Source organism: Pseudomonas trutticola BRTCR10 (assembly GCF_056155105.1).
Map to the genome: position 1 here is coordinate 3047927 of NZ_CM149552.1, position 57671 is coordinate 3105597.

A 57671-nucleotide genomic window follows, 5' to 3' on the forward strand; every position below is an offset into this window, starting at 1 on the left:
CGAGTACCTGCAACGTAATGCCCCGGAAGGAGAACCGGCCCTTGCCCATTGATTTCGAGATTGGCGGCGTTTATCTGCCACCCATTGCTCAAGCCCTGTTGCTGGCCATACCGATATTCATGCTGCTTGACTGGGGCTTGCGCCGCTTGGGCGTATTGCGTCTGGTCTGGCATGAGGCGCTGTTCGAAGGGGCACTGTATGCCTGCGTCTGTGCCACGCTGCTTTTGCTGATGGGAGCCTGATGCCTTGAAAGTGTTACTCGCTCGATCAATGACGTTGGCCGTGGTGGCACTGGCCATCGTGCTCGGCTGGTTTGCCTGGGAGCATTACACCCGTGCGCCATGGACCCGGGATGCCCGGGTGAGGGCGGATGTGGTGACGCTGTCGGCCGACGTTTCCGGACGTATCGTCAGCCTGGCTGTGCAAGACAACCAGCACGTTGACAAGGGGCAACTGCTGATGGAGATCGATCCGGCACGCTACCGGTTGGCGGTAGAACACTCGCGGCGCTCGGTTGAAGTGGCAAAAGCAACTCTGGGGCAGTCGCAAGCGGCCATCGTCGCCAGTGAAGCACTGCTCAAACAACGTCAAAGCGAAGAGCGCCGGCGCCGTACGCTCAAGCAGGGTTTCGCGATCTCCGGGGAAGAATGGGAGAAATCCAGTACCGACGTGGCTGTGGCTCAGGCTGATCTGTTGCGCAATCAGGCCAATCTCGGCCTTGCGCAGGCGAATGTGCAATTGGCGATTGCGGCACTGACTCAGGCCGAACTGGATTTGCAGCGTACCCGTGTCGAGTCGCCGGTCAGCGGCTATGTCACCAATCTGCTGACCCGCGAGGGCGATTACGCAGTCGCTGGCGGCGCACTGTTGGCATTGGTAGACAGCGACTCGTTCTACGTCAGCGGGTACTTCGAGGAAACCAAATTGCCACGGATTGAGGAGGGCGACCGAGTGCGGATTCAGTTGATGAGCGGGGAAACCTTCGGCGGTCGCGTGCAAAGCATTGCCTTCGCCATTGCGGACAGGGAAAACGCCCCGGGCAGTCGTCTGCTGGCGAATATCAACCCGAGTTACACCTGGGTGAAACTGGCACAACGGGTACCGGTGCGGATCGACATCGATAGCGACTATGCCGGCAAGAACCGCTTGCGCGCCGGCACGACCGCCACCGTCACTATCCTTGAATAAGGCAGCTCCAGGGGTAAGTCACCAGGCACAAAAAAGCCCCGCGACCGAATGATACGCGGGGCAAAAAATTGGTTGGTTGCGGCCAACCAAAGGAGCTCTTTAAAAACTGGAAGTTACTTGCTGGCGACGGTCTCTGGCTGCCAGCCACCGCCAAGGGCCTTGTAGATCGCGACAATGCCGCGATAGAGATCGACTTCGGCCTGGGCCTGGCTGTCTTCGGCATTCAGACGCTCACGCTGTGCATCGAGCAGCACGAGGAAGTCAGTGGTGCCTTCGCGATAGCGAATCTCTGCCAGATCGGCAGCCTTGCGGCTCGATTCGCTCTGGCGGATCAGCGAGATCAGCCGTTGCTGACGTTTGCCGTAGTCGCTGAAGGCGTTTTCCGATTCTTCCAGGGCCAGCAGCACTTGTTGCTCATAGGTCGCCAGTGCGCCTTCGGCATCGGCATCGGCGCCGCGTAAACGGGCACGGACGCTGCCAAGGTCGAACGCTGCCCAGGTAATGCTCGGGCCGAGCGCCCAGGCGTTGGCCGCCGAGGAACCGATCTGCGAACCGCGTCCGGCCGTCCAGCCGAGGAAACCGCTGAGGCTGACCCGTGGGAACAGATCGGCCTTGGCCACACCGATGCGCGCCGTGGCGGAAGCCAGTTTGCGTTCAGCGCTGAGGATGTCCGGACGACGTTGCAGCAGTTCGCCCGGGTTACCGATTGGCAAGGCCTTGGCGATTGCTGGTAGCTCCTTTGGACTCAGGTCGACGGTCAGTTTGTCCGGACGCTCCCCCAAGAGGGTGGCGATGCGGTTTTTCTGTCGGACCTGTTCCGCCTGCAACTGCGGCACGCTGGCTTCGACTGAGGCCAGACGCGCATCGGCACGTTCGACATCGAGCTGATCGCCAACGCCGGCATCACGCAGGCTGATGGTGATCTTGCGCGACTCCTGCTGGTTGTTCAGGTTGGCCACGGCGATTTTTTCGCGTAGTTGCGCGCCGCGCAGTTGGCCATAAGCGTCGACCAGTTCGGCAATCATGGTGACTTGCAGTTGGTACAGATCGGCTTCGGCCGCTTGCTGGTCGGCGTCGCTGGCTTCCAGGTTGCGCTGGATGCGACCGAACAAGTCCAGTTCCCAGGCCATGTCCAGACCGAGGTCATAGCGTTCGCTATTGACCCGTTTGGTGGTCTGGCCAGGGATTTGCCCCTTGGCCAGATCGCTGCTGGCGCGGCTGGTGATGGTCGGCATCGCATCGTTGCTGACGTCGTCGCGGATCGCCCGGGCGGCTTTCCAGCGAGCGAACGCCACGCGCAGTTCACGGTTGCCTTGCAGCGATTGAGTCACCAACTGATTGAGGGTCGGATCGTCAAACTGCTGCCACCAGATGCCTTCGAATTTCGAACGGTCGAAGTTCTTTTGCCCGGCGGCGCCGTCGGTGGCGGTCGTGATGTTGGCCGCCTCCGTGGCTGGGGTCTTGTAGTCGGGGCCGACGGCGCAGGCGCTGAGGGCCAGCACCAGCAGACTCGGCAGGAAGACTTTCAGACTCATTGGTGCGCCTCCAGTGGCTTTTGAAGAGTGTGCGCCTTGGCCGCTTTACGCTGCTCGCTGCGTTCGACGAAGTTACGGATCAGTACGTAGAACACTGGTGTCAGCAGCAGACCGAAGAAGGTCACGCCGAGCATCCCGGAGAACACCGCCACACCCATGGCGTGACGCATCTCGGCACCGGCACCGCTGGAGAACACCAGTGGCACCACACCCATGATGAATGCAAAGGAAGTCATCAGGATCGGCCGCAGACGCAGACGGCAGGCTTCCAGTACCGCAGCAAGCGGGTCGAGACCTTCTTCCTGTTTGTCCTTGGCAAACTCGACGATCAGAATCGCGTTCTTACAGGCAAGTCCCACCAGTACGATCAAACCGATCTGGGTGAAGATGTTGTTGTCCCCGCCCGAGATGATCACGCCGGTGATGGCCGACAGCAGGGTCATCGGTACGATCAGGATCACCGCCAGTGGCAGGCTCCAGCTTTCGTATTGAGCAGCGAGCACCAGGAACGCCAGCAGTACGCAGAGCGGGAACACGAACAGCGCGGTGTTGCCGGACAGAATCTGCTGGTAGGTCAGGTCGGTCCACTCGTAGGTCATGCCGTTCGGCAGTTCATCCTTGAGCAGTTTCTCGATGGCTTTTTCTGCTTGACCCGAGCTGTAGCCGGGGGCTGCGGCGCCGTTGATTTCTGCGGTGATGAAGCCGTTGTAGTGCATCACGCGATCCGGACCCGAGGTGTCGCTGACCTTGATGAAGGTCGCCAACGGGATCATTTCGCCTTTGTTGTTACGCACTTTCAGCTGGCCGATCTGGTCGGATTCGAGGCGGAACTGTTGCTCGGCCTGAACGTTGACCTGATAGGTGCGGCCGAAACGGTTGAAGTCGTTGGCATACAGCGAACCCAGGTAGATCTGCAGGGTGTCGAAGATGTCGCTGACGGCCACGCCGTGGGTTTTGGCTTTTTCCCGGTCGATGGCGGCATCGACCTGCGGCACGTTCACGGTGTAACTGGTGAACAGGCCAGCCAATTCCGGCACGTTGTGGCTCTTGTTGATGATGTTCATGGTTTCTTTGTACAGCTCGTCGTAACCCAGGTTGCCCCGGTCTTCGATTTGCAGGCGGAAACCACCAATGGTGCCCAGACCTTGTACCGGCGGTGGCGGGAAGATCGCCATGTAGGCTTCCTGAATGTTCGCGTACTGGCCGTTCAAGGCACCGGCGATTGCACCGGCCGACATGCTCGGGTCTTTACGTTCGTCGAACGGTTTCAGGGTCACGAACACGATGCCGGCGTTCGGGCTGTTGGTGAAGCCGTTGATCGACAGACCCGGGAACGCTACGGCGCTTTCCACGCCTGGCTGTTTCAAGGCCAGGTCGGACATGCGCTTGATCACGTCTTCGGTGCGATCCAGGCTCGCGGCGTCCGGCAGTTGCGCGAAAGCCACCAAGTATTGCTTGTCCTGGCCGGGTACGAAACCGGTCGGCGTGTTGGAGAAACCGAAGAAGGTCAGCACCATCAGGCCCGCGTAGAGGAACAGAGCGATGCCGCTGCCACGGATAACCCGGCGCACGGTGCCGACGTAGCCATGGCTGGCACGGTCGAAAAAGCGGTTGAACGGACGGAACAACCAGCCACCGAAGATCTTGTCGAGCACCTTGGAGAAACGGTCTTTCGGTGCGTCATGGCTTTTCAGCAATACAGCGGCCAGTGCTGGCGACAAAGTCAGCGAGTTGAACGCCGAGATCACGGTCGAGATCGCAATGGTCAGGGCGAACTGTTTGTAGAACTGTCCGGTAAGGCCGGAGATGAACGCTGCTGGAATAAACACCGCGCACAGCACCAGCGCCGTGGCAATGATCGGGCCCGTCACTTCACCCATGGCTTTTTTGGTCGCATCGAAAGGGTTAAGCCCCAGTTCGATGTTCCGTTCGACGTTCTCCACCACCACGATGGCGTCGTCCACCACAATACCGATGGCCAGTACCAGGCCGAACAGCGACAGGGCGTTGAGCGAGAAACCGAACAAGTGCATCACCGCAAACGTACCGATCAACGATACCGGCACCGCCACCAATGGAATGATCGAGGCGCGCCAGGTTTGCAGGAACAGGATCACCACCAGCACCACGAGGATCAGCGCTTCGAAGAGGGTGTGAACCACCGCTTCGATCGAGCCGCGCACGAAGATCGTCGGGTCATAGACGATGCTGTAGTCCATGCCTTGCGGGAAGCCTTTCTTCAGCTCTTCCATCTTGCCGCGAACTTCGTTCGAGATGTCGATGGCGTTGGAGCCAGGACGCTGGAAGATCGGGATCGCCACCGCCGGCTGATTGTTCAGCAACGAACGCAGGGCGTATTGGCTGGAGCCCAGTTCGACGCGAGCGATGTCTTTCAGGCGAGTGATTTCACCGTTATCGCCTGCGCGAATAATGATGTTTTCAAACTCTTCCTCAGTCACCAGACGGCCCTGAGTGTTGACCGACAGCTGGAAGCTCTGCGCATTCGGGGCAGGGGGCGCGCCCAACTGGCCGGCGGCCACTTGACGGTTCTGTTCACGAATCGCGGTGACCACGTCAGTGGCTGTCAGATTGCGCGAAGCGGTCTTGTTCGGATCAAGCCAGACACGCAGCGAGTAGTCGCCCATGCCGAACAGTTGCACATCACCGACACCACCGAGGCGAGCGAGCTCATCCTTGATGTTGAGGATCGCGTAGTTGGACAGGTAGAGCATGTCGTAGCGCTTGTCTGGCGAGGTCAAGTGCACAACCATGGTCAGGTCAGGCGACGCCTTGTCGACGGTGATACCGATACGCGTCACTTCCTCGGGAAGCTTCGGCTCGGTACGAGTCACGCGGTTTTGCACCTGCACCTGCGCGTTGTCCAGGTCAGTGCCCAGAGCGAAGGTGATGGTCAGGGTGATCTTGCCGTCAGCGGTGGATTGCGAGGACATGTACAGCATGTTCTCGACGCCGGTGATGGCCTGCTCCAATGGAGCTGCCACGGTTTCACCGATGACTTTAGGGTTGGCACCCGGGAAGTTGGCACGTACCACCACGGTGGGCGGCACGACTTCCGGGTATTCGCTGATCGGTAGCTGGAACAGCGAGATCGCACCGGCGATCAGGATCAACAGCGACAGCACCGCTGCGAAGATCGGCCGTGAAATGAAGAATTGGGAAAAATTCATCGGAGTTGTCGTCCCTTAACCGCGTGGGGTCGTAGCAGCCAGCTTCACAACCGCACCGGACGCGCCTTTGGCAGGGGCGACTTTAGGCAGGTTGCTGGCTTCCAGCGCTTGACGTTGTTGAGCGAGTGCCGCAATGGTTTGCTCGCTGGCCATCGGCACCACTTCAGGAGTGACCGGTGAGCCAGGACGTACCCGTTGCAGACCCTTGACGATGATTGTGTCGTCCTTGTTCAGGCCGGTACGGACGATGCGCAGACCTTCGATTTTCGGACCGAGTTCGACGGCGCGGTAAGCGGTTTTGTTGTCCGCGTCCATCACCAGTACGAACTTCTTGCCGAGGTCGGTGCCGACCGCTTCGTCGTTGATCAGCATGGCGTTGTAGGTGCCGCTGCCCACCAGCTTCAGGCGTGCATACAGACCCGGGGTGTAGGTGCCGTCGCTGTTGTCGAACACCGCGCGACCACGGATGGTGCCGGTTTTCGGATTGACCTGATTGTCGACGAAGTTCATCTGGCCCTGGTGCGGGTTACCGTCTTCGTTGGACAGGCCCATGTACACCGGCGTGGTGGCGCCGCGCTGACCCTGACGGGCGAGTTGAGTGTATTTGAGGAACACACGCTCGTCGGCGTCGAAGTAGGCGTAGACCTTGTCGGTGGAAACCACGCTGGTCAGCGGCGTGGTGTCGGCGGTGACCAGGTTGCCGGCGGTGATCTCGGCACGGCTGACACGGCCGCTGATCGGCGCGGTCACGCGGGTGAAGCTCAGGTTCAGTTTGGCCAGGTCCAGTTGCGCTTGCAGGGCACCGACGGCGGCGCGGGCTTCTTGTGCAGCGCTGGTGCGCGAATCGGCCAACTCGGCGGAGATCGCGTTACTGGCACGCAGACGTTCGCCACGGCCGGCTTCGTTTTCACTGCGGGTGGCGTTGGCGCGGGACTGGGCTACCAGAGCTTCGAGGCGGCGCACCTCAGCCTGGAACGGACGAGGGTCGATCTGGAACAGCAGGTCGCCTTTCTTGACCAGCGCACCTTCAGTGAAGGCGACTTCGTCGATCTGGCCGGAGACCCGTGGACGGATTTCAACGGTTTCCGGGGCTTCAAGGCGCCCGGTGAATTCGTCCCACTCGTTGACCGGTTGTTCCAGCACTTTGGCCACGCTGACTTTGGCAGCGGGCATAGTGGCGGCAGTCTCCGGAGTCTTGCCGCAGGCGCTCATCACCAGTACGGCCAACATGGCCAACGGGAAGCGCAAATGTTTGAGTGACTGTTCCATGGATGCATCCGCCAATGTATTGAAGATGGGCGGATGATGCTCGGCGGGGTGTGATGGCACGAATCGAATGAAGCAAAGGTAACTATCATTCGGAATGATATAAGACCCGAGCGAGCCCTCTAGCATGCACCTTTCGTTAGGGGGCTATCAATCTCTCTGGAGGCAATTCTGTGTTGCCCCGTGTGCAAAAGTCAGGAGCGAGGCTGCGCGGTGGGGATTACGTGACGATTAAAAAACTGGGGCGAGGGAGCTTGCTCCCTCGCCCCAGTGACATCAGAGTTTCGGCAACTGGCCAATGCGGCCAATCATTTCCGTAACGATCTGCAGATCCAGTTGGAATTGCTCCACGGTCTTGAATTCACCGTCGGTGTGCCCGGTGTATTTCACGTCCGGCTTGGCCAGACCGAACTGCACGCCGTTCGGCAATTCATGCACCGAGGTGGCGCCAGCGGAGGTGCCGAACTCGTGTTTCATGCCGAGGTTTTCAGTCGATACTGCCAACAGCGCCTTCACCCATTCACCCTCAGGGTTGCGGTACATCGGCTCGGCGATCGAGTAGTCGAAAGCAACGCCAACATGGCTCTTCTTGCTCCACCCCGCCAGTTTCTCAGCGATCTCAGCCTTGAGCTTCTCTGGCGACTTGCCCTTCGGCACGCGCAGGTTGACCGCGAGTTTGAAGGCTTTCTCGTCCTCGCCAACGTAGGTCAGCGAGGTGGTCAGCGGCCCCATGAACGCATCGGAGAACCCGACACCAAGCTTGTTGCCCAGATAATCCAGCCCCCAGTTATCAGCGGCGTAACGTGCGGCGTCAGTAATATGGTTGTGCTTGAGGGCGACCTTGCCATCAAGGCTGTTAATAAAGACCAACATTCGCGCGACCGGATTAACCCCTGACTCGGGTTCGGAGGAGTGCGCTGATACGCCCGTCACCGTCAGCTTGACGTCTTTACCGTCAACCTTGGCGCTCACCTGGAAATCGCCGCCACTGCGCTTGGCAAACTCGTCCCCGGCCTTCTGCAGACTGGCAGCCAGCTCCGCAGGTTTGTCGGTGATCAGGGTGGCGACTGAAACCGAAGGAATCTGGTTGGTCGCCAGGCCACCGGTCATAGCAATGATTTCCGCACCCTTGCCCTCAGCTTTGCGCTTGGCAAAGTTGGCCATGACCGTGCCGTAACCTTTCTCGGCAATCACCACCGGGTAGCCACCATCCAGTGCCAGGTTGTAGTTGGGCGTCGGATTACGTTCGAAGTAGTAGGGGATCGCATCGCCGGTGGTTTCTTCGGTGGTGTCCACCAACAGTTTGAAATTGCGTGCCAGTGGCAGCTTTTCATCCTTGATGACTTTCATCGCATAGAGCGTGACGACGATGCCGTTCTTGTCATCCTCGGTGCCACGGCCGTACATGCGATCACCGATCAGAGTGATCTTGAAGGGGTCGAGGCGGGTGCCATCCTTCAATACCCAGTTTTCCGGCGTCACCGGCACCACGTCGGCGTGGGCATGAATACCAACGACTTCATCTCCGCTGCCTTCGAGCGAAATCTCATAAACGCGGTTGTCGATGTTGCGGAAATTCAGGTGGAAGGACTCGGCCAGGCTCTTGATCTTTTCGCCGATCTTGATGAATTCCGGATTGTCGTGCTGGGCTACGCCGTCCTTGCGATAGGTTGGGATCTCGACCAGTTCGCGCAGTGTCTCGGTGGCAGCGGCGCTGTATTTCACCCGGGCATAAATACCGAGCAGACGATAGATCTCGTTCTGCTGCTCAGCGGTCAGGGTCTTGTTGTCGAGAAAAGCGCTGATGGCCGGGCCAATGTCGGCGGCTTTCGCCAGATCGCTCTTGGCGAGGCTACCAAGGAACTGACGGAAATCCGTAGTCGACTCGGCCTTGAAGGTTTTGAGGATTTCAGCGCTCTGCTGCGGGGTAAGGTTGGCCTGAGCCGGCGCGGTGAAAGCCGACAGTCCAGCCAGCATCAAGGTCGTTGCAGCCAGTTTTTTGAAAGGGAAATTCATTACGAAGGGCATTCCTTTGCAGGGCAGTGAGTAAGGGGTGTCTCAGCGTTGAGACACATGCACTTACAAACTAACACCGTGCCAGAGCATTGCGGGAGTCCTGAAACGGGATCTGTCGCACAGAAATGCAAAAGCGACGCACAATCGAAAGTGATCCTGGCTCAGCCACCGATGTCTTCGCGGGTCGTCGACGAGCATTTCACTTTTTCTTTATAGTGCAGGCCCCAGCGGACCACCTGCCACCTGAGTTTTTCGGCAACGGGTAAAGCAAAACCGCGCGCGATCTTGGACTGAGTAATACACCCCTTCAATGAGCAATTCTACGACTACAACCAACGGCAACTGGTATGCAGTGATTGCCTTGGCACTGGCTGCGTTTGTATTCAACACCACCGAGTTTGTGCCGGTGGGGCTGTTGAGTTCGATTGGTGGCAGCTTCGATATGTCTACGGCGCAGGTCGGCCTGATGCTGACAATCTATGCGTGGGTGGTGTCGTTGACCTCGCTTCCCATCATGTTGCTGACGCGCAACATCGAGCGGCGCAAGCTATTGATCGTATTGTTTACGCTGTTCATCGCAAGTCATGTCCTGTCGAGTCTGGCGAGCAGTTTCGCTGTTCTGATGGTGAGCCGCATCGGCGTGGCGCTGGCGCACGCGCTGTTCTGGTCGATCACGGCTTCTCTGGCCGTGCGGCTCGCGCCACAGGGCAAGCAGGTGCAGGCCTTGGGCTTGTTGGCAACGGGTACCTCGCTAGCGATGGTGCTGGGTATTCCTCTCGGCCGATTGTTGGGCGAGGCCATGGGTTGGCGTACCACGTTCATGGTGATCGGCGGATTGGCGGCTGCGCTGGTAATGTGCCTTGCCAGAGTTCTACCGTTGTTGCCCAGTCAGAACTCTGGTTCCCTGAGAAGCCTGCCGTTGTTGTTCAAACGACCTGCACTGGTGGCGCTTTATATTCTGACGGCCATGGTGGTGACGGCTCACTTCACGGCTTACAGCTACATCGAACCCTTCGTTGAAGTGGTCGCGGGCATGAGTAGCGATGCGGTGACGCTCATCCTGCTGTTGTTCGGTGGCGCAGGTATTTTCGGATCGCTGCTGTTCAGTTGGCTGCACCGGTATAACCCGCATCGTTTTCTGGTCATCTGTGTGATGCTGCTCGTGGTGTGCCTGGCGTTCCTCTTGCCGTTGAACGGCAAAGTCTCCTATTTGGGGGCGCTAAGTGTTTTCTGGGGAATGGCGATCATGGGATTTGGGCTGGCGTTGCAGTCCAGGGTTCTGGTGTTGGCACCGGACGCTACCGATGTGGCGATGGCGCTTTTCTCGGGTATCTACAACATCGGTATTGGTGGTGGGGCACTGTTGGGGAGTTGGGTTGGTGGCCAGATCGGGTTCGCTTACATTGGAATTGCTGGAGGCGTGCTGGCAGGTCTGGCGCTGATGATTTACAGCCTGACGATCTATCGCCTCACCAGCGCCCGAAGCCCGGGCCCGAAGTCGATGACGTGAGATCGCCCGGTGAGCAGAGGGTGCCTGGCGTTGTCAGGCTGCTCAGTGCGACGGAAGCTCAAGGCTGTCCGGATCCCCAAAGAACATCTGAATCCGCGATCTCAACCAACGCTCACCCGGATCGTTATCCTGCGACCCACGCCAGGCCATGTGCAGTTCAAACGTCCGCGTCGGCAACGGCGGATCTTCCGCCCTCACACCGCCAGCCGCCGTCAGCGCATCCGCCGTGTAATCCGGTACGGTTGCAACAATGTCAGTGCCCGCCAGCAACGTACTCAAACCGTTGAACTGCGGCACAGCCAGCACCACATGGCGTTTGCGCCCGAGTTTCTCCAGTTCCTCATCAATAAAGCCACTGAGGTCGCCCGCAAACGAAACCAGTGCATGCGGTCGCGCGCAGTAATCGTCGAGGCTCAACGGGCCAGGGACCGTGTCGGCGCGCAACAGTTTTGGCTGGCTGCGGCGCAAGACTTTGCGCTTGGCATTGGCCGGCAGGTCGGTGGTGTAGCTGACGCCGATCGAAATCTCACCGGAAGCCAGCAGGCTTGGCATCAGGATGTAATTGACTCGGCGCACCACCAGCACGATCCCAGGCGATTCGGCGCGCAGGCGTTTTAGCAGCATTGGCAGCAGTGCGAATTCGACGTCATCGGACAAACCGATGCGAAACACCGAGGTGCTGGTAGCGGGGTCGAATTCTGCGGCACGGCTGACGGCGGTCGAAATCGAGTCGAGGGCGGGCGAGAGCAGGGCGAATATTTCCACCGCACGGGCGGACGGTTCCATGCTCCGGCCGGTGCGCACGAACAAAGGATCATCGAACAGGCTGCGCAGACGCGAGAGCGCCGCACTGATTGCCGGCTGGCCAAGGAAAAGCTTCTCGGCGGCACGGGTCACGCTGCGTTCGTGCATCAATGTTTCGAATACGATCAACAGGTTCAGGTCGACACGACGCAGGTCATTACGATTCATCTGGAGTCCTGGCAGAGTCATCAAGCTTGACGAGGGCGGCCATATGAGAACAATGGCCGGCATGAATCTTACGGGGAAAGGCTGGTACTCTGCACCGGAAAATTCAGCTTTACTCACACGGGCGCAGCAGTTTTTCATGGATTTTGCCAATGCCGTCCATACTGCGGAATCAATGACAGGCATGTCGACTATTAATAGCCACTGATAGTCTTGGGTCAAAAGCCCAGATAGAGTTCAGGGCATTAGAGGTTACTTTGACGAGGTTTGCGATGTCCCGCACGATCCGTTTTCACAAGTTTGGTCCGGCCGAGGTGCTCAAATGCGAAGAGCATGCGGCCGCTCAGCCAGGTCCTGGCGAAGTGCAGGTGCGTGTCGAGGCAATCGGCATCAGCTGGTACGACACGCTCTGGCGTCAGAATCTGGCCTCGTCCCAGGCACGCCTGCCGTCAGGCCTTGGCCATGAAATGGCCGGTGTGGTCACGGCGGTCGGTGCCGATGTCGAAGATCTGTCCGTGGGTGACAAGGTCGCCAGTTTCCCGGCCGAAAGTCCAAACGACTATCCGGTCTATGGCGAGTCGATTGTACTGCCGCGTACAGCGCTGACCCGTTATCCGGATGTGCTGAGTCCGATCGAAGCCAGCGTGCATTACACACCGCTGTTGATCGCCTATTTCGCTTATGCCGATCTGGCACGGGTAAAACCCGGGCAGTTTGCGCTGGTCACGGATGCCAGTCATTGTGCCGGCCCTTCCTTTGTCCAACTGGGCAAGGCCATGGGGGTGCGGGTGATTGCCGCTACCAAGGACGCGGAGGAGCGCGAATACCTGCTGTCGCTGGGCGCGGAGAAGGTGATTGTCACCGAAGAGGAAGATCTGTTGATGCGAATCAACAAGATCACCGACAACCGGGGCGTCGACGTGGTTTTTGACGGTCTCGGTGGCCCGCAGATGTCGCTGCTTGGCGATGTGCTCGCGCCGCGTGGCAGCCTGGTGTTGTACGGTTTGCAAGGTGGCAACCAGACGCCGTTCCCGGCCTGCGCAGCGTTCCAGAAGAATATCCAGTTCTTCGTGCACTGCATCGGTAACTTCACCGGCAAACCGGAACTGGGCATCACCCAGGATCACGTCGCCCTGCAACGTGCCTTGCGCGACATCAACCAGTTGACCGCTGATCGTGTGTTGGTGCCGCTCAAGACTCGTGTATTCCCGTTCAACGAGTTCGTCGAAGCGCATCGCTACATGGACGAATGCCCATGCCGCGAACGGGTCGCTCTGCAAGTCGAACCCGCCTGAAAATAGACCTCCATCAGAGTCCGTGGCCCCACGGACTCTTCTGCGTTTTTCCCCCTGCGAAAAGCCGATCTCACTGCCTGCATCCGAATCTGTTCAGCAACTGAACTGGTTTTTGCCTTCGATCTGTATCTTCTAATCGCAATGTAAGCCCTGATAATTGAATGATTACTTTCATCTCAAGGAATGAGTCATGGCTGTGCATTCAATTTGTCCCGCGCAACATCAAGCGGCTGGATCTGCTTGTCGAGAAAACTTCTGTTTAATTGTTGTAGGGCTATTCGCAAACTGCTTCTCTTTTTCTTGTACTCACTTGTCGTGGGACGTTGTGGGAAGTTTCCTAGGAATAATATTTTCTAGAAAAATACCAGCATTTACAGGTGCTTGAGGCTGTCTGTCAGTGACTTCAGGGCTTTTCAAAGCTCAAGTGTTTCAAATAACTACAGATTTGTAAGTGTTAGCATCTGAGCGTCTATTACTTATTGATGAATTGTCGTGCGATCGAGATTTCGGTCTGCGCGTCATGAAACTTTTTATACCGGGTAAATACCGATGAGCACGATCCATGATCAGGCAATGAATTATGTCTACCAACAAGTATTGCAGCGATTGCTGAGTTTCTTCTCCCGCGCGGAACGCACGGCATTGCAGTTATTGATCCAGCGGCTGGCCGTGGCCGCGGGCGGCATGGAGAACATCGGTCATTTCAAGGTGTTGGTGAACCAGACCGGTTCGCGCGACAGCTGTTACACGCTGGCCCTGCTCCGGGCGGCGCAGTTGAGCATCGCCGGACGTGCCCCCGCCACCTTCCAATTGCGGGTGGCCAATTTGCGCTGGAACGGCAACAGCCCAATGGCACTGCAAAACATGCACCGTAGCTACGGCGCACTGTTCCTTTACGACGATCCCCGTGTCGAGCTGGTGATGGTGGATCATCGTCAGGTCCTGCCATTCGATCATCAGGCGCCGGCCTGCGACGAGGGGCGTGAAGCCAACCGGATCAACCTGCTGCTCATTGGTCATCGTCGCAGCTTCAGTGAAGCGCTCGAATTGTGGGATGACGCCTATCTGGCCACCGCAGAGTTCTACGGTCAGGTTGCCCGCTGGAACAACGGCGTCGATGCAATGATCGGCAGTGAAAGTCCGAGCCGCCAGATTCATTTCCTCGAGGGCTTGAGTCGCGCCGTACAGAAAGCGGCTATTGCCGATCCATTAGTGACTGCCGCAGGCTACGAAGCGCTGTTTCCGTTGCTCGACGGGCTAGGGGGGGATTATTACCGCGAGTTCTATACGGACGAAGAGCGGGTGACGTGGCGCCCCGAAGGTCAATTCGAAGCTTGTCGCCGCACTGGCTTCATCAACATCAACGACATGATTGTCGGCAGGCTCGAAGAACGCTGGCCTTTGCTCAGTGACTTTCTTGGCTTCCAGGCAGATGAGCTGACGCTCTCTCAGGGCGACGACGAATTCGCAGAGCCAATGGTGGCTGCACATTTGCGAGGATTGCAGGCGTGCTTCATCGAGGGGCGAACCTATGAGGCCGGAATCAGCGATTACCTGCAAAGCTGTTTGCTGAAGATGCGCCGCAAGCAGGTGCCTGAAACGGTGTGTGAACAATTGCTCGCCAGTTTCGGCAATCTGCAGGACCCCGATCTCCTCCGCCAGCAAGCGGAAGGCTGCCTGTTGGAAAATTTTGAACTCAACGAGATCCAGTTGGCGTGCCTGATGTTTGCACCGTTTATTGACGCCGGTGCGGGGCTGGAACGGTTTCTGCGCAATTGTCATCCAGGCATGTTGGTGGCCATGCCGGATCTGCATCGGGCGATGCAGGGCCTGCATGCCTCGGATCAGGTATTGAAATGGATGACGGATGTCAGTGGCTTGCCGGTCAAGTTGATTGTGCGTCTTTACGCCATGGGCCCGATCCGCATGCCCGTCCCTGGTGAAATTGCAAGTTCAGGCGAGGCGGGTGCTGGAAAGCACGTCGATCGGTCGGCGGAAGGCTGATCGTGAGCCACTTGCCAGAGCATGAATACTTGCCCACGGGGGCGGGCTTGTGAAAGCGTCACGGGAAAACGACTTCGTATATCAGGCGGTGTATCGCTATCTGACGCTGTTAATCGACGAGGCGGGGGGTGGCCCGGCAGTGCGCTTGCCCTCGTTGCGGCAATTGGCTGATCGACTCAATGTGTCTATATCGACCGTCCAGTACGCCTATTCGTTACTGGAAAAAGAAGGTCGCGTCTATTCAATCGCCAAGTCCGGTTACTACGCGCAAGCGCAGAACGCTCTGGAGTCGCCCGGTTGCGGCAGTGACTTGCTTGAAACTGTGTATGTCAACGCCAGGCGCCCTGGTATGTGTGTGTTGAGCGCCGACGACCCGGCCTCACTGCAACCGTTGGACAGTCCGCTACTGACACTTGAACGCGAACTGCTGCGCCAATATCCGCGACAGCCGCAGCTACTGGCGCAGCCTTGCGGCGAGCTGGAACTGCGTACGGTGCTTGCCGCGCGCTATACCTCGTCAACGGTGAATTGCTGGCATGCCGATGACGTCTATATCGGTGCAGATCTGCGTGGGGTGCTGGAAATACTGATCTCCGTGCTTGAGCTGCGTGGGGCCACCGTAGTGGTCGAATCTCCATGCGACTGGGTGATCTTGCGCCTGTTGGATGCTGCTGAAGTCCGTGTCATCGAGCTGCCGCTGCTGACGGGAGGAGTGATTGATCCCCAGCGGCTGGAGTCATTGCTCAAGAGTGAGCCGGTGCGCTTGATCCTGTTGTCTTCGGCGTTGAGCATGCCTCAGGGCAGCCCGCTGTCCCGGACCAATCGACAGGCGATCGCGCATCTGCTCGGATGCCATGGTACGTGGGTGCTGGAAAACGACTGTTATAGCGAACTCGATGAAGGCAACGACTCCCAGCGCTTGCGCGACTGGCTGGATCCTGATCGCTTGCTGGTGTTTTCCACGTTCGAGAAGTTCGTCGGTACAGAGGCGCCTTTCGGTTTTGTGCTGTCTCACCATTGGCGGAGTGAGTTGCAACGCCATTTCCTGTTGCGTGCGTTCCGTTTGTCGCCGATCCGCCAGAAGGCGATTGCCAGGTTGCTGGGCGGCGGCAGGCTGGATCAGCACTTGTCCGTGCTGCGCCGAATGCTCAAGGAGCGTCGCACGCAATTAATCGAGTTATTGCGCGAGCGACTGGGTGAAGCGTTGGCGATCGACGAATCGCAGGGCGGGGCGACCATATGGGTGCGCTCGTTGCGACCGGTGAATATGGGCAACGTGTTTCACCGTTTGCTCCAGCAGCAGATCGTCATTGCACCTGGGGAGCTGTTCAGTCTGCAGGGCCTGCATGGGCACCATCTGCGATTGAGTTCGCTGACCCATGGTGAGCACGATCTGGCCGATGTCGTCGGGCTATTGGGTGACGCGTTGCGTCTGGCGCCCGATGATTAACGTTAAAAAACATCGGGAGAGTCTCGGATAGATCCCATCGCGCTGCGGTCAAACTGCCAGTAAACTGCGCTCTATTCCTGAACCACTCTATTTCAGAGGTTTTGCATGACTCTCAGTCCTTTTGCGGGCAAACCGGCACCGGCAGAATTGTTGGTCGATATCCCGCGACTGGTAACGGCTTATTACACCGGCCAGCCCGACGCTTCCATTTCCACGCAGCGCGTGGCGTTCGGCACTTCCGGTCACCGCGGCAGTTCCTTCGACTTGAGTTTCAATGAATGGCACGTTCTGGCCATCAGCCAGGCAATTTGCCTGTACCGTGAAGCCCAGGGAATTACCGGCCCACTGTTCGTCGGCATCGACACCCACGCGCTGTCGACGCCGGCCGGAGCCAGCGCTCTGGAAGTCCTGGCGGCCAACGGCGTGACCGTGATGATCGCTGAAGGTGATGAATACACGCCGACACCTGCTATTTCCCATGCCATTCTCTGCTACAACCGCGGCCGTACCTCGGGCCTGGCCGATGGCATCGTCATCACGCCGTCGCATAACCCGCCGCAAAGTGGCGGCTACAAATACAACCCGACCAATGGCGGCCCTGCCGACACCCACATCACCAAGTGGATCGAAGCCAAGGCCAACGAGCTGCTGGCCAACAAACTGGCGGGTGTTAAACGCATCAGCTACGAGCAAGCGCTCAAGGCCAGCACGACTCATCGCCACGACTACGTGAATTCTTACGTTGCCGATCTGATCAACGTGATCGATTTCGATGCCATTCGTGATGCCAAACTGCATCTGGGCGTTGACCCGTTGGGTGGAGCAGGGGTGCGTTACTGGTCGGCCATCGCTGAGCACTATCGTCTGGACCTGGACGTGGTGAACAAGGAAGTCGATTCGACGTTCCGCTTCATGACCGTTGATTGGGATGGTCAGATTCGCATGGACCCATCGTCCAGCCATGCAATGCAAGGCTTGATCGGGCTGAAAGAGCGTTTCGATGTCGCGTTTGCCTGCGACCCGGATCACGATCGCCACGGCATCGTCACGCCATCCGGTGGCCTGCTCGCGCCGAACAACTATCTGGCGGTCTCCATTGACTACCTGTTCCAGAACCGTCCGCAGTGGCGTGCCGACGCGGCCGTGGGTAAAACCGTGGTCAGCAGTGGTTTGATCGACCGTGTTGCCAAGCGTTTGGGGCGTCGTCTGTATGAAGTGCCAGTCGGCTTCAAATGGTTTGCTGACGGTCTGTTCGACGGCTCGTTGGGTTTTGGTGGCGAGGAGAGCGCTGGCGCATCGTTCCTGCGCAAGGATGGCGGCGTATGGAGCACCGACAAGGACGGACTGATCCCGGCATTGCTCGCTGCTGAAATGACCGCGCGCACCGGTCGCGACCCAAGCCAGGCCTATCGCGCCCTGACGGACGAACTGGGCGAGCCGTTCTCGGTGCGTGTTGATGCCAAGGCCAACCCGGAACAGAAAGCGCTGCTGAGCAAGCTGTCGCCGGCGCAGGTCACCTCGACCGAACTGGCAGGCGAGAAGATTCAGAGCATTCTCAGCCACGCACCGGGCAATGACCAAGCGATTGGCGGTTTGAAAGTGATGACCGAAAACGGCTGGTTTGCAGCACGTCCTTCGGGCACCGAAGACATTTACAAGATTTACGCCGAAAGCTTCATCAGCGACGATCACCTCCAGCAACTGGTGGCCGAAGCGCAAACCCTGGTGGATGGTGCTATCAGCACTAAATAAGCCGCAACGACATCAGTGTTTGAATAAAAAGGGGCAACCATTACGGTTGCCCCTTTTTTTGCCCGCCACTGATGAAATCAGGCGAGGTCCACCAGGACAATCTCACTGTCTTCAAGCGCCGTGACCGTCAATACCTGTTCATGCGCAATCGCCACGCCGTCTCGAGCTTGTGCCCGCAAGCCGTTGACTTCAATGACACCTGTCGCCGGCACCAGATACGCCCGACGGCCCGCCTCCAGTTGGTATTCGGCTGTTTCTCCAGCCTTGATGTTCGCCGCGACCAAGCGTGCATCGGCGCGGATCCGCAGGCTTTGATCGTCGCCGTCCTTGCCGCTGGCGAGGGTCACAAAACCTTCGCGCTGACCTTTCGGAAAGGGTTTCGCACCCCATGACGGCGGGGCGCCGGTTTCGGTCGGCAGAATCCATATCTGGAAAATCCTCGTGTCCTGCGCCTCCAGGTTGTATTCGCTGTGAGCAATGCCGGTGCCGGCGCTCATCACTTGGACGTCGCCCGCTTCGGTACGGCCCTTGTTGCCGAGATTGTCCTGATGGGTAATCGCGCCTTCACGCACATACGTGATGATCTCCATGTCGCGATGCGGGTGCTGCGGGAAACCGGTGCCGGGGGCAATCACATCGTCATTCCAGACCCGCAGGTTGCCCCAGTTCATGCGTTGCGGGTCGTAATACTCGGCGAACGAAAAATGGTGATGGGCATCCAACCAGCCATGATGGGCGCCGCCCAGCGAGCTGAAAGGTCTGAGTTCAAGCATGTTCGTCTCCTCAAAAGGCTCGTCGCGGGGATGCGATGGCCGCATCTGGCGCAAGTCCGGTGGTGTATGGCGGCGATCATCTATCAGGCAAGCATCGATAAAAAGCGTAAAAACTGCGGTATCAGCATCGAATAACTTGATAGAAAGTGGCGTCGAAACACTCTTGTCCCACCTTCAATTCATCGCCTAAACCAATGACCTGTAAGCATTTCGCTAGAACTCGACGGCAAATACAGACACCATAGCCCTCAACAGCCTTACACACTGGAGCCCGTCAGCGTGGCGCAACACACCCCCGAACTTCCTCCCGAACTTCGCCCTCTGGCCGAAATGCCATGGTTCAAGCGCCTGGCCGCACGCTTCTTCGGCCACGGTTTGACTCGCTTGCGTGCCCAACACCGGGCGTCCTGGCTGCATGGTCAGGCTGACGGCTTTCGCAGCGGGCACACGGCAGGTGTCGAGTACGGCTACAAAGAGGGCAAACTCGAAGGTCTGGAAGAAGGCCGGCAGGTATTGTTGATTCGCGACAGCCGCAGCACCGAGCATCGTCCGCCGAGCATCGATAATCACTTGTTTGATGACTGGCGTCTGCCGCTGACGCCTGAATTGAAGAAACGCATAAAAGCCGATGTCGCCCGTTTACTGCCCGCACAGGCTCAGCCGAGCACCGCGCAGTGGAAGATGATTTTCAGCGAGACACCTTCGACCTCTGTAGTGGCCGGTGCCGGAGCGGGCAAGTCGACCACGCTGGTGTTGCGGATTCTGTTGCTGACCCATTATCTGGGTTTTGAGCTTGATTCGATGACCGTGGTGACATTCACCCGCGAGTCGCGCAAGGATTTCATCAATAAACTGATCGAGCTGTTCGCGCTCTGGGGCCATGCGTTGAGCTTGAAACAGGCGCGCGAGCTGGTGCGGACCTTTCACTCGCGCATCCTGCCGATGGTCCGCAGCCTGCCGGGTTTCGAACGTTTGCAGGCGTTTGAAAACCTCAGCCATCGCGCGCCGGGTGCTGACGAGGAGGTCGATAGCAATCCGTTCGATCTGCGCATCAATGACGCTCAACGCCAACAGCTCAACGCCTGCTATCACCGTTTATTCACTCAGGACGAGCGCTTCCGCCAGTTGATTCAGCCGCTGTCCAAGGCAGCCTTGCAGCTCAAGGAGCTGGAGCGTGATCACCCGGATGTGCAAAAGCGCATGGCAGTCACCGAACTCGCTGCCAAGCGCGACGAAGAACTCTGCGACGTCATCGAAGATCTGTGGTTTCGCGCCGGTGCCTGGCCGATCAAGGGCATTGAGCCGAACCGGCAGACTTTCGAGATCAATGGCGCGAAATTCCACGGTCATGGTTACATTCCCAGCCTCGACGCTTGGGTGGTGCTCGGTTTCGATCCACGAGAAAACCCGCAGCTCAACCGGCCCAATGCCAAGCTTTCCGTACGCGCGGAGTGGGCCGTAAAGCGCACCCTGTTTCAAGCTTTCTGTCGTAAGCCTTTGATATGGCTGGATAGTTATGATTCTTCAAAACGCGTACTGGCCACTCTGGCGGGTGATGCCAGTGCAGGCCCGGGCTTCGATTACAAGGTCAAAGGCGAACTGGCGTCAGCACCTTTGCTCGACAGTTTTGTTGCCGCCGCTGGTTTTATCGAGAACCTGGGGCTGGATGTACCCGACGCCGTCGGCCGTATGAGCTTCGCCAAGGATGACCCAGACCGGTTTTTCTTCGAGGCCTTAAGTCTGTTCTGGCGCGCACTGGAAGATCATCTGCTCGACCAGAAACCACCGGTCATGACCTATAACCGCATGTTTGCGCTGTTCAGCGAGCACTCACCGGAAAACCTCAAGTTGCTCAGCGATGAGTTGCTGCGACCAATGTCGCACCTGATGATCGATGAGTTTCAGGACGTTTCGCCACAGATCGTCTCGTGGATTCGCGCCAGTCTCATCGAAATTCGTAGTCGTGGGCCGGCCATGCATGTCGGCCGGGGGGCGCAGCGTTCGTCGCTGCTGTGCGTGGGCGATGACTGGCAGTCGATTTATGGCTGGCGCGGCAGTTCGCCGAGTTATTTCATGGAGTTCACCAAGGAATTCCCGTCGCCGAGCACTACGCGGGTCATGCTCAGCGACAACTATCGCAGTCATCAACACATTATCGACGCGGCCGAACACATCGTGCGGGCAGCACCGGCGATTCCCGGGAAGAAGGCCAAAGCCAGCGGCGAACCGAAACCGTTACAGCCCGTCAACGTGCTGGAGCGTGACGACCAAGCCTTGGGTCAGCGTCTCGCCGATCACTACCGACAGGGCCACTCAATCTTGATGCTTTATCGAAAAAGCAGCGATAAGTCATTGATTGAAGAGCATATTCAGTCTGTAGTTAATGTTGATTCGAGCTTGCCGTACGAAGCCCGACGCATCAAACAGTTGACCTATCACAGCGCCAAGGGCTTGCAGGCTGACGCGGTGTTTCTCCTCGGTGACTGCCAGCACCTGACCAGTTCGCCCTACAAGAATCAGGTCTATCGCATGGCCGGGTTGGGTAAAAGCGGCGACAGTGAGCCCTACGATAGCGCCCAGAAGGATGAAATTCTGCGCCTGGCCTACGTCGGCATTACCCGCGCAGTCAGTCATTGTTACTGGTACGTCGAGCCGCAGGATGTGCAGGCGGTGAACATGCCTCGGGCGTCCGACCGGGTGCCAAGGGGCAAGCCGTTCTTCGCCGATCACCGACCCGAAAAGAAGATGGCATGAGCCAAAAAAATCCCGCATCTCTGCGGGCTTTTTTGTTGTAAATCAAATGTTTATGCATAACTTCTAAGAGAGGTTGGAGGAATGAATGCTTCCAGCTCATCCTCCACAGCCTCGATAATTCGCTCGACGTCCGCTGCATTCATCACCGTGGCGCACGGGATGCCGGCGATGGCGATCATGGTTTCGCCACTGGCGCGATCAAACAGGCGGGCGATCATGCTGCCCGGTGCGTCCATCGTTGCTTCGAAACCCATGGGATGAAAATGCCAACGCATCAGCTGGCATGCATTGGGGAACGTGACTTTGCTTGACCCTTTGTTCATGTGTTGCCCGCCTTCTTCATCGAGCGCTTCCTTTTGCTCACGGTAGGTGGGAAGAGCCTTCATTGGCTCATCCGATGAATGCCGTTAAAAATAGCATCTGGATGTGAAATTTCTGTGCGATTTTTCAGTTCGTTTCGCGATTGCTTCGCATTTTTTGATGTAAGTCACGGCCTACGCCATCGTCGCCAAAATGCCATTACGGATTAATCATTGCTGCCCGTGGCGAACTTGGGCAAGCTCGATTCTTTTTCGCCGAGCCCTTTATGCACGCCGACGATGACGGCCCAGACCAGACCCAGGCCACGGCTGCCACGGTCATGCGCTATCACTTGAGCTGGAAGCACCGCGACCTCGACAGCGTCATGGCGCTGTACCACCCGGACATCCAGTACAACGATTTCTTCCAGAACCGCGTGCTCGGTCTCGACGAGTTGCGCGAGTACGTGCGGGTCAGCATGCCGAGGGAATCCGACGAAGCGCTCGAGCATTGCGACCGGATCCGCGTGGACGGCAACACCGCGTTCATTCAATACGAAGTGACGCTACGCGGTGGTGATGGTCTGGTGTCGTTCCGCTCCAGTGAGGCAATTACCGTCAAGGACGGGCTGATCTGGCGAGTTAACGAATACGCTTCGCTGGTTCGCGCGCAAAGTGGCGACAACGAGAAAGCCAGCCAGCGCCCGGCGGTCAGTCGTCTGGGCCTGTCGCCGCGCCAATTGAGCTTTATGGCCGAGGACTTGCAGCAATATTTCGAACGACAGCAACCGTATCTCGATCCCGAGCTCGACCTGCAACGGGTGGCGAAGGAGTGTGGGTACAGCCGCAATCAGATTTCCTACCTGCTCAATCAGGTGCTGGGGCAGAGCTTCTATCGCTACGTCAATCAGGCGCGCCTGCAGCATTTGCTCAAATCCCTCGACGCGGCGACACCGCCCGTGCGTATCGATGAGCTTGCCTTCGCAGCCGGGTTCAATTCGCTGTCGGCGTTCTATAGCTGTTTCCGTCGGCACACCGGGCAGTCGCCAAAGGCCTACGTCAAACAAATTTCTTTGCGGACACGCGCGCAAGACATTCCCTGAGCCCGCGCACTAGGATCGACGCCATCGAAGGTTTTCAGTGGCGGAGTCTTGCATGCCAGCATGGCGCACTATCAGTTTATGGATGGACCAACTCGACGAGCCGCTGATCGCGCGGCCCGCGCTTGAGCGGGATCTGGACGTCGATGTGGCGATTATCGGCGCCGGTTACACCGGGCTGTGGACGGCGTACTACCTGAAGAAACATGCCCCGGGCCTGGATATCGCCATCATCGAGGCGCAAACCGCCGGGTTCGGCGCCTCAGGTCGTAACGGCGGTTGGCTGATGGGCAACCTGCTCGGCGAGGATCGTTTGCTTGCCGGGTTGTCGCCGGAACAGCGCCGCGCTTCGTTTGACCTGCTGCACAGCATCCCCGACGAAGTGGAAGTTGTCCTCGAACGTGAAGGCATTGACTGCGATTACCGCAAGGGCGGCGTCCTGTACTGCGCGGCACGTTACCCGGAGCAAGAAGCCAGCCTGCGTGAATACCTGGCCAAACTGCATGCCCAAGGCCTGACCGACGACGATTACCGCTGGCTCAGCCCCGAGCAACTGGCGCAGCAGATCCGCGTCGCCAAACCCTACGGCGGCATCTATGCGCCGCATGTGGCGACCATTCACCCGGCCAAACTGGTACGTGCTCTGGCGCGCACCGTGCAAGGCATGGGTGTGAAGATTTACGAAAACAGCCCGGTCACCCATTGGCAGTCGTGCAGCTTGCGTACGGCCCAGGCCAGTGTGCGCAGTCGCTGGATCGTTCCGGCAGTTGAAGGGTATTCGGTGACATTGCCGCCATTGGGTCGCTATCAGTTGCCGGTGCAAAGCCTGATTGTCGCCACCGAGCCACTGTCCGCCGCCACTTGGGAGGAGATCGGCCTCAATCGCGGCCAGGCCTTCAGTGAATTCAGCCGCCAGGTCACTTACGGCCAGCGCAGCGCCGACAACCGTTTAATCTTCGGCGCACGTGGCGGTTATCAGTTTGCCGGCCAGTTGCGCCACAACTTCGACCTGACCCGTGATGAGGTCGAGCTACGCCGCTATCTGTTCGGCGAACTGTTTCCGCAACTGAAAAATGTGCAGATCACTCACGCTTGGGGCGGCAACCTCGGCATGTCCCGACACTTCAAGCCGCACATGCTCTGCGATCGCGCCAACGGCATCGCGTTGTCCGGCGGTTATGGCGGGGAAGGCGTGGGTGCCAGCAACCTCGGCGGCCGCACCCTGGCGGATCTGATTCTTGAACGCGACAGCGAATTGGTTAACCAGCCCTGGGTGCTGCCCGACGGTGGCATTCACGCTCTGCGCGCCTGGGAGCCGGAGCCGTGTCGCTGGCTCGGTTACAACGCGATCATCAAAAGCTTCGTCCATGAAGACCAGACCCTGGCCAACCCGGCGACCGCGCCATGGCGGCGCAAACTCGCCAGCCAAGTGGCCGGTTTCATGGAAGGTTTCATGCATTGAACGTCGATGCACTCCCCAAAAAGCCATCAACAAAGCCCCAAGACAGGTAACGCCATGAGCATCACCCAGTTCAAAAACACCGCCACGCTCCAGCTCGACGAGTCCAATCCGGTCGCCGTGCCCCTCGGCGAACCTGTCGCCATTGCCTCGACCACCAGCGTCGAGCGCGACGACGGCGTAGAAACCGGCGTCTGGGAATGCACCCCCGGCCGCTGGCGTCGGCAGATTACCGCGCAGGAGTTCTGCCATTTCATCTCCGGACGCTGCACGTTCACCCCCGACGGTGGTGGCGAAACCCTGCACATACAAGGTGGCGACGCACTGATGTTGCCGGCCAACACGCTCGGTATCTGGGATATCCAGGAAACCGTGCGCAAGAGCTACGTGCTGATTTTCTGATTGTTTGATCCTTTGATTGCCTGCCAACAAAAAAGAAAACCCACACAGGAATCGATCCATGATCCGCAAGACCCTCGCTCTGGCACCGCTGATGCTCGCCGTTTCCCTTGCTCAGGCCGCGGAAACGGTCAAGGTTTACAACTGGTCCGACTACATCGCGCCGGACACCACCAAGAACTTCGAGAAAGAAACCGGCGTCGGTGTCACCTATGACGTGTACGACAGCAACGAAACCCTCGACGGCAAGTTGATGACCGGTAAATCCGGTTATGACGTGGTGTTCCCGTCCAACCACTTCATGGCCCGGCAGATTCAGGGCGGGGCGCTGAAAAAGCTCGACAAGAGCCAGTTGCCGAACTGGAAGAACCTCAACCCGGTGCTGCTCAAAGCCTTGCAAACCAACGATCCGGGCAACGAACACGGCTTCCCGTATCTGTGGGGCAGCACCGGCATCGGCTACAACATCGCCAAGGTCAAAGCGGTGCTGGGCGATGACGCGCCGGTCGACTCTTGGGACCTGATCTTCAAACCCGAATACATGGAAAAGCTGCAGAAGTGCGGCGTGGCGATCCTCGACAACGGTCCGGAACTGCTTCCGGCAGCGCTCAATTACCTGGGTCTGCCGCATCACAGCAAGAATCCCGAGGACTACAAAAAGGCTGAAGCGCTGCTGATGAAAGTCCGGCCATACGTCAGCTACTTCCATTCCTCGAAATACACCAGTGACCTGGCCAATGGCGACATCTGCGTGGCGGTCGGTTTCTCCGGCGACATCTTGCAAGCCGAGAACCGCGCCAAGGAAGCGAAAAACGGTGTCGATATCGGCTACGCGATTCCCAAGGAAGGCGCGGCGATCTGGTTCGACATGGTTGCCATGCCCGCTGATGCACCGGACGAAAAGGCCGGCTATGCGTTCATGAACTACCTGCTGCGTCCGGACGTGATGGCGGGCATCAGTAACTACGTGCACTACGCCAACGGCAACGAACAGGCCGACAGCCTGATCGACCCGGCGATCAAGAACGACACCAAGGTGTACCCGAGCCCGGAGATGATGGGCAAGCTGTTCGCGCTGGAAGCGATGCCGCTGAATATCGACCGGATTCGTACGCGGGTATGGAACAAGATTCGCACCGGTAGTTGATAACCGTATCGCTGATAAATCCCTGTGGGAGCGGGCTTGCTCGCGAAAGCGGAGGGTCATTCGACTTCAATGTTGACTGACCTGACGCCTTCGCGAGCAAGCCCGCTCCCACATTGGTTTTCGAGTATTGAAATAGTTGATATCAATGCGCTGGCACGCACTAATAAAGTGCAGCGAAGTGAGACGCGCCTAACAAAAAACAACTTACCCATATTTAATAATTAAATAGAAAATCGTCAGACAATTAGGCAAAAAATCACCGTCTAAAACATTCTTCCCACAGCGCACGCTTTGTTTACGGGAGTTTCCCGGAACAGTTCAATTTGATCTCAAAAAAATCCTTTACGACAGATTTCAAATTGTGTCAGGTTTCTTACGCCTTCATTGGGCGAGTGATAGGACAATCTCGCCAGGGGTTGTCGCTATCGGACAAAAACTGTTCCATTGCTAAACAAGGAAGTGTGTTTATGTCGAAAGTTAAAGCTAATGCTATTGATACCGCCGAACAGGCTCTTCTGCTGTCGGCGGCGCCGCAATCTCTGGCTGCAACCAGCTCTGCCTGGAACCAGATCAATAGCTTCAGCCACCAATACGATCGTGGCGGCAACCTCACGGTCAATGGCAAACCGTCTTTCTCCGTGGATCAGGCTGCGACTCAGTTGCTGCGTGATGGTGCCCACTGGAACGACTTGGATCACAGCGGCAAGATCGAACTGACCTACACCTTTCTGACCGCCAAAACCGCTAATTTCAGTGGCCTCGGTGTCACCGGTTTCAGTCAGTTCAGCGCCCTGCAAAAAGCCCAGGCCGTGCTCGCCATGCAATCCTGGGCCGATGTCGCCAATGTGACGTTCTCTGAAGCTGCCCGAGGCGGCGATGGTCACATGACCTTCGGTAACTACAGCGGTGGCCAGGAGGGCGCGGCAGCGTTTGCATTCCTGCCGGGCACCGAGCCAGGTTATGACGGCCAGTCCTGGTACCTGACCGGCAGCGGCTACGACGTCAACAAGACCCCAGGCCTGAGCAACTACGGGCGTCAGACCTTGACCCACGAAATCGGCCACACCCTGGGCCTGTCTCACCCTGGCGACTACAACGCCGGCGAAGGCAATCCGACTTACAAGGATGCTTCCTACGGGCAAGACACCCGCGGTTACAGCCTTATGAGTTACTGGAGCGAGAGCAACACCAATCAGAACTTCAGCAAGGGCGGCGTAGAAGCTTATGCCTCCGGCCCGCTGATGGACGATATCGCTGCCATCCAGAAGCTTTACGGTGCCAACACCACCACCCGTACCGGTGACACCACCTACGGTTTCAACTCCAACACCGGTCGTGATCACCTCAGCGCCTCGTCGTCGGCGGACAAGCTGGTGTTCTCGGTGTGGGATGCGGGCGGCAAAGATACTCTGGACTTCTCGGGTTTCACTCAGAACCAGAAGATCAACCTCAATGACGCCTCGTTCTCCGACGTTGGCGGCCTGGTGGGTAACGTGTCCATCGCCAAGGGCGCGATCATCGAGAACGCCATCGGCGGTTCGGGCAACGATCTGCTGATCGGCAACAGCGTGGCCAACGAACTGAAGGGCGGTGCCGGCAACGACATCCTCTACGGGGCTGGCGGTGCCGACAAGCTGTGGGGCGGCGCGGGTTCGGACACGTTCGTGTTCGCAGCCAGCTCGGACTCCAAGCCGGGTGCGATCGATCAGATCCTCGATTTCGTCAGCGGTCTGGACAAAATCGATCTGACCGGCATCACCAACGGCGCCGGCCTGCACTTTGTCAGCAGCTTCACCGGTGTAGCCGGCGATGCGATTCTGACTTCGTCGGGCGGCAACAGTCTGCTCTCGGTGGACTTCTCCGGGCACGGCGTGGCCGACTTCCAGGTCAGCACCGTTGGCCAGGCAGCGACCAGCGACATCGTGGCTTGATGTGAAACAGGGAAGCGGCGCGTGATGCGCCGCTTTCTTCGCTTGCATCGTTCAGCCCGGTGGGCAAGGCTAAGCGCCGGAGTGAAATTTCCTATGAGTCGAAACGTTTTTACCTACATGACACAGACGTGGCTGATCGCGACGCTGATGATGATTACCGGAGAAGCAAGCATGGCAAGCAGCCTCAGACTCGAAGATCCCTCGGTATTTGCCGGTCAATGGCAGGCGACGCTGAACACTCGCGAAGACACCGCTGAAGCGCAAAAGCTGCAAGACAAACCCTCCAATACCTGCGCTGTAGAACTGGCGCTGAACCAGACTGTCGGGGAGGGCGCCGATTGCCTCGCAGCCTGGCTGGAAGAAACGCCCATCGGTTGGTTTCCCGAACCGGACGGCATTTCCATCACTGGCAAGGAAGGCTCAAGAATCCAGTTCTTCAGCCGACAAGGTGACGGGCATTATCTGGCTACTTTGAAGTCGGGCCTGGTCATTACCTTGGAGCGCAAGGCGCCATAGTTGTAATTGCCAAGTAGGCGACAGGTTTTTATATAAGGCACTGCTGTGTGGTTATAAGCGGCTGTCTTCAAAGCAACTGCACCGCATTAAATCGTGCAAGTTGTTATGAAATTGTAAGTGCCCACAAAAAAGCAATTCCGGCATTGCCCGGATAACTAATTTGAAGTCTCGTCAATGATCGACGAGAGATATCTTTCAGGACGAATCAATGAAGATGGCGAAGGCCCCAGCCACCGCTCCCTTATTCAAGGCATTGGGCGACTATAAAAGCATTCTGATCAGCGTCGGCTGCTTTACCGCACTGATAAACGTGCTGATGCTGGTGCCGTCGATTTATATGCTGCAAGTCTATGACCGGGTTCTGTCCTCGCAGAACGAAACCACTTTGGCGATGCTGTCGCTGATGGTGGTCGGTTTCTTTGCCTTCATCGGCCTGCTGGAAGTGGTGCGCAGCTTCATCGTGATCCGTATCGGCAGCCAACTGGAGCGCCGTTTCAACCTGCGGGTCTATCAGGCTGCATTCGAACGCAACCTGTTCAAGGGCGAGGGCAACGCCGGGCAATCGCTGGGCGATTTGACCCACATTCGCCAATTCGTCACCGGGCCTGCGCTGTTCGCCTTCTTCGATGCGCCGTGGTTCCCGGTGTATCTGTTCGTGATCTACCTGTTCAACGTCTGGCTTGGCGTGCTGGCGACGGCGGGTGCGCTGTTGCTGATCGCCTTGGCCTGCCTCAACGAATACATGACCAAGAAGCCGTTGGGCGAAGCCGCCGGTTTCTCGCAGAAATCCAGCCAGTTGGCCACCAGCCATCTGCATAACGCCGAAACCATTCAGGCGATGGGCATGCTCGGTTCGTTACGCAAGCGCTGGTTCCAGGTGCATTCACGCTTTCTGGGTCTGCAGAATCAGGCCAGTGATACGGGGGCGGTGATCAGTTCGCTGAGCAAAACCTTGCGCCTGTGCCTGCAATCACTGGTGCTGGGGCTCGGTGCGTTGCTGGTGATCAAGGGCGACATGACCGCCGGGATGATGATCGCCGGTTCCATCCTGATGGGGCGGGTGCTGAGCCCGATCGATCAGTTGATTGCCGTGTGGAAACAGTGGAGCGGGGCGAAACTCGCTTACCGTCGTCTCGATGCGCTGCTGCAAGCCTTCCCGCCAAGCGATGACGCCATGGCGCTGCCGGCGCCGAAAGGCCAGATCACCTTTGAACAGGTCAGCGCCGGCCCGCCGGGGCAACGCGCGGCGACCTTGCACATGGTCAATTTCAATCTGGGCGCAGGTGAAGTGCTGGGCGTACTCGGTGCTTCCGGTTCCGGTAAATCGACCCTGGCCCGTGTGTTGGTCGGCGTGTGGCCGACCCTCGGTGGCACGGTGCGGCTGGACGGTGCAGATATTCACCGCTGGAATCGTGATCAGCTCGGGCCGTACATCGGCTACCTGCCGCAAGACATCGAACTGTTCAGCGGCAGCATCGCCGAGAACATTGCGCGTTTCAGTGAAGCCGATCCGCAGAAAGTCGTGGCCGCCGCGCAACAGGCCGGTGTCCACGAAATGATCCTGCGCCTGCCGCAAGGTTACGACACGCAATTGGGCGAGGACGGCAGCGGTCTGTCCGGCGGCCAGAAGCAGCGCGTGGCACTGGCGCGGGCCATGTACGGCACGCCAAGCCTGGTGGTGCTGGATGAACCCAACTCCAACCTCGACACCGTCGGCGAAGCGGCACTGGCCAGCGCCATCGCGCAGCTCAAGGCCCAAGGCACCACGGTGGTGTTGGTGACGCACCGCTCTTCGGTGCTGGCCCAGGCCGATAAATTGCTGGTGCTCAACGACGGCCGTCTGCAAGCCTTCGGCGCCAGTCAGGACGTGCTCAAGGCACTGTCCGGCGCCGCCAACGAGCAACAACGCGAGAAACCTGCGCAAGCACCGGGCGGGCTCAGCATGAGCCGGCAGTACCAGCCCACGACAAGGAATTCGGGTGTATGAGCAGCGCAAGCATGAACACTGAAAACGAAGCGAGCATGGAACACGCCTACGTCGCCGAACGCCCCGAGCGTGATGCGAAATTTTTCGCCCGCATGGGCTGGATTCTGGCGATCGTCGGCGCCGGCAGTTTCTTCACCTGGGCCGCGTTGGCGCCGCTGGATCAGGGCATTCCGGTGCAGGGCACCGTGGTGGTCACGGGCAAACGCAAAGCCGTGCAGTCGATGAGCAGCGGCGTGGTCAGCCGGATTCTGGTGCGTGAAGGCGAGATCGTGAAGCAGGGGCAGCCACTGTTCCGGCTCGATCAGACCCAAGTCGCCGCCGATGTGCAATCGCTGCAGGCGCAGTACCGCATGGCGTGGGCGAGTCTGGCGCGCTGGCAGGCCGAGCGCGACAACCTCAAGCAAGTGACCTTTCCCGCCGAGTTGAGCAATGACCCGGACCCGCGTCTGGCGCTGGTCCTGGAAGGTCAACGGCAGTTGTTCAGCAGCCGCCGTGAAGCGTATTACCGCGAGCAGGCCGGATTGCGTGCCAGCATCGAAGGCGCCACCGCGCAACTGGCCGGTATGCGCCGTGCGCGCACCGACCTCAATGCCCAGGCAGACTCGCTGCAACAACAGTTGAGCAACCTGCAACCGCTGGCTGACAACGGCTACATCCCGCGCAACCGCTTGATGGAATACCAGCGCCAGCTCTCGCAAGTGCAGCAGCAACTGGCGGAAAACACCGGTGAAAGCGGTCGAGTGGAGCAAGGCATTCTTGAGTCGCGCCTGAAGCTGCAACAGCACGGCGAGGAATATCAGAAGGAAGTGCGCACGCAACTGGCCGACGCGCAGCTGAAGAGCGTCACCCTGTCCGAGCAACTGACCTCCGCCGGTTTCGACCTGCAACACAGTGAGATCGTCGCCACTGCTGACGGTGTCGCGGTCAACCTCGGCGTGCACACCGAAGGCGCCGTGGTGCGTCAGGGCGAAACCCTGTTGGAGATCGTTCCGCAAGGCACCACCCTGGAAGTCGAGGGGCATTTGCCGATCAACCTGATCGACAAGGTCGGTCCGCACTTGCCGGTGGACATCCTGTTTACCGCGTTCAACCAGAGCAAAACCCCGCGGGTACCGGGTGAAGTCAGCCTGATCTCCGCCGACCAGATGGTCGATGAGAAAACCGGCGTGCCGTATTACGTGTTGCGCAGCAGCGTTAGTGATCAGGCTATGGAAAAACTCAACGGTCTGGTGATCAAGCCCGGCATGCCCGCAGAAATGTTCGTGCGCACGGGCGAACGTTCACTCCTCAACTATCTGTTCAAACCGCTGCTCGACCGGGCCGGCTCTGCGCTGACCGAAGAATAAGGATGTTCGGCTGTATGAATAAGCTTTCCATGCTCGGAGCGGCATTGATGCTGCTCGCGAGTCACTCGGCAGTGGCGGCCATGGGGCCGTTCGAGATTTACGAACAGGCGTTGCGCAATGACCCGGTGTTCCTCGGCGCAATCAAGGAGCGCGATGCTGGCCTGGAGAACCGTGCCATCGGCCGCGCCGGGCTGTTGCCGCGCATCGGTTACACCTACAACAAGGGCCGCAACACGTCGAAAGCGACTTCCCTTGATGACCGCGCGCGCAATCGCACTGAAGACCGCAACTACAGCAGTTATGGCTCAGCCCTGACCCTGCAACAGCCGCTGCTCGATTACGAAGCCTATGCGGCGTATCGCAAGGGTGTGGCGCAGTCGTTGTTCGCCGACGAGAACTTTCGCGGCAAAAGCCAAGAACTGCTGGTGCGGGTGCTGGACAACTACACCAAAGCCTTGTTTGCCCAGGACCAGATCGACATCGCCCAGGCGAAGAAGAAAGCCTACGAGCAGCAGTTCCAGCAGAACGAGCACATGTTCAAGCAGGGCGAGGGCACGCGCACCGATATCCTCGAAGCCGAATCGCGCTACGAGTTGGCGACGGCCGAGGAAATCGAGGCGCGCAATGAACAAGACGCGGCGCTGCGGGAATTGGGCGCGCTGGTGGGTGTGCCAGCGGTGGATATCGCTGATCTGGCGCCGCTGGCTCAAAACTTCCAGACCTTCGCGCTGATGCCGGCCAACTACGACACCTGGCACGAAATGGCGATCAGCAATAACCCGAACCTGGCCTCGCAACGCCAGGCCGTGGAAGTGGCGCGTTACGAAGTCGAGCGCAACCGTGCCGGGCATCTACCGAAAATCAACGCCTACGCCTCGATGCGCCAGAACGAATCGGAAAGCGGTAACACCTACAACCAGCGTTACGAAACCAACACCATCGGCCTCGAAGTGAGCGTGCCGTTGTACGCCGGTGGCGGGGTGTCGGCTTCGACGCGGCAAGCCAGCCGCACCATGGAACAGGCGGAATATGAACTGGACGGCAAGACTCGCGAGACGCTGATCGAACTGCGTCGTCAGTTCAGCGCCTGTTTGTCCGGGGTGAACAAGTTGCGCGCTTACCAAAAGGCGCTGACCTCGGCGGAAGCGCTGGTGGTGTCGACCAGGCAAAGCATTCTCGGCGGCGAACGGACCAACCTCGACGCGTTGAACGCCGAGCAACAACTGTTCACCACCCGCCGCGATCTGGCGCAGGCGCGGTACGACTATCTGATGGCGTGGACCAAATTGCATTACTACGCCGGGACCTTGAATGAACAGGATCTGGCGCGGGTGGATGAGGCGTTTGGTGTTGCTCATCGTTGATGGGCAGGCCTTGAGACCGCCCCTCACCCTAACCCTCTCCCGGAGGGAGAGGGGACTGATTGGGGGATGCGTGAGAGATGCACCGACCTGACCGTACGGTGCTGAATCCATATCGACCCGAATGTTCAGGTCGGCGAAAGACGCAAGACACCGCGGTCGGCTCCCTCTCCCTCTGGGAGAGGGCTGGGGTGAGGGCTTCAGGCAACACCGCAGAAAAACCTGCATAAAACAATAAAAGAGAGTGGTGAACATGGAAGTACGCATCAAGTCGATTTCGGTCGGCACCCTGTTGCTCGCAGTCTCCGTTTCCCAGGCCCAGGCACAGTACCTGGAAGTCGGCAAACCCAGCGATCCCGCCAGCTGGCGCAGCGCCGAGTTCCTGCGTGACTGGGGGCTTGAGCGCATGCAGACCGACCAGGCCTACGCTGCCGGCATCACCGGCAAAGGCGTGAAAATCGGCGCCCTCGATTCCGGGTTTTACGCAGCCCATCCCGAGTTCGCCACTGACCGCTATCACCCGGTGTTGACCAGCGGAAGTTACGTCGATGGATCACCGTTCAACGTCGACGGCACCCTCAACGCCAACAACGATTCCCACGGCACCCACGTCGTCGGCACCATGGGCGCCTCCCGCGATGGCACGGGCATGCATGGCGTGGCGTACAACGCGCAGATCTACGTCGGTAACACCAACAAGAACGACAGTTTCCTGTTCGGCCCCAATCCCGACCCGCGCTATTTCAAAGCGGCCTACGACGCACTGGCTGATGCCGGCGTCCGCGCCATCAACAACAGCTGGGGCAGTCAACCGCCGGATGTCAGCTATCGCACACTGGCCGATCTGCACGCCGCTTACGCCCAGCACTGGAACAAAGGCACCTGGCTCGACGCCGCTGCCGACGTGTCGCGGCGCGGCGTGATCAACGTGTTCAGCGCCGGCAACAGTGGCTACCCGAATGCCAGCGTGCGCTCGGCGCTGCCGTACTTTCAGCCGGATCTTGAAGGTCACTGGCTGGCCGTGTCCGGGCTCGATCAGAGCAATCAACAGAAGTACAACCAGTGCGGCCTCGCCAAATACTGGTGCATCACCACGCCGGGGGCGAAGATCGACAGCACCATCCCCGATGGTGGCTACGCGATCAAGTCCGGCACCTCGATGTCGGCGCCGCACGCGACCGGCGCGCTGGCGCTGGTGATGGAGCGTTACCCGTACATGAACAACCAGCAGGCGCTGGAAACCCTGCTGACCACGGCCACGCAACTCGACGGATCAGTCACTGACGCGCCCACCGAGCGGGTCGGCTGGGGCGTGGCCAACCTGAACCGGGCGATGCGCGGGCCGGGCCAATTGCTCGGCGCGTTTGACGCCAATCTGGCGGCCGGGCAGAGCGATGTCTGGAGCAATGACATTTCCGACAAGGCACTGCTTCAGCGCCAGAGTGAAGACCTCGCCGAACACTCAGCGTGGCAGCAGACCTTGCAAGACAAGGGCTGGCAAAACGGCGTTGCGGCCGGCGCCAGTCAGCAGGATCAGACCGATTACGCCATCGGCACGGCGCGTGATGCGGCAGCGGCGACGCGGGTTTATCAGGGCAGCCTGATCAAATCCGGCGCCGGACGCCTGTATCTCACCGGGGACAACACCTTCCGTGGCCCGACCACGGTCAACGGCGGCTTGTTGAGCGTCAACGGTGCGCTGGCTTCGGCGGTCACTGTCAATGACGGCGGCACACTGGGTGGTTCCGGGCGGATCGCTGCGCTGACGGCCAACACTGGCGGTCGCGTGGCGCCGGGCAATTCCATCGGCACCTTGAACGTGGCGGGCGACGTTCACTTCGCGCCGGGTTCGACTTACGCCGTTGAGCTGTCGCCTACCAGCAGTGACCGCATCGTTGCCGGCGGCAGCGCCAGCGTCAGCGGCGCCATCGTCAGCCTGTCGCTGGAAAACAGCCCGACCTTGCTCAGCACCGCCGAGACGCAAAGCCTGCTCGGTCGTCAGTACAACATCCTGCAAGCGGCCGGAGGCATTCAGGGCCAGTTCGCTGCCGTGCTGCCGAACTACCTATTCATCGGCGGCAACCTCGACTACACCGCCAACGGCATCCAACTCGATATCGAACGTAACGCGAGTACGTTTGCCAGCGTCGGCCAGACCCCGAATCAGCGCTCGGTCGCTGCTGCGGTCGAGGGCCTGGGTGCCGGCAACGCAGTCTACGAAAGCGTGCTGCTGTCGGCCGACGCCGCCTCCGCGCAACAAGCGTTCCAGCAACTGAGTGGCGAGATTTACCCGGCCCTCGGTTCGATGCTGATCAACGACAGCCGTCAATTGCGCGATGCCGTGGGCGAACGCCTGCACGATGCCTCGGCAACCCAAAACAACGGCTGGATCAAGGCACTGGGCGCCTGGGGCACGACTGATTCAAGCCACGACACGGCGGGTTACAGCACCTCGCTTGGCGGCTTGCTGGCCGGTGTCGACGGCGCGCTGGACGAGCAGACGCGCATAGGTCTGGTTACCGGTTACAGCGACAGTTCACTGAGCATGGGCTCGGGCACGCACTCGTCGGCCAAGGTCGACAGTTATCACCTCGGCGCTTATGCCGGGCATGAAATCGGTGCCTGGCGCTTGAGCACCGGCGCGGCTTACAGCTGGCATCGCGCCGATGTGAAGCGTGATCTGCAATACGCCAACGTCAGCGCCAAACAGAAAGCCAAGGTCGATGCCGTCACGACCCAAGTGTTCGGCGAAGCGGCCTATCGACTGCACCTGCAACCATTGGTGCTGGAGCCGTTCGCCAATCTCGCTTACGTGCATGTGGACACTGAAGGCTTGACCGAGAAGGGCGACGCGGCGGCGCTGAAAAGCTCCGGCGATCAACGTGACGCGGTGCTGAGCACCCTCGGCGTGCGGGCGATCAAGACGTTCAACCTGGCGAATCAGCAGTCGCTGGATGTCAGTGGCCACCTCGGCTGGCAGCACAGCTTGAGCGACATCGAATCTGAACAGCATCTGCGTTTCGCCAGCGGCGGCGCGCCTTACAGCGTGGAGAGTTCGGCGCTGGTGCGCGATGCCGCGCTGGTCGGCGTGCAGGCCAGCCTGGCCTTGAGCAAAGACGTGCGGGTGAACCTTGATTACAACGGACAACTGGCCAGTCGCGAGAAGAGCCATGGCGTTGGGTTGAGCCTGAACTGGCAGTTCTGAACCACGGATTCACGGCTGCTCACATACCTGTGGCGAGGGGATTTATTCCCGATGGGGCGCGAAGCGGCCCCCTGCGGTCTCTCAAAAAACCGAGTTGATTGATCGTTCCCACGCTCTGCGTGGGAACGCAGCCCGTGACGCTCCGCGTCACTGAACGCAGAGCGTCCCTGGAGGTATTCCCACGCGGAGCGTGGGAACGATCAGGATTTTTCGCAACATAACTAAGGAAGGTCGCTGGATGAATAACAATAAAACCCCCGCGCAAACGGGTGGCCGCTTTGCCCTCAAAACACTGACTTGCGCCGTGTTGTACGCGCTCACCACCTGGGGCACGGCACACGCCGCGCCTTACGTGGAAAACGGTCGTACGGGCGATCCGTCAAGCTGGCGCAGCGCCGAGTTCCAGGCTGACTGGGGCCTGGGCGCCATTGGTGCCGATCACGCTTACGCCGCTGGTTACACCGGCAAAGGCGTGAAGCTGGGGATCTTCGACCAGCCGGTTTACGCCGCACACCCGGAGTTTTCCGGCAGCAACAAAGTCATCACCCTGGTCACCAGCGGGATCCGCGAATACACCGACCCGTACATCCCGGTCAAAGCCGGGGACGCGTTCCGTTATGACGGTTCGCCCTCGGTCGGTTCCGACGGCAAACTCGGCGCCCACGGCACCCACGTCGGCGGTATTGCGGCGGGCAGTCGTGACGGCGGGCCGATGCACGGCGTCGCGTTCGGTGCGCAAATCATCAGCGCCGACAACGGCGATCCGGGTCCGGAAGACGGCATCGTGCGCGGTAACGACGGCGCGGTATACAAGGCCGGTTGGGATGCACTGATCGCCAGTGGCGCGCGGATCATCAACAACAGCTGGGGTATCGGCATCACCGACCGTTTCGACCTTGGCGGTCGCGACCCGGCGTACCCGCACTTCACCGTCAACGACGCGCAGGTACAGTTCAACGAGATCCGCACGCTGCTGGGCACCAAACCCGGTGGTGCCTATGACGGTGCGATCGCCGCCGCACGCAGCGGTATCGTCACGATCTTTGCCGCCGGTAACGACTACAACCTCAACAACCCGGACGCCATCGCCGGCCTCGGCTATTTCGTTCCGGAAATCGCGCCGAACTGGATCACCGTCGCCGCGTTGCAGAAGAACCCGGATCTGGCCAGTGCCAACCCTTACATCATGAGTACGTTTTCCTCGCGCTGCGGCTACACCGCGAGCTTCTGCGTTTCGGCACCGGGTACGAAAATCTTCAGCTCGATCATCGAAGGCACCAACGCCGACAACCTGACCACCGGCTACAAAAATTACAACGGCACGTCCATGGCCGCGCCGCATGTGGCCGGTTCGATGGCGGTGCTGATGGAGCGCTTCCCGTACATGACTGGCGAGCAGGTCGCCACCGTGTTGCGCACCACCGCGACCGACCTCGGCGCACCGGGCATCGACGCTTTGTACGGCTGGGGCATGATCAATCTGCGCAAGGGCATTGATGGCCCGTCGATGTTCGTCACCGAGCAGGATATTCCCGAGGAATTCCGTGTTCAGGGTGCCTACGGCTCCGGGCAATTCGTCGCCGACCTGCCGGGCATCGGCGCGATCATCGATCAGGGCAAACCGACCGAGCGCGTGTGCACCGACATTACCTGCGGCCTCGACACCTGGCGCAACGACATTTCCGGTCACGGTGGCCTGACCAAACAAGGCATCGGCACCCTGGTGCTGACCGGCAACAACACCTACAGCGGCCCGACCCTGGTCAATCAGGGACGGCTGGCCATCAACGGTTCGCTGGCCTCGGCAGTCACCGTGAATGACGGCGGTATCCTCGGCGGTAACGGCCACATCGGCGCGCTGTCGGTGAGCAAGGGCGGCACCGTGGCCCCGGGCAATTCGATCGGCACGATGAACGTCGCCGGTGACGTGACCTTCGCGCCCGGCTCGACCTATGCGGTCGAACTGTCGCCGACCAGCAGCGACCAGATCATCGCTACCGGTAAGGCTGTGATTGAAGGCGCGACAGTCACCATGTCGCTGGAAAACAGCCCGACGCTGCTGACCACCAACGAAGTGCAAAGCCTGCTCGGCACCCAGTACAACATTCTGCAAGCGGCGGGCGGTATTGAAGGGCGCTTCGGGCAGGTGTTGCCGGATTACGCGTTCCTCGGCGGTACGTTGGCGTACTCGGCGAACGGCATTCAACTGGCGGTGGGGCGTAACGACGCCTCGTTCGCCAGCGTCGGCCTGACCCCGAACCAGCGTGCCGTCGGTGCTGCCGCCGAGCGTCTGGGCGCCGGCAATGCGCTGTTCGAAACCCTGCTGCTGTCGCCAAACGCGGCGTCGGCGCAACAAGCCTTCCAGCAACTGTCCGGCGAGATTCATCCGGCCATCGGCACAATGCTGATCAACGACAGCCGTTACCTGCGTGAAGCGGTGGGCGAGCGCCTGCGTGAGAGTGATCTGTTCGACGCCGGTGCGCCGACCGATGATCGCAGCAACGCTTGGGTCAAGGTGCTGGGCGCCTGGGGCAAGAGCGATGGCGGGCATGACAATGCCGACTCCAACAGCTCAATCGGTGGCTTGCTTGCCGGTGTCGACGGCTTGATTGCTGAAGATACGCGCCTGGGTTTCGTTACCGGTTATAGCGACAGCTCGTTGAGCATGGGCAGTGGCACGCATTCGTCGGCGTCCGTCGACAGTTACCACTTGGGTGCGTACCTGGGGCATGAAATCGATGCCCTGCGCCTGACTGCCGGTGCGGCGTACAGCTGGCATCGCGTGGATGTGAAACGTGACCTGCAGATTGGGGACATCGGCAGTAAACAAAAGACCAAACACGATGCAGCGACGACCCAAGTGTTCACCGAAGCGGCTTACGATCTGCGCCTGCAACCGATGAATCTGGAGCCGTTCGCCAACTTGTCGTACGTGCATTTGAACACCGAAAGCTTCACCGAAAAGGGTGATGCGGCGGCGCTCAAGGGCGGCGAGGACAACCGCGATGTAGTGCTGTCGACCCTTGGCGTACGCGCCAAGCGCACCTTTGCATTGTCGGAAAAACATCAGCTGGAACTGGGCGCAAGCCTGGGCTGGCAGCACAACCTGAGCAGCGTCGATGCTGACAGCCACCTGGCGTTCGCCAATGGCAACAGCGCGTTCACTGTGCAGAGTGTGTCGATGGATCGTGATGCGGCGGTGGTCGGCGTGCGTGCCGGGCTGGCGCTCAATCGCGATGTCCGGGTCAACCTGGATTACAACGGACTGATCGGTAACAACGAGAAGGACCACGGTGTGGGTCTGACCCTCGACTGGCAGTTCTAAAGGAGGGTGCTGGCAGTTCCAGAAGGGACTGCCAGCACTGATTTGAAGGAAGAGAGAGCACAACATGGGACTGTTCGATTACAAAAATGCCGATGGCAAAGCGTTGTACAGCGATGCCATCGCCCTGACGCTGTATGCCTACACGCCGACCGGGCAAGCCTTGCCGGGCACCGCGTGGAAGCCGGTCAGTGCGACGGCGCTGGGTTATCAGGGCAAGGTCGGTGCGCAGGGCACGTTCTTCGGCGAGAAGGACGGCTTCACTAGCGCCGAGGCCGAAGTGCTCGGCAAGTACGATGCCGCCGGCAAGTTGATCGGTATTGGCGTGGCCTTTCGTGGCACGGGTGGGCTGGGTTACAGCGACACCTTCGGTGACATGAAGAACAATCTGCTGGCGGCCATCGGGCCGTCGGATTACGCGACTCAATACGCGAAAAACGCCTTCGACAATCTGCTCAAGGCAGTCGCGGCGTTTTCCCTCGCGCACGGCATCGCGGCCAAAGACGTGTTGATCAGCGGCCACAGCCTCGGCGGGCTCGGGGTCAACAGCGTGGCCGAGTTGAGCGCGAGCAACTGGGGCGGCTTCTTCAAGGATGCCAACTACGTGTCCTTTGCCTCGCCGACCCAGAGCAGCACCGGCAACAATGTGCTGAACATCGGTTACGAGAACGATCCGGTGTTCCGAGTGCTCGACGGCACCACGTTCAGCACCGCTTCGATGGGCAAGCACGACAAGCCGCACGATTCGAGCACTGACAACATCGTCAATTTCAACGACAACTATGCGTCGACTGCACAGAACCTCGTGCCGTTCAGCATCGTCAACCCGCTGAACTGGTCGGCGCACAGCTCGCTGGGTTATGCCGACGGTTTGAATCGGGTGATCGATTCGAAGTTCTACGGCCTGACTCACAAGGATTCGACAATCATCGTCTCCAACCTTGAAGAAGCGTCGCGGGGTAAAACCTGGGTCGAGGACCTGGGCCGCAGCGGCGAGCCGCACACCGGTAGCACCTTCATCATCGGCACGCAAAGCAGCGACTGGCTCAAGGGCGGGGCGGGCAACGACTTCCTCGAAGGCCTGGGCGGCGATGACCGTTTCCGCGATGACGGCGGTTACAACATCCTCCTCGGCGGTCAGGGCCACAACACCTTCGAATTGCAGAAACCACTGCAGAACTTCAGCTTCGCCAACGACGGTGACGGCACGCTGTATGTGCGCGACGCCTACGGCGGCATCAGCATGACCCGCGACATCGGCGCGCTGGTGAGCAAGGAGTCGGGTTCGTGGTGGGGCAGCAAGGAAATCACCTGGGGCGTCACGGCCAAGGGTTTGACCAATGGCAGCGAACTGACCCAGTACAACCATTCGCTGAGCGGCGATGGCTACGGTAATGCACTGCACGCGAGCGCCGACGGTGACTGGCTGTTCGGTCTGGGTGGCGACGACAAGCTGATCAGTGACAAGGGCCATGTGACCTTTGTCGGTGGCGCCGGCAACGACGTGATGACGGCGGTGGGTGGCAACAACACCTTCCTGTTCAGCGGCGCCTTCGGTTTCGATGCCATCAACGGTTATCAGGGCAGCGACAAACTGGTGTTCATGGGCGTCGAAGGCGCGGGGCAGGGCTACGACTACAAGCAGCATGCGGCGCAGGCCGGCAGCGACACCGTGCTGAAGATTGGCGAGTATGCCGTGACGCTGGTCGGGGTTGGCGTGGCTAACCTGTCGGACTCGAGTTTCGTTTTCGCTTAGTCACTCCTTAAGGCAAACCCTGTAGGAGTGAGCCTGCTCGCGATAGCGGTGAGTCAGTCTCCATCCATGTTGCCTGACACAACCTCATCGCGAGCAGGCTCACTCCTACAGTTAAAAAGCAAAGCAAGTAGTTTTGAAATGCTCCGGGGCGTCCCCGTGGGGCGCCCTGGCTGTGAGCTATCTCTGACAATTCCAACAAAAGAGAGGCAATGGCAATGGGTGTGTATGACTACAAAAACTTCAGTACAGCCGATTCCAAGGCGCTGTTCAGCGATGCCATGGCGATCACGCTGTATTCCTACCACAACCTCGATAACGGCTTTGCCGCCGGTTATCAGCACAACGGCTTCGGCATTGGTCTGCCCGCTACGCTGGTCACGGCGTTGCTCGGAGGGACTGATTCCCAAGGCGTCATCCCCGGCGTTCCGTGGAACCCCGATTCTGAAAAACTCGCGCTCGAAGCCGTGAAAAAGGCTGGCTGGACGCCGATCACCGCTTCGCAACTGGGTTACGAAGGCAAGACCGACGCCCGGGGAACCTTCTTTGGCGAGAAGGCCGGTTACACCACGGCTCAGGTCGAGATTCTCGGCAAGTACGACGCCCGGGGCCATCTCACGGAAATCGGCGTTGCCTTTCGCGGCACCAGCGGCCCGCGTGAGAACCTGATCCTCGACTCCATCGGCGACGTGATCAACGACTTGCTCGCCGCGTTCGGCCCAAAGGATTACGCCAAGAACTACGTCGGTGAAGCGTTCGGCAATCTGCTCAATGACGTGGTCGCGTTCGCCAAGGCCAACGGCCTCACCGGCAAGGACGTGCTGGTCAGCGGCCACAGCCTCGGCGGGCTCGCGGTCAACAGCATGGCGGATTTGAGCGGCGGCAAGTGGGGCGGCTTCTTCAAAGACTCCAACTACATCGCCTACGCCTCACCGACCCAGAGCAGCACCGACAAGGTGCTCAACGTCGGCTACGAAAACGACCCGGTGTTCCGCGCCCTCGATGGCTCGACTTTCACCGGCGCCTCGATCGGCGTACACGATGCGCCGAAGGAATCGGCCACCGACAACATCGTCAGTTTCAACGACCACTACGCATCAACCGCGTGGAATCTGCTGCCGTACTCGATCCTCAACATTCCGACCTGGATCTCGCATTTACCGACTGCCTATGGCGACGGCATGAACCGGGTGATCGAGTCGAAGTTCTACGACCTGACCAGCAAGGACTCGACGATCATCGTCGCCAACCTGTCGGACCCCGCGCGCGCCAACACCTGGGTGCAGGACCTCAACCGCAACGCCGAAACCCACAAGGGCAGCACCTTCATCATCGGCAGCGACGCCAATGACCTGATTCAGGGCGGCAGCGGCAACGACTACCTGGAAGGCCGCGCCGGCAACGACACGTTCCGTGATGGCGGCGGTTACAACATCATCCTTGGCGGGCAGGGCAGCAATACCCTCGACCTGCAGAAATCGGTGAACACCTTCGACTTCGCCAATGACGGCGCGGGCAACCTGTACATCCGCGATGCCAACGGCGGGATCAGCATCACTCGCGACATCGGCAGCATCGTCACCAAGGAGCCGGGCTTCCTCTGGGGGCTGTTCAAGGACGATGTGACCCACAGCGTCACGGCCAGCGGCTTGAAGGTTGGCAACAATCTCACCGCTTACGAATCCAGCGTCAAAGGCAGCAATGGCGTCGATACGCTGAAGGCGCAGGCCAGTGGTGACTGGTTGTTCGGGCTCGATGGCAATGATCACTTGATCGGTGGAGCGGGCAACGATGTGTTTGTTGGTGGCGCCGGTAATGACCTGATGGAGTCGGGGGGCGGGGCGGATACGTTCCTGTTCAACGGCGCGTTCGGGCAGGATCGGGTGGTGGGGTTCACGTCCAACGACAAACTGGTGTTTCTGGGTGTGCAGGGTGTGTTGCCTGGCGATGACTTCCGCGCCCATGCCACGGCGGTCGGGCAGGATACCGTGCTGAAGTTCGGCGGCGATTCGGTGACGTTGGTTGGTGTGTCGCTGGGGAGTTTGAGTGGCGATGGAATTGTGATCGCCTGATGTTGATGTGGCGCCTGTAAGGGCCTCTTCGGGAGCAAGCCCCCTCCCACATTGGATTTGTGATCGACACCGATCCAATGTGGGAGGGGGCTTGCTCCCGAAGAACGATAACGCGGTATCAAAAGTGACTCAGCAGCCATTCCCTGACTCAAAGCCTGTGCAAACAGGAAATGCGGCCTAAAGCCAGCACGTGCGCGCACGTTCTATAGCTAGCCGCCAACGAGTACAGGAGATTCAAACGTGAAAGGTTTCAAGAGGTTTATCGGGGTTGCAGGGCTGGCGCTGTTATCGGCCAATGCCAGTGCCGATCTGCCTCAAAGCTCGATTCTGAGCCGCTACGGAATCACCCCTGAGCAATTGCCGAGCCCGACCAAAAGCGAAGTGATCGAACCGGTTGAAGAAAAAAGCCGCTTTCAGATCCAGCCCGAACAACCGTTCGTGACGATTCGCCTGGGTGACGGCAAACAACCGCAAACCACCGGCAACCTGAGCATCGACCGCATGGCGCAACAGGACTATGAACGTTGCCAGCGCCTGCAGGGCGAAGTAGCCCGGCGTGGCGGGCAATACCTGAGCTGCGACAACACCATCCCGGGCATGACCCTGGACCAATAACCCACTCCAGTCCAGGGTAGGAATTGCTGAAGGCTGTGATCTTTTGATCTGCAACAGCCTTCAGCCCTGTAATATCCGCTCACCCTGACAATGGACTGGCGGTGACCTACTTGAGAAAGACCACTCGACTTGTCGTGCTCTGCTGCACTTTGCTGACAGGCGCGAATGCAGCCGCATTGGCTTGGCTGTACTACGTGGTCACTTACGCCTCAGTGACGCGTGGAATGCCCATGATCAGAACCACGGAGCCGCTGCTGATCGGCGGGCCTGGCGGTGATGAAAACAGCTATGTGCTGCCAATGGGCACCACCCTCTATGAAGATCGAAGCTACCCGGAGGGATTTACCCGTTACCTGGTGTACTTCAATCACAAAGGTCCGATCGATTACCAGACAGTCACGATGGAGCCCAAGTACGGCGGCTCTCTGATTGATCCGCTGTGGCTGGAAAACATCGACGCCGAGACGCTGAAAGAGGTCTTCAAGCGGTTTCCCTTGTCCAGAAGCGATATCGCCGCGGCGATCAAGGCCAACGAAATAACCAAAGACGATCTGACCGAGATCATCCAGTCGATGCCAAAGTAAAAGGCTGGCTGCAATCAGAACCCCAGCGGGTACTGAACCACCACGTAGATCCGGTCAATGTCATCCCCCGCCTGAGCGCTATTCGCCCGATGCGAAACGTGCGACAGCTGCACGGACAAATCCTTCGCTGCCCCCGACTGCACGATGTATTTCAAGTCGATGTCGCGCTCCCAGTGTTTGCCGCCATCCCCTTGCTGCGGCTGGAATTCGGCGCTGTCGGCAGCGAACGGGTTGTAGGCGCCGCCCTTGGGCGCGTGGGTGCCGTCGATGTGATTGCCGCTGACGTAGCGGGTCATGAAATTGAGACCGGGAATCCCGAACGCCCCGAGGTCGAGGTCGTAGCGCGCTTGCCACGAACGTTCACCGGCGCCGTTGAAGTCGGCGTATTTGATCGAGTTGGCGAGGTAGATCGAGTCGCCGCCGACGAAATCGAAGGGCGTGTCGCCGTCGATCCGCTGCCAGCCGAGCATTACCGCGTGTGGGCCAACGGTGTACTTGCCCGACAGGCTGAACGCGGTGTTGTCGATCGCACCGGCCAGCGCCCGGTCCGTATCGCGGGTGTGGTAGAGGTTGGCGTCGAGGAATATGCCGGCCTGCTTGAAGTGCAGGTTGCCGTAGTACTGATGCCAGGTGTCCGTCAGCTCGGACGCATACACAGCACCGCCCAACGGACTGTCGCCGAACAGATCGACACCGAGAAAGTTGATTGAGCCGTGTTCGGTGTTGGCGCCGTAGCCGTAGAAATCGCCTTTGCCGGAAGCGCTGTCCTGATTCTTGAACGCCGTGAAATGCCCGGCCTGCAGATTGATGTTGTCGATCTCCCGGCTGGTGAGCAGAAAACCCGTGGCGTACTCCGGTTGCAGGCGTTTGTCGGCGGTGTCGAATACTGGGGTTTCCACGGTCATTTCGCCAAACGCCAACGTGCTGCGCGAGGCTTTCAACTTCAATGCGCCACCGGCACTGGAATAATCGTTTTCGCTGCGACCGTCGCTGTCTACCGGCAGCAAGCCAGTGCCGGAGTGACCTTTGCCGCCATCCAGTTTCAGACCGGCAAAGGCGTGAGCGTCGATGCCAAATCCAATCGTGCCGTCTGTGAAACCGGATGAGAAAGTGCCGATAAACCCTTGTGCCCATTCCTGTTTGTAGTTTTTACCGGTGGGAGAGGGTGAGCAGTAGTCGTTGCTTAGAAAGAAGTTGCGGCTGAGCACTTCGGACTTGGCATCGTCGAAAAAGCCGTCGGCGGCAGCCGTTTCGGTCAGTCCGCACAGTAGTAATAACAGGGTGATACGCGATGGCGCGGATTCGATCATGGTCGGTGGCCAACAAGAAAAAAGTGGCTCTGATGATCGATTGATTGTGGGCGAGTGGATTGAGCGTATGTGCTCAGTTGGCGGGGCTGGAGTGGTGGGTCAGACATTCAGGATGTGAATGCGCTGACGCCATCGCTGGCAAGCCAGCTCCCACAGGTTTTGTGTGTTGCCATCAATCATGGATACACACTGGCAAGCCAGCTCCCATAGGTTTTTTGTGTGCTGCCATCAATGGTGGGCACACCCTGGATCCCTGTGGGAGCTGGCTTGCCAGCGATTGCGGTGGGTCAGGCAAATCTACTCTGGCTGACAGTGCGTATTCGCGAGCAGGCGCGCTCCCACAGGTTTTTGTGTGTTGCCATCAATGGTGGACACACCCTCGATCCCTGTGGGAGCTGGCTTGCCAGCGATTGCGGTGGGTCAGGCAACATTTCTGTCGGCTGCCCCATCAGGTTTGATCGCGTTACGACAGTGGCGGGGTGCGTGGCGGGATCAGGCGTTTGCTGCCTGTCGATTCAAATGCTGCGGCCAGGCGCAGCAAGCTTGAATCGTCATAGGCACGACCGGCGAAGGTCAGACCGACCGGCATGCCGATGTCGGCCATCACGCCCATCGGCACGGTGACGGTCGGTACGCCGAGGTGACGGATCGCGAGGTTGCCGTTGGCGACCCAGATGCCGTTGCTCCAAGCGATATCGGCTGACACCGGGTTCACGTCCGCGTCCGCTGGGCCGACGTCGGCGACGGTCGGGAACAACACGGCGTCGAGGCCCAGCTTGTCCATCCAGTCTTCGAGATCGATACGCCGCGTCTGTTCGAGGCCGCGCAGGCCATCGGGCACGGTGGAGATTTCATTCCACGGCGTGATGCCGCGCTCGGCCATGCGCACGTATTCATCCATGCCAGCGGCGAGGTCGCCTTCCCGGTTCGGCAGAGTGCCCGGGTCGTGCGGGAAAATCTTTGGCCCATCGACGTCGACCAGACGATTGAGCTTCGGATCGCCGTTGGCTTGCAGGAAGTCGTCGAACGCCCAAGCCGTCAGATCCCACAGTTCATGGTGGAGGAACTCTTTCGACACCAGCCCACGGGTGAACACGGTCGGCGCGCCGGGGCGATCGCCTTCGCAATTGGACACCAGCGGGAAGTCCGTCTCGATCACTTCAGCGCCAGCGGCTTCGAGGGCCTGACGTGCCTGTTTCCACAAATCGATTACCGAAGCGCGGGTGTTGATGCGTTGGCCGGTCGGGCCACCAATACCCGGCGCTTCGCTGGTGCCCGCCTCAGGATCGGCGTTGATGAACATGCGCGGCACGGCGAAACGCTTGCCGGCCAGTGCAGTGCGGTCGGCAGCCAGTTCGGCGTAAGCGGCGGGGCGCACGGAGCTGACGCTCGGGATCGGTACCCACGGTTGCAGGCGCCACAGGTCGCCACGGGTATCCGGATCTTCGGCAACAACAATGTCGAGGACTTCGAGCAGGTCGGCCATGGTGCGAGCGTACGGCACGACCACGTCCATGGTCGGCGTCAGCGGCCAGTTGCCGCGCACCGAAATCACCCCACGCGAAGGGGTGTAGGCGCACAAGCCATTGTTCGACGCCGGGCCGCGACCGCTCGACCAGGTTTCTTCAGCCAGGCCGAACGCGGCAAAACTGGCCGCCGTGGCGGTGCCGGCGCCATTCGATGAGCCGGAGGCGAACGGCGCGGTGAGGTAGTCGGCGTTGTACGGGCTTTCAGCGCGGCCATACACCCCGCGCTGCATTCCGCCATTGGCCATCGGCGGCATATTGGTTTTGCCCAGGCAGATTGCCCCGGCGGCGCGCAGGCGCTCGATGGTGAACGCATCGCGGTAGGCAACCAGATCAGCGAAGGCCGGGCTGCCGGACGCTGCGGTCAGGCCTTTGACCAGATAGCTGTCCTTGGCGGTGTAGGGGATGCCGTCGAGCGGGCTCAGGGTTTCGCCTTTGGCGCGGCGAGCGTCGGAGGCCCGTGCTTCGTTCAGCGCTTCGGGATTGCGTACGACCACCGCGTTGAGTGCGGTCGGCGTGTCGGCGCCGTCGTAGGCATCGATGCGAGCGAGATAGGCCTGCACCAGCTCAACCGAGGTGGTCTGGCCGGATTCAAGCGCGGCGCGCAGTTGCGCAATGGAAACTTCAGTGACTTCGATCATGCGGTCACCGCCGTTTGCAGTGGGGCGACGTTCTTTTTGGAATGGGTGTTCATAGCGGTTCTCGTGGCACGGCTTTAAGCGACAAGGTTAAGACTGGCGCCTATTTAACACCATGCCGGGCGCCGAGTAATCGGCGGGATTGATACCCCGCCAAATTTTTTGTGGGTGAAATGCAATCCCCTGTGGGAGCTGGCTTGCCAGCGATGGCGGTGGGTCAGTCAACTCAATATCGATTGTGCTGGCCTCTTCGCTGGCAAGCCAGCTCCCACAAGGACGGGGGATGCTCAGTTGATCACAGGACACCAAACTCCCGCGCCGTACGATCCACCGCAATCCGCGTCTTGTCGATCAGCTCATCAAGCTCCGCACGGCTGGCAATCAGCGCCGGCGCCATGATCATCCGGCCCAACGTCGAACGAATGATCAACCCTTCCTCAAACCCGATCGTACGGCAGCGCCAGGCGATGTCGTTCTCGTTGGCAAAACGCTTGCGAGTCGCCTTGTCCTCAGCGAATTGCAACGCCGCCACCAGACCAACACCCTGAATCTCACCGACCAACGGGTGATTGCCAAACACTTCGCGCAGACAGTTTTGCAGGTAAGGCCCGGTATCGGTTTTCACCTGCGTGACCACACCTTCATCACGCAAGGCTTTGAGGTTGGCAATCGCCACGGCAGCCGCGACCGGGTGCCCGGAGTAGGTGAGGCCGTGAGCAAACACGCCACCCTTTTCCACCAGTGCCTCAGCCATACGCCGCGAAAGGATCAAGCCGCCCATGGGGATGTAACCGGAGGTCAGGCCCTTGGCGATCGACAGGGTGTCGGGCTCGAAACTGAAAGTCTGGTGGGCGAACCACTCGCCGGTGCGACCGAACCCACCGATCACTTCATCAGCACACAGCAGCACATCGTATTGGCGGCAGATGCGCTGGATTTCCGGCCAATAAGTCGCTGGCGGAATGATCATCCCGCCAGCGCCCTGAAACGGTTCGGCGACGAAAGCTGCCACCTTGTCGGCGCCCAGTTCGAGAATCTTCTCTTCCAGTTGGCGCGCCGCACGCAGGCCGAACTCTTCGGGGCTGAGATCACCTTCGTGGGCGAACCAGTACGGCTCGTCGATGTGCGCCACATCGGGAATGGTGCCGCCCATTTCGTGCATGAACTTCATGCCGCCCAGCGCCGTCGCTGCGAGGGTCGAGCCGTGGTAACCGTTCCAGCGACCGATCATGATTTTCTTCTCGGGCTTGCCCATCACCTGCCAGAACTTGCGCACCGTGCGGATCAGCACTTCGTTGGCTTCGGAACCGGAGTTGGTGTAGATCGCGTGGCTGTAGTGCTTGGGCAGCAGGCTGAACAACAGCTCTGACAGTTCGATCACGGCCGGGTGAGTGGTGTGGAAGAACATGTTGTAGTAGGGCAGCTGTTCCAGCTGGGCGGTCGCGGCGGCGGCCAGATCCTTGCGGCCGTAACCAAGGTTGGTGCACCACAGGCCGGACATGCCATCCAGATAACGATTGCCGTCGTTGTCCCACAACGCCAGGCGATCGCCGCTGACCATCACCCGCGGGCCTTCCTCGTTGAGCGCCTTCTGATCGACAAACGCGTGAATGTGGTGGGCGGCGTCGGCGACTTGAAAATCACGGGTGCTGCGAGTCGGATCGAGTTCGGCGGACATGACTGATCTCCAAAAGAATTGGGCAAGTGAGTGCGTTCATTCCAGCGGTGCACGGCTAATATTTGTCACTTAAAAATATTTTTGTAAAGAAAACATTTGTCGGTAGAAAAAGATATCCGTACGCTGAGGCGCATTGGCAAGGCACAGCAGGCACGACATGAGCGGACTCAGAGAGCGGCAAAAGGAACAGCGCAGGGAAGTCATTGCGCAGGCAGCCCTTGAACTGTTTATCAGCAACGGCTTCGGCGCGACCACGCTGGAGCAGATCGCCAATGCAGCGGCGGTTTCCGCGCCGACAGTGACCAACTACTTCGGCGGCAAACAGGAGATTTTGCTGGCATTGCTCAAGCAACCGGACGAGCAGGCCATGCGCGAGGCCCGAGCCAATCTCGATGACGACAGCGATCCGCTAGAGGCGTTGTGCGAGTTCGAAGGGCTGATGACCGACTACCAACTGCAAGCCATGCCGGCTTCACTATGGCGCGAGTTGGCGCCGTTTCTGCTCACGGGCGAACTGGCTCAGGCGTTGAGCCCGTGGAATGCGGCGGTGATCGAGGAAACCAAGGCGTTGCTGACGCATTTTCAGGCGCTGGGCAAAGTCCGCGAGTCCGTCGATATCGACGTGGCGGCGACGCTGTTCAACCAGTACGCGAACATGGCGTTTATTCGACTGGCGACCGAAGCGGCGCCAGATCGAGAAGCGCATGCGCGGCATATGCGCAGTGTGCTGGGGCTGATCTGCCATGGAATTCTGAGCCTGGCGCCGGAGCCGAACGACCGCTGATCAACTGTGGCGAGGGGGCTTGCTCCCGCTGGACTGCGCAGCAGGCCTTCTTTTAAAAACAGGGGCCGCTTCGCGACCCAGCGGGAGCAAGCTCCCTCGCCACAAGGTTTTTCGCCGTCCTGAAGATCAGGCTTTCGGCAACCACGGCTGCATCTGCTCCAGCAAACCTCGACCGCCCCGACGCAATCCTGCTGCCAGTCCCAGCCATGAAAGGTCAGTCATGATCACCTCAGAGGCGCGCAGCAAGCGAACTTCGCCAGCCGTGCCACCAGAGGTCCCTCCGTCCGGCATGAACACCGTCAGCCAATCGCCGACACTGTCCACCACCAGACACAAGCGCCAGCCTTGCTCCTCGGCAATCATGCCGACCTTCGTCCCATCGGCGTGCTCCATGCCGGCAAACCGCGCCGTGGTGTCCTTGAGCAACTGATAACCCGGCAGATTGCTCAGCACTTTGTCTTCGGTCGCCTCAATCGCCCGAGCCGCCGCCGAGGTCCTGGCCAGAAGTCCTGCGAGAAAACACAGCACGATCAAGCCAACCAACGTGGCCAACGTCACCACGGTCACGCCCGCCACATCATGACCCTCGAACATCGGCAGCAGCTTTTGCATCGGTCCGCGCAGCAGATGAATGGCTTTTTCAATCAGGATGAAGATCAGTACCAACGGCAGAATAAACAGCAGTCCGCCGATCACGGTGGTTTTGATGAACTTGAACATGACAGCTCCTTGATGACGATCAGAAATCAAGGCTAGCTGATAAAAATCCCGGGGCAGGCGCGCGATGAAACTCATGGCACCATGGCGGCCGGATGCGCTTAACAAGGAGCAGGGCACATGAACGTACCGGATCAGCAAGCATGGCAAGCGTGGACGCCGGAGGAGTTATCGCAACGTCTGAGACAGGTTTCACGCCCCTGGAGCGTGGTGGGCGGATGGGCGCTGGATCTGTGGCTGGGCAGACAAACTCGCGATCACGGTGATCTGGAGTTCACCGTGTTGCGTGATGATTTCATGCTGTTCAGGCAAACATTGGCGCCCTTGCAGTTCTACACCGTCAAAGACGGCACGTTTGCGTTTCTGCCGACAGACCGTGTGCCGGGCGAGGAGATATTTCAGGTTTGGGGTTTTGATGCGGTTGCCAATGTCTGGCGAGTGGATGTGATGCTGGAGTTCGGCACTGCGGACACTTGGGTCTATAAAAGAGACACTTCGCTTGTCTATCCACGCGCCGAAATGGTCGCTGTCAGTGACGCAGGGGTTCCGTACTTAAAACCTGCGGCCATTCTGCTGTTCAAGGCCAAACACACCCGGTCCAAGGATCAAGCGGATTTCAGTCTCGCCTTGCCGAACTTGTCGGGCGAGGAGCGGCAATGGCTGGTTTTGCATCTGAAGCGACTGCACCCGGATCATGAATGGACACACAGGCTTGAAAACGCCGAATGACTTGTGGCGAGGGAGCTTGCTCCCTCGCCACAAGGTGGTGGATTGTTTACTCATTGATCCGCGGATGTTGCTGCACCAGATTCTTGCGTTTGGCCTCCAGCTCAGCAATTTCAGCGTCGATGTCTTCGATCTTCTGCTCGATGTTGTCGTGATGCTCCTGCAACAACTCCTTGGCTTCTTCAAGATCGGAAGCCGCCGGTGCCGCGCCTCGCAGCGGTTTGTTGGCGGTTTCTTTCATGGTCACGCCGGTGGCCAGGCCGACCACGGCAATCACCATCAGGTAATACGCCGGCATGTACAGGTTGTTGGTGCTTTCCACCAGCCAGGCCACGACAGTCGGGGTCAGACCTGCAATCAGCACAGAAACGTTGAACGCTGCCGCCAATGCGCTGTAGCGAATGTGCGTGGGGAACATCGCGGGCAGGGTCGAGGCCATCACGCCGATGAAGAAGTTCAGCAGCACTGCCAGCATCAGCAGGCCGGCGAAGATCAGGCCGATCTTGCCGCTGTTGATCAGCATGAACGCCGGAATGGCCAGGATGAACAGGCCAATACTGCCGACGACGATGAAAGGCTTGCGGCCAATCTTGTCGCTGATAAAGCCAATCGCAGGCTGCACGAACAGCATGCCGACCATGATCGCGATGATGATCAGCACGCCACGGTTTTCGCTGTAATGCAGGTTGTGCGACAGGTAACTCGGCATGTACGTGAGCAGCATGTAATAGGTGACGTTGGTCACCGCCACCACGCCGATGCAAGTCATCAGGCTGCGCCAGTGCTTGGTCGCAACCTCCTTGAACGACACTTTCGGCCCGCCGGCCAGGCCTTCGCGGTCGCCTTGTTCCAGCTTCTCGACATGCTGTTGAAAGGCTGGCGTCTCTTCGAGGGCGTGACGCAGATAAAGCCCGATCATGCCCAGCGGCAACGCGAGGAAGAACGGCAGACGCCAGCCCCATTCCTCGAATTTGGCTTCGCCCAGGGTCGTGGAAATCAGCACCACCACACCGGCACCCAGCACAAAACCGGCAATCGAGCCAAAGTCCAGCCAACTGCCGAGGAACCCACGCTTGCGATCCGGCGCATATTCGGCAACGAAGATCGAGGCGCCGGTGTACTCACCGCCGACCGAGAAGCCTTGAGCCATTTTCGCCAGCAACAGCAGGATCGGCGCCCAGATGCCGATCGAGGCATAGGACGGAATCAGGCCGATGGCAAACGTGCTGAGCGACATGATCACGATGGTCGCGGCGAGTACTTTCTGTCGCCCGTACTTGTCGCCCAGTGCGCCGAAGAACAGCCCACCCAAGGGACGAATCAGAAACGGCACGGAGAACGTCGCCAGCGCGGCGATCATTTGCGTGCCCGGATCGGCGCCCGGGAAAAACACCTTGCCGAGCACATAGGCCACAAAGCCATAGACCCCGAAGTCGAACCATTCCATGGCATTGCCGAGCGCGGCGGCCGTAATGGCTTTGCGCATCTTGGCGTCGTCGACGATGGTGATGTCTTTCAGGCCGATCGGTTTGACGCTGTTTTTACGTGATTTCATCCGCGTATTCTCTTTACTGATCCATCTTGCCGCGAAGATGCCATCTTTTTGATGGCGCGTGCTCTTTGGGTCAGATACATGAGGACACGAAATAATTCACCGCTAACCGCTTTTTTTCCCCGTAGGCGCTGCTGAAGACTGCGATCTGATGATCTTGCCTTGCGAAAACGACAAAACCTGCCATCCCGATTGAACGGGAGTGGCGGGTTTTTTCTGCCGAAGAGATGTGTTGCCAGTGACTCAGCCATCGCGGGCAAGCCCGCTCCCACAGGGATCTGTGTCGACCACAAACCTGCGCCACACCGCCAAACCTGTGGGAGCAACTGTCTTCACCCTGCCATTCGTCACCGCCATTCGGTGCCGTCGCGCAGCATGGCATTCAGTCTGATAAGCAGTATCCGCATGCAGGCGATGAGCGCGACTTTCGCGCTCTTGCCTCTTTCTCTAAGGGCTTTATAGCGGGCCTTGAAATCAGCTTGATATCGGATAACGACCCAGCACGACATGTAAAGCGCACGTCTGACACGGGCTCTCCCTCCGTAAATCTGACGTTTCCCGCTGTGATTACCACTGTCGTCGTTGTAGGGGGCGATTCCCGCCAGGGCGGCGATCTCCCTGCGATCCAGCTCGCCAAGTTCAGGCAGGTAAACCAGCAAACTGGCGGTAGCAACAGTGCCGATGCCTTTGACTGACTTAAGTCGGTCGGCTTTTTCCGCATCCAGCTCACGCATGCCTTGATCAATGGCTTTGTCGAACTGCTTGATCTGGGTTTTCAGGTAGCGAATATGCTCCTTGATCGCCTCTACAACTGCTGGCAGTTGGGCCTGCTGCAGTCGGCGCTTGTTGTCGTCGCGCTGCTGGACGAAGTGCTCGCGCAACTGAATCAACTCGCGCAGTGCTTCACGCTCAGGCGAAATGGGCTTTTCGCGAGACGCATGCAGGGCTTCGGCAAAATCGGCGAGAACCGCCGCGTCGATAGGATCGGTTTTGGCATTCTTGCCCATTGCTACGGCAAAGGCCCTGGCCCGGCGAGGATTGATCCTCAACACGCTGAAACTTGCCTCCTGCAATGCCGCCATGACCCGGCGCTCATAGCCGCCTGTGGCTTCCAGCAACACGCGGCCCACCGTGTACTGACCTAAACGCGCGATCAGCACTTCAAAACCTTCAATCGTATTGGGAACTTCAAAGCCGTCTTTCTGTGGTTGAACCCAGATGACGAGATTGGATTTGGAGATATCGATACCGACCCAGGAAATCATGGCAAAACCCTCTTACACTCAGAAGTGAGAGTGCTCTGGCTTTGCCCACGCTTGTGATTCGAGTGGCGCTCGTCCAACTGTTCGGGCTTATGGGCCAGAGTAGAAAGGTGGATGGCAGCTTTGCTCCCACTCGTGCTTCAAGCACCGCGGACTCACAGCTTGCCATCCACCCCTCTCACCCCAGAGTTTATTCCCTTACCCAGACACAAGCGGGCTTGCCCGCGAAGACGTCAGTGGTTACGACACATCAATCAAGTCTGGTCAAAGAGGCTGCGACTACGGCAGCTCCAGATTATTCAGCACCCGATTCACCGCCAGCTCCCCGAGCATGATCAGTTGCGCAATGCCCTGCAGCGTTCGGCGCTGTGACGCGGGTATGAGGTTGGCGAAATCATTGGTGATGGTTCTTGCCGATGCCAGTGTTTCGCAGGCATCGACCAGCAGCTCTTCGTTTTTGAAGTCGGCGGTGACGGCGTACATTCTGCGGGTCCTACGTGGTGGCGGCGTGGACCCGGGCGGGCAGAGGTAGTGATCGAGCGCACGGTCGGCGGCTTCGTTGAGCTTTTTCGACTCGAGGGATTCGTAGGGAGAGGTGGGGTCGGTTTCGGGCGGGTTTGGCGTTGGTTTGATCATGGTGAAACTCCTTGAGAAAAACGGAGCCGTCAACCATCGCTGCTAAACGAAGAGGTGGCGGCTGTACGCGGGTTAGCAGACCAGGCTCAAGGATCCCGGCGCACCGAAGTGCCCCACGCAAAGCCGCCATAACGTAATGGCGGAACTCGCGTGCCTTGAGAATTGCCGAGCTGCTAAACCCGATCACTGAAATTTCAGCGACCGCACCACAATAGAACCCGCCCCCTATGCGCACAAGCCGGCGGATTCTGGCGTAGCTGTAGGCAATTACGCAAGGTCGTGTAGCCGGATTACGTGTCTTGTCGTGTCATTTAAACGGGGGTGTTTAAAGCCAAAGATCGCAGCCTTCGACAGCTCCTACAGAGACCGGTGTAGGAGCTGCCGAAGGCTGCGATCTTTTGATCTTTTTCCCGACACAACGCCTAATTCGTCAGCGAAACAACGATATCCAGCGCATTGATCGGCAGGTAAATCAGCGTGACAGTCGTGTAAGCCTTGCGTGATTTCGCCGCGAAGGCGCACAGCGGAAGAATGATCATCAACACATCCAGCACACCCCACAGTGCGATCGGCGAGGCTTGAAACAGGAAGACATTGACGATCAGCCCGAGAAGCAGATAAGTCGACAACGACAGCAAGGCGTAGCGGCCGTCCTGTTCGAAATAGACTCGCAAGCCGTTCTGTTCATCTTCGCTTCGACTCGGCAGCAACAACGCCGAAGAGACAAACAGCGACAGCGCCAGCAGCACCAGTAACAAAAACTCCGGGAAGGAAAATGTCGATTTGATCTGCGGCAGCGAGTTGACCGCCCACCAGAAATCCAGTTGCGTGGCGAACAGCGTGACGGCCCAGACCAGCGCCACCCAATCCGGCGCCGCCGCCCGGCGGATGCGGAATACCGTCAACGCGCCGAGCAGCAGCCGAGTGACCGACAGCCCCAGAATCATCGAAAGAACTGTCGCAACGATGGAGAAATTGCTCATCAATGGCCGTGTCCCGTGTGCTGCCAATACCTGCGTTTCACGTTAGACGAGAAAACGGCCGTACTACCGACGAATCGCTATATAGGATTGCCCCAGATCACTGGCCCAGCCATCCAGCACCCCTTTGACGTCATCCGCCGTCAGCACTTGTTTGTCGTTTTCCAGCGCCACGCCGGTGCCCTTGCGCACGACCTCGGCAACCACTTCGCCGGTCGAGCCGTCCTCGAACGACACTTCGGTGGCGATTTCACTGTCCTGATCGCGGATGCCGGCAGCGGTGCTGACCCCGGCAGCCACTAAAGTGACCGGCAACCATTCATAAAAGCGCAACCCTTGAGTGCTCGCGGCGACCCGGGTAATGGCCGGCCTGACGATCAGCGTATCCGGGCCGGGCATGGACACCAGTTGCAGGACTTTGCCCAATTCCTGCCGGAGGGCGGCATCGTAATACTCGGTGACGCCGGAAATCGTGCTCAACGGAATACGCCCGGTCGGTTCTACGCCGGGATAAAACTGGCTCGGCGCCAGATAGGCTTTGGTATAGCGGCCCCTGGCCAATGCCGGGCTGACCCAACTCATTACGTCGTGGCCCGACGGCGATTTGTGCTCTTTCAGAACGCTGTAATCATGCAGAAATCCCGTCGTTTCGACGCTATTGCTGCTGCAACCGGACAGACTCATTGACGCCGTACAGAGCAGCGTCATCAGGCAATGGCTTCTCATCAACGGGTTCCCTTGTGATGTTGCGTCGTGATGCTGTCCGCGCACTCGATGTGCAACTGGCCGTGGCGCATGATCCATTCGATGAGGTCGGCGGCGGCGATGCTGTGGACGTACTCGACCCAGTGCGCACTGGTCGGGCTGAATTGCTCGAAGTAACGACGCAGGAAGATCCGGCTCTGATCGCCGGACACGCCCAGGCAGGATTCCTGGAACACAACCGGCGTGTCGGGGCCAAGTGCGGCGGTCCGCTGGCTGAGGATCAAGGGACGATTACTGTGATGTCCCTCGGTGCAATGGCTGTTGTTCAATACCTTCATCATGCGAACCCCCTGGATTGGAA

At 59.2% G+C, this 57671-nt stretch carries 43 protein-coding genes (1 of these 43 cut by a window edge); 26 read left to right on the top strand and 17 right to left on the bottom strand.

Annotated features, from left to right (window positions below; genetic code table 11):
* The 3 genes in view from ACVVH8_RS13680 to ACVVH8_RS13690 are tightly spaced (at most 4 nt apart) and all read left to right on the top strand, a layout consistent with a single transcriptional unit that may run on beyond the window.
* Window positions 1-52: the 3' portion of an FUSC family protein gene (locus tag ACVVH8_RS13680; protein ID WP_475230792.1), read on the top strand. It extends 2084 nt beyond the left edge of the window; only the last 52 of its 2136 coding nucleotides appear in the window; its start codon lies beyond the left edge, outside the window; its stop codon occupies window positions 50-52.
* Window positions 42-242 carry a DUF1656 domain-containing protein gene (locus ACVVH8_RS13685; RefSeq protein ID WP_103304977.1) on the top strand — a complete coding sequence of 67 codons (201 nt, stop codon included), beginning with the start codon at window positions 42-44 and terminating at the stop codon, window positions 240-242. The genes ACVVH8_RS13680 and ACVVH8_RS13685 overlap by 11 nt, the downstream gene beginning before the upstream one ends.
* Before the next feature lie 4 nt (window positions 243-246).
* Window positions 247-1188 (top strand): HlyD family secretion protein, encoded by a 942-nt coding sequence (locus ACVVH8_RS13690; RefSeq protein WP_315445341.1) that lies wholly within the window; start codon window positions 247-249, stop codon window positions 1186-1188.
* Window positions 1189-1301: 113 nt separating this feature from the next.
* On the opposite strand, the gene ACVVH8_RS13695 is transcribed toward ACVVH8_RS13690, so the two are convergent.
* From ACVVH8_RS13695 to ACVVH8_RS13710, 4 genes are all read right to left on the bottom strand, one after another.
* The gene (locus tag ACVVH8_RS13695) at window positions 1302-2723 is read right to left on the bottom strand and encodes an efflux transporter outer membrane subunit (protein WP_475230794.1); all 1422 of its coding nucleotides are present in this window, start codon (window positions 2721-2723) and stop codon (window positions 1302-1304) included.
* A complete protein-coding gene (locus ACVVH8_RS13700; protein ID WP_315445343.1) occupies window positions 2720-5911 on the bottom strand; it encodes an efflux RND transporter permease subunit in 3192 nt (1063 codons plus the stop codon). Before ACVVH8_RS13700 ends, ACVVH8_RS13695 begins: the two co-directional genes overlap by 4 nt.
* 15 nt (window positions 5912-5926) lie before the next feature.
* Entirely contained in the window at window positions 5927-7180 is a 1254-nt protein-coding gene (mexE, locus tag ACVVH8_RS13705) for a multidrug efflux RND transporter periplasmic adaptor subunit MexE (protein ID WP_103304973.1), read from the bottom strand.
* A gap of 273 nt (window positions 7181-7453) precedes the next feature.
* Complete coding sequence (locus ACVVH8_RS13710) at window positions 7454-9193, bottom strand: dipeptidase (protein ID WP_475230796.1); 1740 nt, start codon at window positions 9191-9193, stop codon at window positions 7454-7456.
* A gap of 310 nt (window positions 9194-9503) precedes the next feature.
* Between ACVVH8_RS13710 and ACVVH8_RS13715 the strand changes: the two genes are divergently transcribed.
* On the top strand, window positions 9504-10703 hold the full coding sequence (locus tag ACVVH8_RS13715) for a sugar transporter (protein ID WP_475230798.1): 1200 nt from the start codon (window positions 9504-9506) through the stop codon (window positions 10701-10703).
* A gap of 42 nt (window positions 10704-10745) precedes the next feature.
* On the opposite strand, the gene ACVVH8_RS13720 is transcribed toward ACVVH8_RS13715, so the two are convergent.
* Window positions 10746-11675 carry a LysR family transcriptional regulator gene (locus ACVVH8_RS13720; protein WP_103304970.1) on the bottom strand — a complete coding sequence of 310 codons (930 nt, stop codon included), beginning with the start codon at window positions 11673-11675 and terminating at the stop codon, window positions 10746-10748.
* Between the two features lie 269 nt (window positions 11676-11944).
* Here ACVVH8_RS13720 and ACVVH8_RS13725 point away from each other — a divergent pair, with 269 nt between their 5' ends.
* The 4 genes from ACVVH8_RS13725 to pgm all read left to right on the top strand — a co-directional run bounded on the left by ACVVH8_RS13725 (window position 11945) and on the right by pgm (window position 18173).
* Window positions 11945-12967: a zinc-dependent alcohol dehydrogenase family protein gene (locus ACVVH8_RS13725; protein ID WP_103304969.1), complete on the top strand. Its 1023-nt coding sequence runs from the start codon at window positions 11945-11947 to the stop codon at window positions 12965-12967.
* A 549-nt stretch (window positions 12968-13516) separates the two neighbouring features.
* Window positions 13517-14971 carry a hypothetical protein gene (locus ACVVH8_RS13730; RefSeq protein ID WP_315445353.1) on the top strand — a complete coding sequence of 485 codons (1455 nt, stop codon included), beginning with the start codon at window positions 13517-13519 and terminating at the stop codon, window positions 14969-14971.
* Window positions 14972-15020: 49 nt separating this feature from the next.
* Window positions 15021-16421: an aminotransferase-like domain-containing protein gene (locus ACVVH8_RS13735; protein ID WP_103304967.1), complete on the top strand. Its 1401-nt coding sequence runs from the start codon at window positions 15021-15023 to the stop codon at window positions 16419-16421.
* 105 nt (window positions 16422-16526) lie between these two features.
* Window positions 16527-18173: a phosphoglucomutase (alpha-D-glucose-1,6-bisphosphate-dependent) gene (pgm, locus tag ACVVH8_RS13740; protein WP_315445355.1), complete on the top strand. Its 1647-nt coding sequence runs from the start codon at window positions 16527-16529 to the stop codon at window positions 18171-18173.
* A gap of 77 nt (window positions 18174-18250) precedes the next feature.
* On the opposite strand, the gene ACVVH8_RS13745 is transcribed toward pgm, so the two are convergent.
* Window positions 18251-18946, bottom strand: coding sequence for a pirin family protein (locus tag ACVVH8_RS13745; RefSeq protein ID WP_315445356.1), 696 nt, complete (start codon window positions 18944-18946; stop codon window positions 18251-18253).
* A 279-nt stretch (window positions 18947-19225) separates the two neighbouring features.
* Here ACVVH8_RS13745 and ACVVH8_RS13750 point away from each other — a divergent pair, with 279 nt between their 5' ends.
* Window positions 19226-21700: a UvrD-helicase domain-containing protein gene (locus ACVVH8_RS13750; protein WP_475230800.1), complete on the top strand. Its 2475-nt coding sequence runs from the start codon at window positions 19226-19228 to the stop codon at window positions 21698-21700.
* A gap of 50 nt (window positions 21701-21750) precedes the next feature.
* Here the strand turns inward: ACVVH8_RS13750 and ACVVH8_RS13755 are convergent, their stop codons facing one another.
* Window positions 21751-22023 (bottom strand): DUF1652 domain-containing protein, encoded by a 273-nt coding sequence (locus ACVVH8_RS13755; protein WP_315445535.1) that lies wholly within the window; start codon window positions 22021-22023, stop codon window positions 21751-21753.
* Between the two features lie 263 nt (window positions 22024-22286).
* Between ACVVH8_RS13755 and ACVVH8_RS13760 the strand changes: the two genes are divergently transcribed.
* The 15 genes from ACVVH8_RS13760 (at window position 22287) to ACVVH8_RS13830 (ending at window position 44796) form a co-directional block, all read left to right on the top strand.
* Window positions 22287-23102, top strand: a complete 816-nt coding sequence (locus ACVVH8_RS13760; protein ID WP_475230802.1) for an AraC family transcriptional regulator — start codon at window positions 22287-22289, stop codon at window positions 23100-23102.
* A 52-nt stretch (window positions 23103-23154) separates the two neighbouring features.
* The gene (locus tag ACVVH8_RS13765) at window positions 23155-24561 is read left to right on the top strand and encodes an NAD(P)/FAD-dependent oxidoreductase (RefSeq protein WP_475230804.1); all 1407 of its coding nucleotides are present in this window, start codon (window positions 23155-23157) and stop codon (window positions 24559-24561) included.
* A 54-nt stretch (window positions 24562-24615) separates the two neighbouring features.
* On the top strand, window positions 24616-24960 hold the full coding sequence (locus ACVVH8_RS13770; protein WP_093431317.1) for a cupin domain-containing protein: 345 nt from the start codon (window positions 24616-24618) through the stop codon (window positions 24958-24960).
* A gap of 58 nt (window positions 24961-25018) precedes the next feature.
* A complete protein-coding gene (locus tag ACVVH8_RS13775) occupies window positions 25019-26104 on the top strand; it encodes a polyamine ABC transporter substrate-binding protein (protein WP_401295957.1) in 1086 nt (361 codons plus the stop codon).
* A gap of 467 nt (window positions 26105-26571) precedes the next feature.
* Window positions 26572-28035, top strand: coding sequence for a serralysin family metalloprotease (locus ACVVH8_RS13780; RefSeq protein WP_475230806.1), 1464 nt, complete (start codon window positions 26572-26574; stop codon window positions 28033-28035).
* 93 nt (window positions 28036-28128) lie between these two features.
* Window positions 28129-28551, top strand: coding sequence for an AprI/Inh family metalloprotease inhibitor (locus ACVVH8_RS13785; RefSeq protein WP_475230808.1), 423 nt, complete (start codon window positions 28129-28131; stop codon window positions 28549-28551).
* A gap of 208 nt (window positions 28552-28759) precedes the next feature.
* Window positions 28760-30538: a type I secretion system permease/ATPase gene (locus ACVVH8_RS13790; protein ID WP_315445367.1), complete on the top strand. Its 1779-nt coding sequence runs from the start codon at window positions 28760-28762 to the stop codon at window positions 30536-30538.
* On the top strand, window positions 30535-31884 hold the full coding sequence (locus ACVVH8_RS13795; RefSeq protein ID WP_475230810.1) for an HlyD family type I secretion periplasmic adaptor subunit: 1350 nt from the start codon (window positions 30535-30537) through the stop codon (window positions 31882-31884). The genes ACVVH8_RS13790 and ACVVH8_RS13795 overlap by 4 nt, the downstream gene beginning before the upstream one ends.
* 2 nt (window positions 31885-31886) lie before the next feature.
* On the top strand, window positions 31887-33248 hold the full coding sequence (locus tag ACVVH8_RS13800; protein ID WP_475230812.1) for a TolC family outer membrane protein: 1362 nt from the start codon (window positions 31887-31889) through the stop codon (window positions 33246-33248).
* Window positions 33249-33498: 250 nt separating this feature from the next.
* A complete protein-coding gene (gene eprS / locus ACVVH8_RS13805) occupies window positions 33499-36450 on the top strand; it encodes an autotransporter serine peptidase EprS (protein WP_475230814.1) in 2952 nt (983 codons plus the stop codon).
* 238 nt (window positions 36451-36688) lie between these two features.
* Window positions 36689-39775: an autotransporter domain-containing protein gene (locus ACVVH8_RS13810; protein ID WP_475230816.1), complete on the top strand. Its 3087-nt coding sequence runs from the start codon at window positions 36689-36691 to the stop codon at window positions 39773-39775.
* Between the two features lie 64 nt (window positions 39776-39839).
* Complete coding sequence (locus ACVVH8_RS13815; RefSeq protein WP_475230818.1) at window positions 39840-41528, top strand: polyurethane esterase; 1689 nt, start codon at window positions 39840-39842, stop codon at window positions 41526-41528.
* A gap of 215 nt (window positions 41529-41743) precedes the next feature.
* On the top strand, window positions 41744-43597 hold the full coding sequence (locus tag ACVVH8_RS13820) for a polyurethane esterase (protein WP_475231173.1): 1854 nt from the start codon (window positions 41744-41746) through the stop codon (window positions 43595-43597).
* A 240-nt stretch (window positions 43598-43837) separates the two neighbouring features.
* Complete coding sequence (locus ACVVH8_RS13825) at window positions 43838-44212, top strand: hypothetical protein (protein ID WP_103304950.1); 375 nt, start codon at window positions 43838-43840, stop codon at window positions 44210-44212.
* Between the two features lie 230 nt (window positions 44213-44442).
* Window positions 44443-44796, top strand: coding sequence for a hypothetical protein (locus tag ACVVH8_RS13830; RefSeq protein WP_249412126.1), 354 nt, complete (start codon window positions 44443-44445; stop codon window positions 44794-44796).
* A gap of 14 nt (window positions 44797-44810) precedes the next feature.
* On the opposite strand, the gene ACVVH8_RS13835 is transcribed toward ACVVH8_RS13830, so the two are convergent.
* The 3 genes from ACVVH8_RS13835 to ACVVH8_RS13845 form a co-directional block, all read right to left on the bottom strand.
* Complete coding sequence (locus ACVVH8_RS13835) at window positions 44811-46106, bottom strand: OprD family porin (RefSeq protein WP_475230820.1); 1296 nt, start codon at window positions 46104-46106, stop codon at window positions 44811-44813.
* A 463-nt stretch (window positions 46107-46569) separates the two neighbouring features.
* Complete coding sequence (locus tag ACVVH8_RS13840) at window positions 46570-48273, bottom strand: amidase (RefSeq protein ID WP_213028593.1); 1704 nt, start codon at window positions 48271-48273, stop codon at window positions 46570-46572.
* Window positions 48274-48565: 292 nt separating this feature from the next.
* Window positions 48566-49948, bottom strand: coding sequence for an aspartate aminotransferase family protein (locus tag ACVVH8_RS13845; RefSeq protein ID WP_475230822.1), 1383 nt, complete (start codon window positions 49946-49948; stop codon window positions 48566-48568).
* 157 nt (window positions 49949-50105) lie between these two features.
* Between ACVVH8_RS13845 and ACVVH8_RS13850 the strand changes: the two genes are divergently transcribed.
* Entirely contained in the window at window positions 50106-50732 is a 627-nt protein-coding gene (locus ACVVH8_RS13850) for a TetR/AcrR family transcriptional regulator (RefSeq protein ID WP_475230824.1), read from the top strand.
* 126 nt (window positions 50733-50858) lie between these two features.
* Here the strand turns inward: ACVVH8_RS13850 and ACVVH8_RS13855 are convergent, their stop codons facing one another.
* Window positions 50859-51452, bottom strand: a complete 594-nt coding sequence (locus ACVVH8_RS13855; RefSeq protein ID WP_213028595.1) for a DUF502 domain-containing protein — start codon at window positions 51450-51452, stop codon at window positions 50859-50861.
* A gap of 117 nt (window positions 51453-51569) precedes the next feature.
* Here ACVVH8_RS13855 and ACVVH8_RS13860 point away from each other — a divergent pair, with 117 nt between their 5' ends.
* Window positions 51570-52178: a nucleotidyltransferase domain-containing protein gene (locus ACVVH8_RS13860; protein ID WP_475230826.1), complete on the top strand. Its 609-nt coding sequence runs from the start codon at window positions 51570-51572 to the stop codon at window positions 52176-52178.
* A gap of 46 nt (window positions 52179-52224) precedes the next feature.
* Here the strand turns inward: ACVVH8_RS13860 and proP are convergent, their stop codons facing one another.
* The 6 genes from proP to ACVVH8_RS13890 form a co-directional block, all read right to left on the bottom strand.
* Entirely contained in the window at window positions 52225-53730 is a 1506-nt protein-coding gene (proP, locus tag ACVVH8_RS13865) for a glycine betaine/L-proline transporter ProP (RefSeq protein WP_475230828.1), read from the bottom strand.
* Window positions 53731-54074: 344 nt separating this feature from the next.
* Entirely contained in the window at window positions 54075-54992 is a 918-nt protein-coding gene (locus tag ACVVH8_RS13870) for an IS110 family transposase (RefSeq protein ID WP_475230830.1), read from the bottom strand.
* A 276-nt stretch (window positions 54993-55268) separates the two neighbouring features.
* The gene (locus ACVVH8_RS13875) at window positions 55269-55625 is read right to left on the bottom strand and encodes a DUF6124 family protein (RefSeq protein ID WP_213028597.1); all 357 of its coding nucleotides are present in this window, start codon (window positions 55623-55625) and stop codon (window positions 55269-55271) included.
* A gap of 422 nt (window positions 55626-56047) precedes the next feature.
* Complete coding sequence (locus ACVVH8_RS13880; protein ID WP_103301913.1) at window positions 56048-56608, bottom strand: hypothetical protein; 561 nt, start codon at window positions 56606-56608, stop codon at window positions 56048-56050.
* A gap of 63 nt (window positions 56609-56671) precedes the next feature.
* Window positions 56672-57331, bottom strand: coding sequence for a DUF3313 family protein (locus tag ACVVH8_RS13885; protein WP_315445376.1), 660 nt, complete (start codon window positions 57329-57331; stop codon window positions 56672-56674).
* A complete protein-coding gene (locus ACVVH8_RS13890) occupies window positions 57331-57648 on the bottom strand; it encodes a hypothetical protein (RefSeq protein ID WP_103302435.1) in 318 nt (105 codons plus the stop codon). Before ACVVH8_RS13890 ends, ACVVH8_RS13885 begins: the two co-directional genes overlap by 1 nt.
* Window positions 57649-57671: the final 23 nt, after the last annotated feature.

Coding starts and splice junctions, on each gene's coding strand:
- ACVVH8_RS13760 (WP_475230802.1), top strand. CDS start 22,287: ATGCACGCCGACGATGACGGCCCAGACCAGACCCAGGCCACGGCTGCC.
- ACVVH8_RS13710 (WP_475230796.1), bottom strand. CDS start 9,193: ATGAATTTCCCTTTCAAAAAACTGGCTGCAACGACCTTGATGCTGGCT.
- ACVVH8_RS13845 (WP_475230822.1), bottom strand. CDS start 49,948: ATGTCCGCCGAACTCGATCCGACTCGCAGCACCCGTGATTTTCAAGTC.
- ACVVH8_RS13820 (WP_475231173.1), top strand. CDS start 41,744: ATGGGTGTGTATGACTACAAAAACTTCAGTACAGCCGATTCCAAGGCG.
- ACVVH8_RS13860 (WP_475230826.1), top strand. CDS start 51,570: ATGAACGTACCGGATCAGCAAGCATGGCAAGCGTGGACGCCGGAGGAG.
- ACVVH8_RS13755 (WP_315445535.1), bottom strand. CDS start 22,023: ATGAACAAAGGGTCAAGCAAAGTCACGTTCCCCAATGCATGCCAGCTG.
- ACVVH8_RS13810 (WP_475230816.1), top strand. CDS start 36,689: ATGAATAACAATAAAACCCCCGCGCAAACGGGTGGCCGCTTTGCCCTC.
- ACVVH8_RS13890 (WP_103302435.1), bottom strand. CDS start 57,648: ATGAAGGTATTGAACAACAGCCATTGCACCGAGGGACATCACAGTAAT.
- ACVVH8_RS13855 (WP_213028595.1), bottom strand. CDS start 51,452: ATGTTCAAGTTCATCAAAACCACCGTGATCGGCGGACTGCTGTTTATT.
- ACVVH8_RS13720 (WP_103304970.1), bottom strand. CDS start 11,675: ATGAATCGTAATGACCTGCGTCGTGTCGACCTGAACCTGTTGATCGTA.
- ACVVH8_RS13790 (WP_315445367.1), top strand. CDS start 28,760: ATGAAGATGGCGAAGGCCCCAGCCACCGCTCCCTTATTCAAGGCATTG.
- ACVVH8_RS13775 (WP_401295957.1), top strand. CDS start 25,019: ATGATCCGCAAGACCCTCGCTCTGGCACCGCTGATGCTCGCCGTTTCC.
- ACVVH8_RS13870 (WP_475230830.1), bottom strand. CDS start 54,992: ATGATTTCCTGGGTCGGTATCGATATCTCCAAATCCAATCTCGTCATC.
- ACVVH8_RS13885 (WP_315445376.1), bottom strand. CDS start 57,331: ATGAGAAGCCATTGCCTGATGACGCTGCTCTGTACGGCGTCAATGAGT.
- eprS (WP_475230814.1), top strand. CDS start 33,499: ATGGAAGTACGCATCAAGTCGATTTCGGTCGGCACCCTGTTGCTCGCA.
- ACVVH8_RS13715 (WP_475230798.1), top strand. CDS start 9,504: ATGAGCAATTCTACGACTACAACCAACGGCAACTGGTATGCAGTGATT.
- ACVVH8_RS13830 (WP_249412126.1), top strand. CDS start 44,443: ATGATCAGAACCACGGAGCCGCTGCTGATCGGCGGGCCTGGCGGTGAT.
- ACVVH8_RS13785 (WP_475230808.1), top strand. CDS start 28,129: ATGAGTCGAAACGTTTTTACCTACATGACACAGACGTGGCTGATCGCG.
- proP (WP_475230828.1), bottom strand. CDS start 53,730: ATGAAATCACGTAAAAACAGCGTCAAACCGATCGGCCTGAAAGACATC.
- ACVVH8_RS13765 (WP_475230804.1), top strand. CDS start 23,155: ATGCCAGCATGGCGCACTATCAGTTTATGGATGGACCAACTCGACGAG.
- ACVVH8_RS13745 (WP_315445356.1), bottom strand. CDS start 18,946: ATGCTTGAACTCAGACCTTTCAGCTCGCTGGGCGGCGCCCATCATGGC.
- ACVVH8_RS13770 (WP_093431317.1), top strand. CDS start 24,616: ATGAGCATCACCCAGTTCAAAAACACCGCCACGCTCCAGCTCGACGAG.
- ACVVH8_RS13835 (WP_475230820.1), bottom strand. CDS start 46,106: ATGATCGAATCCGCGCCATCGCGTATCACCCTGTTATTACTACTGTGC.
- ACVVH8_RS13815 (WP_475230818.1), top strand. CDS start 39,840: ATGGGACTGTTCGATTACAAAAATGCCGATGGCAAAGCGTTGTACAGC.
- ACVVH8_RS13780 (WP_475230806.1), top strand. CDS start 26,572: ATGTCGAAAGTTAAAGCTAATGCTATTGATACCGCCGAACAGGCTCTT.
- ACVVH8_RS13700 (WP_315445343.1), bottom strand. CDS start 5,911: ATGAATTTTTCCCAATTCTTCATTTCACGGCCGATCTTCGCAGCGGTG.
- ACVVH8_RS13725 (WP_103304969.1), top strand. CDS start 11,945: ATGTCCCGCACGATCCGTTTTCACAAGTTTGGTCCGGCCGAGGTGCTC.
- ACVVH8_RS13850 (WP_475230824.1), top strand. CDS start 50,106: ATGAGCGGACTCAGAGAGCGGCAAAAGGAACAGCGCAGGGAAGTCATT.
- ACVVH8_RS13800 (WP_475230812.1), top strand. CDS start 31,887: ATGTTCGGCTGTATGAATAAGCTTTCCATGCTCGGAGCGGCATTGATG.
- ACVVH8_RS13875 (WP_213028597.1), bottom strand. CDS start 55,625: ATGATCAAACCAACGCCAAACCCGCCCGAAACCGACCCCACCTCTCCC.
- pgm (WP_315445355.1), top strand. CDS start 16,527: ATGACTCTCAGTCCTTTTGCGGGCAAACCGGCACCGGCAGAATTGTTG.
- ACVVH8_RS13880 (WP_103301913.1), bottom strand. CDS start 56,608: ATGAGCAATTTCTCCATCGTTGCGACAGTTCTTTCGATGATTCTGGGG.
- ACVVH8_RS13695 (WP_475230794.1), bottom strand. CDS start 2,723: ATGAGTCTGAAAGTCTTCCTGCCGAGTCTGCTGGTGCTGGCCCTCAGC.
- mexE (WP_103304973.1), bottom strand. CDS start 7,180: ATGGAACAGTCACTCAAACATTTGCGCTTCCCGTTGGCCATGTTGGCC.
- ACVVH8_RS13730 (WP_315445353.1), top strand. CDS start 13,517: ATGAGCACGATCCATGATCAGGCAATGAATTATGTCTACCAACAAGTA.
- ACVVH8_RS13840 (WP_213028593.1), bottom strand. CDS start 48,273: ATGATCGAAGTCACTGAAGTTTCCATTGCGCAACTGCGCGCCGCGCTT.
- ACVVH8_RS13795 (WP_475230810.1), top strand. CDS start 30,535: ATGAGCAGCGCAAGCATGAACACTGAAAACGAAGCGAGCATGGAACAC.